58 protein-coding genes and 2 tRNA genes (2 of these 60 cut by a window edge) are annotated in these 56563 nt (G+C 53.0%); 36 read left to right on the top strand and 24 right to left on the bottom strand.

Features of this window, described 5'->3' with window-relative positions:
- Window positions 1-457, bottom strand: the 5' portion of a protein-coding gene (locus FFI90_RS04970) for an enoyl-CoA hydratase (protein ID WP_144776793.1). It extends 326 nt beyond the left edge of the window; only the first 457 of its 783 coding nucleotides appear in the window; the start codon lies at window positions 455-457; its stop codon lies beyond the left edge, outside the window.
- A gap of 174 nt (window positions 458-631) precedes the next feature.
- Between FFI90_RS04970 and FFI90_RS20060 the strand changes: the two genes are divergently transcribed.
- Window positions 632-775 carry a hypothetical protein gene (locus FFI90_RS20060; RefSeq protein WP_186317909.1) on the top strand — a complete coding sequence of 48 codons (144 nt, stop codon included), beginning with the start codon at window positions 632-634 and terminating at the stop codon, window positions 773-775.
- Between the two features lie 187 nt (window positions 776-962).
- Here FFI90_RS20060 and FFI90_RS04965 read toward each other — a convergent pair whose 3' ends face one another.
- The 5 genes from FFI90_RS04965 to FFI90_RS04945 form a co-directional block, all read right to left on the bottom strand.
- Window positions 963-1730, bottom strand: a complete 768-nt coding sequence (locus tag FFI90_RS04965) for a hypothetical protein (RefSeq protein WP_144776792.1) — start codon at window positions 1728-1730, stop codon at window positions 963-965.
- 275 nt (window positions 1731-2005) lie between these two features.
- Window positions 2006-2092, bottom strand: a tRNA-Leu gene (locus FFI90_RS04960).
- Between the two features lie 96 nt (window positions 2093-2188).
- The gene (locus FFI90_RS04955; RefSeq protein WP_144776791.1) at window positions 2189-3148 is read right to left on the bottom strand and encodes a c-type cytochrome; all 960 of its coding nucleotides are present in this window, start codon (window positions 3146-3148) and stop codon (window positions 2189-2191) included.
- A complete protein-coding gene (locus tag FFI90_RS04950; protein ID WP_222120473.1) occupies window positions 3148-3837 on the bottom strand; it encodes a c-type cytochrome in 690 nt (229 codons plus the stop codon). Before FFI90_RS04950 ends, FFI90_RS04955 begins: the two co-directional genes overlap by 1 nt.
- A 39-nt stretch (window positions 3838-3876) precedes the next feature.
- The gene (locus tag FFI90_RS04945) at window positions 3877-4500 is read right to left on the bottom strand and encodes a class I SAM-dependent methyltransferase (RefSeq protein WP_144776790.1); all 624 of its coding nucleotides are present in this window, start codon (window positions 4498-4500) and stop codon (window positions 3877-3879) included.
- A gap of 184 nt (window positions 4501-4684) precedes the next feature.
- Here FFI90_RS04945 and FFI90_RS04940 point away from each other — a divergent pair, with 184 nt between their 5' ends.
- From FFI90_RS04940 to cydC, 4 genes are read left to right on the top strand one after another with little or no spacing between them, the layout of a single operon-like run.
- On the top strand, window positions 4685-6115 hold the full coding sequence (locus FFI90_RS04940) for a cytochrome ubiquinol oxidase subunit I (protein WP_144776789.1): 1431 nt from the start codon (window positions 4685-4687) through the stop codon (window positions 6113-6115).
- A 2-nt stretch (window positions 6116-6117) separates the two neighbouring features.
- Window positions 6118-7119, top strand: coding sequence for a cytochrome d ubiquinol oxidase subunit II (gene cydB, locus FFI90_RS04935; protein ID WP_144776788.1), 1002 nt, complete (start codon window positions 6118-6120; stop codon window positions 7117-7119).
- Window positions 7120-8835: a thiol reductant ABC exporter subunit CydD gene (cydD, locus tag FFI90_RS04930; protein ID WP_144776787.1), complete on the top strand. Its 1716-nt coding sequence runs from the start codon at window positions 7120-7122 to the stop codon at window positions 8833-8835. It begins immediately after the preceding gene.
- Window positions 8828-10444 carry a thiol reductant ABC exporter subunit CydC gene (gene cydC, locus FFI90_RS04925; protein WP_144776786.1) on the top strand — a complete coding sequence of 539 codons (1617 nt, stop codon included), beginning with the start codon at window positions 8828-8830 and terminating at the stop codon, window positions 10442-10444. The genes cydD and cydC overlap by 8 nt, the downstream gene beginning before the upstream one ends.
- Window positions 10445-10454: 10 nt before the next feature.
- On the opposite strand, the gene FFI90_RS04920 is transcribed toward cydC, so the two are convergent.
- Window positions 10455-11696 (bottom strand): saccharopine dehydrogenase family protein, encoded by a 1242-nt coding sequence (locus FFI90_RS04920; protein WP_144776785.1) that lies wholly within the window; start codon window positions 11694-11696, stop codon window positions 10455-10457.
- Between the two features lie 209 nt (window positions 11697-11905).
- Here FFI90_RS04920 and FFI90_RS04915 point away from each other — a divergent pair, with 209 nt between their 5' ends.
- Window positions 11906-12247, top strand: coding sequence for a hypothetical protein (locus FFI90_RS04915; RefSeq protein WP_144776784.1), 342 nt, complete (start codon window positions 11906-11908; stop codon window positions 12245-12247).
- Between the two features lie 12 nt (window positions 12248-12259).
- On the top strand, window positions 12260-12739 hold the full coding sequence (locus FFI90_RS04910; RefSeq protein WP_144776783.1) for a hypothetical protein: 480 nt from the start codon (window positions 12260-12262) through the stop codon (window positions 12737-12739).
- 13 nt (window positions 12740-12752) lie between these two features.
- On the opposite strand, the gene FFI90_RS04905 is transcribed toward FFI90_RS04910, so the two are convergent.
- The 3 genes from FFI90_RS04905 to FFI90_RS04895 form a co-directional block, all read right to left on the bottom strand.
- Window positions 12753-13595: a putative RNA methyltransferase gene (locus FFI90_RS04905; protein ID WP_144776782.1), complete on the bottom strand. Its 843-nt coding sequence runs from the start codon at window positions 13593-13595 to the stop codon at window positions 12753-12755.
- Window positions 13596-13701: 106 nt separating this feature from the next.
- Window positions 13702-14643, bottom strand: a complete 942-nt coding sequence (locus tag FFI90_RS04900) for an electron transfer flavoprotein subunit alpha/FixB family protein (protein WP_144776781.1) — start codon at window positions 14641-14643, stop codon at window positions 13702-13704.
- Window positions 14643-15392, bottom strand: coding sequence for an electron transfer flavoprotein subunit beta/FixA family protein (locus FFI90_RS04895; protein ID WP_144776780.1), 750 nt, complete (start codon window positions 15390-15392; stop codon window positions 14643-14645). Before FFI90_RS04895 ends, FFI90_RS04900 begins: the two co-directional genes overlap by 1 nt.
- Before the next feature lie 474 nt (window positions 15393-15866).
- On the opposite strand from FFI90_RS04895, the gene FFI90_RS04890 reads away from it, so the two are divergent.
- A complete protein-coding gene (locus FFI90_RS04890) occupies window positions 15867-17519 on the top strand; it encodes an electron transfer flavoprotein-ubiquinone oxidoreductase (RefSeq protein ID WP_144776779.1) in 1653 nt (550 codons plus the stop codon).
- A gap of 117 nt (window positions 17520-17636) precedes the next feature.
- On the opposite strand, the gene FFI90_RS04885 is transcribed toward FFI90_RS04890, so the two are convergent.
- The 7 genes from FFI90_RS04885 to FFI90_RS04855 all read right to left on the bottom strand — a co-directional run bounded on the left by FFI90_RS04885 (window position 17637) and on the right by FFI90_RS04855 (window position 23160).
- Window positions 17637-18098: an FKBP-type peptidyl-prolyl cis-trans isomerase gene (locus FFI90_RS04885; RefSeq protein WP_144776778.1), complete on the bottom strand. Its 462-nt coding sequence runs from the start codon at window positions 18096-18098 to the stop codon at window positions 17637-17639.
- Window positions 18099-18298: 200 nt separating this feature from the next.
- Entirely contained in the window at window positions 18299-18865 is a 567-nt protein-coding gene (locus FFI90_RS04880; RefSeq protein ID WP_144776777.1) for a DUF1285 domain-containing protein, read from the bottom strand.
- A gap of 24 nt (window positions 18866-18889) precedes the next feature.
- Window positions 18890-19786 carry a radical SAM protein gene (locus FFI90_RS04875; RefSeq protein WP_144776776.1) on the bottom strand — a complete coding sequence of 299 codons (897 nt, stop codon included), beginning with the start codon at window positions 19784-19786 and terminating at the stop codon, window positions 18890-18892.
- Between the two features lie 39 nt (window positions 19787-19825).
- On the bottom strand, window positions 19826-20275 hold the full coding sequence (sixA, locus tag FFI90_RS04870) for a phosphohistidine phosphatase SixA (protein WP_144776775.1): 450 nt from the start codon (window positions 20273-20275) through the stop codon (window positions 19826-19828).
- Between the two features lie 24 nt (window positions 20276-20299).
- Window positions 20300-21367, bottom strand: a complete 1068-nt coding sequence (locus FFI90_RS04865; protein WP_144776774.1) for an NAD(P)H-dependent glycerol-3-phosphate dehydrogenase — start codon at window positions 21365-21367, stop codon at window positions 20300-20302.
- 64 nt (window positions 21368-21431) lie between these two features.
- A complete protein-coding gene (locus tag FFI90_RS04860) occupies window positions 21432-21923 on the bottom strand; it encodes an STAS domain-containing protein (RefSeq protein WP_144776773.1) in 492 nt (163 codons plus the stop codon).
- A 16-nt stretch (window positions 21924-21939) separates the two neighbouring features.
- Window positions 21940-23160: a PP2C family protein-serine/threonine phosphatase gene (locus tag FFI90_RS04855; protein ID WP_144776772.1), complete on the bottom strand. Its 1221-nt coding sequence runs from the start codon at window positions 23158-23160 to the stop codon at window positions 21940-21942.
- 113 nt (window positions 23161-23273) lie between these two features.
- On the opposite strand from FFI90_RS04855, the gene FFI90_RS04850 reads away from it, so the two are divergent.
- Complete coding sequence (locus FFI90_RS04850; RefSeq protein WP_144776771.1) at window positions 23274-24764, top strand: HD domain-containing protein; 1491 nt, start codon at window positions 23274-23276, stop codon at window positions 24762-24764.
- On the opposite strand, the gene FFI90_RS04845 is transcribed toward FFI90_RS04850, so the two are convergent.
- The gene (locus FFI90_RS04845) at window positions 24754-25797 is read right to left on the bottom strand and encodes an NAD(P)/FAD-dependent oxidoreductase (protein ID WP_144776770.1); all 1044 of its coding nucleotides are present in this window, start codon (window positions 25795-25797) and stop codon (window positions 24754-24756) included. The genes FFI90_RS04850 and FFI90_RS04845 overlap by 11 nt on opposite strands.
- Before the next feature lie 131 nt (window positions 25798-25928).
- Between FFI90_RS04845 and FFI90_RS04840 the strand changes: the two genes are divergently transcribed.
- From FFI90_RS04840 to FFI90_RS04795, 10 genes are all read left to right on the top strand, one after another.
- Entirely contained in the window at window positions 25929-26885 is a 957-nt protein-coding gene (locus FFI90_RS04840) for an acyl-CoA desaturase (protein WP_144776769.1), read from the top strand.
- On the top strand, window positions 26882-27349 hold the full coding sequence (locus FFI90_RS04835) for a nuclear transport factor 2 family protein (protein ID WP_144776768.1): 468 nt from the start codon (window positions 26882-26884) through the stop codon (window positions 27347-27349). The genes FFI90_RS04840 and FFI90_RS04835 overlap by 4 nt, the downstream gene beginning before the upstream one ends.
- Complete coding sequence (locus FFI90_RS04830; protein WP_144776767.1) at window positions 27346-28146, top strand: SDR family NAD(P)-dependent oxidoreductase; 801 nt, start codon at window positions 27346-27348, stop codon at window positions 28144-28146. The genes FFI90_RS04835 and FFI90_RS04830 overlap by 4 nt, the downstream gene beginning before the upstream one ends.
- Entirely contained in the window at window positions 28143-29408 is a 1266-nt protein-coding gene (locus FFI90_RS04825) for an NAD(P)/FAD-dependent oxidoreductase (protein WP_144776766.1), read from the top strand. The genes FFI90_RS04830 and FFI90_RS04825 overlap by 4 nt, the downstream gene beginning before the upstream one ends.
- A gap of 2 nt (window positions 29409-29410) precedes the next feature.
- Window positions 29411-30295 (top strand): DUF1365 domain-containing protein, encoded by an 885-nt coding sequence (locus tag FFI90_RS04820; RefSeq protein WP_144776765.1) that lies wholly within the window; start codon window positions 29411-29413, stop codon window positions 30293-30295.
- Window positions 30283-31557: an SAM-dependent methyltransferase gene (locus FFI90_RS04815; RefSeq protein ID WP_144776764.1), complete on the top strand. Its 1275-nt coding sequence runs from the start codon at window positions 30283-30285 to the stop codon at window positions 31555-31557. Before FFI90_RS04820 ends, FFI90_RS04815 begins: the two co-directional genes overlap by 13 nt.
- A complete protein-coding gene (locus tag FFI90_RS04810) occupies window positions 31554-32075 on the top strand; it encodes a DUF2878 domain-containing protein (protein ID WP_144776763.1) in 522 nt (173 codons plus the stop codon). Before FFI90_RS04815 ends, FFI90_RS04810 begins: the two co-directional genes overlap by 4 nt.
- Window positions 32072-32824 (top strand): hypothetical protein, encoded by a 753-nt coding sequence (locus tag FFI90_RS04805; protein ID WP_144776762.1) that lies wholly within the window; start codon window positions 32072-32074, stop codon window positions 32822-32824. The genes FFI90_RS04810 and FFI90_RS04805 overlap by 4 nt, the downstream gene beginning before the upstream one ends.
- Before the next feature lie 80 nt (window positions 32825-32904).
- The gene (gene xthA, locus FFI90_RS04800) at window positions 32905-33717 is read left to right on the top strand and encodes an exodeoxyribonuclease III (protein WP_144776761.1); all 813 of its coding nucleotides are present in this window, start codon (window positions 32905-32907) and stop codon (window positions 33715-33717) included.
- A gap of 18 nt (window positions 33718-33735) precedes the next feature.
- The gene (locus FFI90_RS04795; protein ID WP_144776760.1) at window positions 33736-34365 is read left to right on the top strand and encodes a TetR/AcrR family transcriptional regulator; all 630 of its coding nucleotides are present in this window, start codon (window positions 33736-33738) and stop codon (window positions 34363-34365) included.
- Window positions 34366-34368: 3 nt separating this feature from the next.
- On the opposite strand, the gene FFI90_RS04790 is transcribed toward FFI90_RS04795, so the two are convergent.
- Window positions 34369-34785: a phasin family protein gene (locus FFI90_RS04790; RefSeq protein WP_144776759.1), complete on the bottom strand. Its 417-nt coding sequence runs from the start codon at window positions 34783-34785 to the stop codon at window positions 34369-34371.
- A gap of 347 nt (window positions 34786-35132) precedes the next feature.
- Between FFI90_RS04790 and FFI90_RS04785 the strand changes: the two genes are divergently transcribed.
- The 7 genes from FFI90_RS04785 (at window position 35133) to fhuF (ending at window position 42404) form a co-directional block, all read left to right on the top strand.
- On the top strand, window positions 35133-35570 hold the full coding sequence (locus FFI90_RS04785; protein WP_144776758.1) for a YeeE/YedE family protein: 438 nt from the start codon (window positions 35133-35135) through the stop codon (window positions 35568-35570).
- 4 nt (window positions 35571-35574) lie between these two features.
- Window positions 35575-36045: a YeeE/YedE family protein gene (locus FFI90_RS04780; protein WP_144776757.1), complete on the top strand. Its 471-nt coding sequence runs from the start codon at window positions 35575-35577 to the stop codon at window positions 36043-36045.
- An 87-nt stretch (window positions 36046-36132) separates the two neighbouring features.
- Window positions 36133-36564, top strand: a complete 432-nt coding sequence (locus tag FFI90_RS04775) for a protein tyrosine phosphatase family protein (RefSeq protein ID WP_144776756.1) — start codon at window positions 36133-36135, stop codon at window positions 36562-36564.
- Window positions 36565-36599: 35 nt separating this feature from the next.
- Window positions 36600-37709 (top strand): ferrochelatase, encoded by a 1110-nt coding sequence (gene hemH / locus FFI90_RS04770; RefSeq protein ID WP_144776755.1) that lies wholly within the window; start codon window positions 36600-36602, stop codon window positions 37707-37709.
- Window positions 37710-38427: 718 nt separating this feature from the next.
- On the top strand, window positions 38428-39276 hold the full coding sequence (locus FFI90_RS04765) for an AraC family transcriptional regulator (RefSeq protein ID WP_186317908.1): 849 nt from the start codon (window positions 38428-38430) through the stop codon (window positions 39274-39276).
- A 93-nt stretch (window positions 39277-39369) separates the two neighbouring features.
- The gene (locus tag FFI90_RS04760; protein WP_144776753.1) at window positions 39370-41505 is read left to right on the top strand and encodes a TonB-dependent siderophore receptor; all 2136 of its coding nucleotides are present in this window, start codon (window positions 39370-39372) and stop codon (window positions 41503-41505) included.
- 173 nt (window positions 41506-41678) lie between these two features.
- Window positions 41679-42404 (top strand): siderophore-iron reductase FhuF, encoded by a 726-nt coding sequence (gene fhuF / locus FFI90_RS04755; protein ID WP_144776752.1) that lies wholly within the window; start codon window positions 41679-41681, stop codon window positions 42402-42404.
- 37 nt (window positions 42405-42441) lie between these two features.
- Here fhuF and fhuB read toward each other — a convergent pair whose 3' ends face one another.
- Window positions 42442-44442, bottom strand: a complete 2001-nt coding sequence (fhuB, locus tag FFI90_RS04750; protein ID WP_144776751.1) for a Fe(3+)-hydroxamate ABC transporter permease FhuB — start codon at window positions 44440-44442, stop codon at window positions 42442-42444.
- Window positions 44439-45383, bottom strand: a complete 945-nt coding sequence (locus FFI90_RS04745; RefSeq protein WP_222120472.1) for an ABC transporter substrate-binding protein — start codon at window positions 45381-45383, stop codon at window positions 44439-44441. The genes fhuB and FFI90_RS04745 overlap by 4 nt, the downstream gene beginning before the upstream one ends.
- 310 nt (window positions 45384-45693) lie before the next feature.
- On the opposite strand from FFI90_RS04745, the gene FFI90_RS04740 reads away from it, so the two are divergent.
- Window positions 45694-45876 (top strand): hypothetical protein, encoded by a 183-nt coding sequence (locus FFI90_RS04740; protein WP_186317907.1) that lies wholly within the window; start codon window positions 45694-45696, stop codon window positions 45874-45876.
- A 161-nt stretch (window positions 45877-46037) separates the two neighbouring features.
- A complete protein-coding gene (locus FFI90_RS04735; RefSeq protein WP_144776750.1) occupies window positions 46038-46397 on the top strand; it encodes a site-specific integrase in 360 nt (119 codons plus the stop codon).
- A gap of 2 nt (window positions 46398-46399) precedes the next feature.
- On the opposite strand, the gene FFI90_RS04730 is transcribed toward FFI90_RS04735, so the two are convergent.
- Window positions 46400-46490, bottom strand: a tRNA-Ser gene (locus tag FFI90_RS04730).
- Between the two features lie 257 nt (window positions 46491-46747).
- Here FFI90_RS04730 and FFI90_RS04725 point away from each other — a divergent pair.
- From FFI90_RS04725 to FFI90_RS04705, 5 genes are all read left to right on the top strand, one after another.
- On the top strand, window positions 46748-47467 hold the full coding sequence (locus FFI90_RS04725) for a Bax inhibitor-1/YccA family protein (RefSeq protein WP_144776749.1): 720 nt from the start codon (window positions 46748-46750) through the stop codon (window positions 47465-47467).
- Between the two features lie 118 nt (window positions 47468-47585).
- Window positions 47586-48002 carry a sulfurtransferase complex subunit TusD gene (gene tusD / locus FFI90_RS04720; protein WP_144776748.1) on the top strand — a complete coding sequence of 139 codons (417 nt, stop codon included), beginning with the start codon at window positions 47586-47588 and terminating at the stop codon, window positions 48000-48002.
- 2 nt (window positions 48003-48004) lie between these two features.
- The gene (locus tag FFI90_RS04715; protein ID WP_144776747.1) at window positions 48005-48355 is read left to right on the top strand and encodes a DsrE family protein; all 351 of its coding nucleotides are present in this window, start codon (window positions 48005-48007) and stop codon (window positions 48353-48355) included.
- A gap of 37 nt (window positions 48356-48392) precedes the next feature.
- Window positions 48393-48677 (top strand): sulfurtransferase complex subunit TusB, encoded by a 285-nt coding sequence (tusB, locus tag FFI90_RS04710; RefSeq protein WP_144776746.1) that lies wholly within the window; start codon window positions 48393-48395, stop codon window positions 48675-48677.
- A 3-nt stretch (window positions 48678-48680) separates the two neighbouring features.
- Window positions 48681-49007 (top strand): TusE/DsrC/DsvC family sulfur relay protein, encoded by a 327-nt coding sequence (locus FFI90_RS04705; protein WP_144776745.1) that lies wholly within the window; start codon window positions 48681-48683, stop codon window positions 49005-49007.
- Between the two features lie 12 nt (window positions 49008-49019).
- Here the strand turns inward: FFI90_RS04705 and FFI90_RS04700 are convergent, their stop codons facing one another.
- Complete coding sequence (locus tag FFI90_RS04700; RefSeq protein ID WP_222120471.1) at window positions 49020-50225, bottom strand: DUF445 domain-containing protein; 1206 nt, start codon at window positions 50223-50225, stop codon at window positions 49020-49022.
- Between the two features lie 194 nt (window positions 50226-50419).
- Window positions 50420-51007 (bottom strand): Fe-S biogenesis protein NfuA, encoded by a 588-nt coding sequence (nfuA, locus tag FFI90_RS04695; RefSeq protein WP_144776744.1) that lies wholly within the window; start codon window positions 51005-51007, stop codon window positions 50420-50422.
- A gap of 241 nt (window positions 51008-51248) precedes the next feature.
- Between nfuA and metH the strand changes: the two genes are divergently transcribed.
- The 3 genes from metH to FFI90_RS04680 all read left to right on the top strand — a co-directional run.
- Window positions 51249-54947 (top strand): methionine synthase, encoded by a 3699-nt coding sequence (gene metH / locus FFI90_RS04690; RefSeq protein ID WP_144776743.1) that lies wholly within the window; start codon window positions 51249-51251, stop codon window positions 54945-54947.
- 33 nt (window positions 54948-54980) lie between these two features.
- Window positions 54981-55220, top strand: coding sequence for a DUF2970 domain-containing protein (locus FFI90_RS04685; RefSeq protein ID WP_144776742.1), 240 nt, complete (start codon window positions 54981-54983; stop codon window positions 55218-55220).
- 411 nt (window positions 55221-55631) lie between these two features.
- Window positions 55632-56563: the 5' portion of a nitrite/sulfite reductase gene (locus tag FFI90_RS04680; RefSeq protein WP_144776741.1), read on the top strand. 721 nt of this gene lie beyond the right edge of the window; 932 of the gene's 1653 nt are visible here — the first part of the coding sequence; its start codon is at window positions 55632-55634; its stop codon lies off the right edge, out of view.

The raw sequence follows: 56563 nt of genomic DNA, 5'->3' as shown, positions 1-56563 counted from the left end.
CATTACGGGACAGCGCTACCATAGGGGTTGAGCAAAACAGCCCGATATTTACACCCGGTGTTGCGAAACGCGAAGAATCAGCAGCCACCGCAAGATCGCAGCTTGCCACCAACTGACACCCCGCCGCTGTTGCGATACCCGCCACACGAGCGATCACCGGCTTTGGCAGATTCACAATCTGCTGCATCACCTCACTGCACCGGTTAAACAGTGCCAACTGAAACTCCTGGCTATCCAACTGGCCACGGATTTCCTTGAGATCATGCCCCGCACAGAACACCTTGCCCGCTGCAGCTAAAACCACCACCCGCGTGGCATCGTCCGTTGCAAGAGCCGTCAGTGCCTCAGACAGAGCATCCAGCATGGCCATGGAAAGGCTGTTACGCCGGTCGGGCTGATTTAGTGTGAGCGTTGTAATACCACTGTCGTCGGTATTTCGCGTCAGGAGATCTGTCATAAGTGGCCACCTTGTGTCCTGGAAATTCAGAGCTGTTTAAAGCAATCAGTATCGGCCAGGAACCGGAGACTGTCGAAGCGACTTTTGTAGAACGCGGCGCAACGGGTTGTTATAACTGGTTAGTGCCCTTAGGCTCTATACCAGAACCTACGAAGTCAGAAGCAGGAGAAGCCAATGTTCAACTCCAACCTCATCAAGGCAATTGTTGCTGTCGCAATTATTGCGGGCGGCATCTACGTGATCATGATCGACGAGCCAGCAGTGCCTACCGGTGACATTAACAGCATTCAGCCACTGCCGGAGCAGGATGAGCCTTGATGGAACGAAAAGACGGGTAAGAAGTTCAAAACAATGGTTCTTCCGGGCCGGCACGGCTCAGGGAAATAGATCTGACTGAAGCGGCACCGGTACACCCCTCTCATTAGTTAAGAGGGTGGATAGTCGATAAGAAAGAAGGGGGGTGCTTGCTGCACGTTGAGCAGGTTACAGCAAGCACAGAGGACGATTATCTTGTGCCCTTGAACATCCACCCTACGGTGCCATTGCGACTGAAAAATGTGGCTTCATCGCCCGAAGGGCTAAGAAAGCCAAGGCCGAAAAAATCACCGTTTCGATCCTCAGCCAACGCATCTTCATCGGAATCTGCGGGGCAGTTTTCAGCTGTATACCTCACTTCAAAAACATTAATGGTTTTATCAGGGATGACGACTTCTCCATTGAAAGCGCAGCCAGCTTGATCCCCGCCCGTAATATCACCATTGGAGTTTATTGTTATCGAGGATATGTTATCTGGACTGGACATAGTGTATGTCCCAGACATCGCCTCAAAGGTCATTACCCCTAAGCCGTTAAAATCGGTATTTCGCAGAAGTACACTCGTCGTGGTCAAGTTCCCGCTCTGAGCGCCCAGATCCGCCTGGACTGAGGACACAACTTGTCCGGATAGAGTCCCGTTGGTTAGCTTCCATGGAGGGCTCAATATGTATTCAACGATTTCACCCGAAATCTTTCCAGAGGCAGAAAACGCTACGTTACCGAAAGTATAAGACCTGGTATCCAAATTGGCGACGAAGTTACCCGTCGGACTAATCAAACTAAGGCCTTCCTTGGCGGACCCGTCCGAAAATAGCCTGCCGATGTGGTATACACCTGACTTCAGCTCAGCGGCTGAACTGCCAGGATCATCGCTACCACTGCCGCCACACGCTCCGAGCGTGAGCGCAGAGAAGACAGTAAGAATTCCGATAGTGGCTTGCTTGATTTCCGTCAACATTCGAATACCTCTTGGTAAAAGCCCTTTTCCAGCTTAGGTCATACCGCTGTAATCGCAATGACCAAGAAATCTGATTATTAGCCAGCACCTTATGCTTTAGGCATAGGCAATTGAATCTAAATTGATTTTTATTAAAAATGGAAACCGCATAGAAACTCTACCCGAGAAACGAGAATTCAGAGCCTAGGCCAAAGCGGGGAGCAGGACATTGGTTGATGGCCTGTGTGTGGGGAAAGCAGGATCGCCCGCCTGAAGGTATAACTTACTGACATATCTGGTGCTCCGGGCCGGAATCGAACCGGCACGACCGTGAGGTCGAGAGATTTTAAGTCTCTTGTGTCTACCAATTCCACCACCGGAGCATTCGGGGAGGTTTTGAGGGCCAGAATTGTATAAGGCCTTGGGCGATAACGCAATTCAAAACGCCGTCAGCTGGCGGTGCTGATGGCGCTTTGGGTTTATTTACTGGCAACTCCAGGGTTTTCGCCGTAGTTGTCGTGATCACCCAACCGTTTGCCTTCTACTTCCTTGCCATAGAAGCCATCGTGGTTGTGAAAGGTGTTGGCGGTGCTGTCCAGTGATTCCTGATTGCGACGGCGTGGGTCCTGAGGGCGCTCATGGCTGTTGACGAAGGCGGCCAGGTCCCAGGCATCCTGATTACTCAGGGAGTCGGGCTTGCCCAAAGGCATATTGGCTTTGATAAATCCGGCAGCGGTATTTACGCGGTGCATACCTGCTCCCCAGTTGTAAGCTCCATCACCCCATAGCGGCGGGAAGACCACCTGCCCTGCCACCTCCTGGCCGCTGCCATCATCACCATGGCACACAGCACATTGCTCGGTGTAGAGCTTGGCGCCGTGCTCCCGGTCATAACCGTCTTCCGGCTTTTCAAGTTTGGTGTAACCACGGCCAGGCAGGGCCTGGTTGATGGGCGCGCCCGTTGATAGCCAGTGGAAATAGGTTTCCATCGCCACCAGGGTTTCATCACCGGCTTCTGGGGGAATGCCGTTCATGGAGTAGGTAAAGCAACCCTGGAGGCGTTCACTCAGGGTATTGACCTTGTCATTTTTACCTCGGTACGCGGGATACATGCCAAAAGCTGCCCACATGGGGGCGGAGCTGGCTATACGGCCGGCGTCCAGGTGACAGTTGACGCAGTTCTGGCCGTTAAACACGTTTTTGCCACGCAACTGCTGTGTATTAACGAACAGGTCTCGCCCCTTGCGTACCATGTCGCCGTACTGGTTGTCGGGTATATCCCGCTCTTGTGGCGGTTCAAAGGTGATCTGGCCTTCAGGTGCTGCAGGCAGCTGTTTCTGGTAGTCCACTTCAGGTTCTGCCGCGTGAACCAGTGTTGATACCACCAACACCGGCAAGGAGATCGCTGCAACCGACAGAAATGATTTGCATAGGTTCATTAGCGATTCTCCTTTTCTTCGGCCTGCCCAGCCAGTTGCTCTGGCAGAGCTGCGTAGTATTCGGTGATGGCTGAGATCTGTTGTTCGCTGAGTCGGTCGGCGATTCCCTTCATCAAATGATTAGGGTCGTTATTGCGGGTGCCGTTACGCCAGGCAAGAATCTGGCCCTTCAGATAACTGGCATGTTGCCCTGCGAGCGCCGGAAACGAATTTCCAACGCCCATACCGTTGGGGCCGTGACACTGGTTGCAAGCCGGTATGAGATTATCCCAGTCACCCCGCAAGGCCAGCCACTCGCCTTGGTTGGCCGGGTCTGGCGCTCGATAAGCAACGGCGGAAACTGGCGACTGAAGGCTCTGGTAGTAGGCTGATAACGACTGAATATCGTCCTCTGTTAACGCTGTGGCAAAAGGTTGCATAATCGGGCTTTTACGTGTGCCTTCGGCGTAATCATGAAGTTGCTTGCTGAGATAATCGGCGTTAAGGCCAGCAATGTCCGGAAAGCCAGCGGCAGCATTGCCCTTGCCATCCGGTCCATGGCAGGTAGTACAAGCCAGAGCCCCTGCGCCATTACCCTGTGTTGCAATGTTCTCACCGCGTGCTGTATCCCCGGCGGCAACTGCTACACCTGTATTCAGCGCGACGGTAACTGCAAGCAGAGATAAAGCGGCTCTCATCGTTTTGGTCATTGTTGTGCTCCTGCCTTTGGCATATTTACGCTGAAGCATTTAGCTAGGCTTCCGTGCGATCCCCTTATAAATATAGCCGGCGATTTTTGGTGTGCTGGGCATGTAAAGATTTTCCAGTTCCGTTAACTCAAACCCTGCATGTCGGATCAGATCAGCAATGTGGCGGTTCAGGTGGCAACCACCGGCGAGCTTTTTCCAACCGGGTGTAATCCGGTGTTGCCATTTGCGGGTGTTTTCATGGGGCGCTTCGCCGTGTTCCAGGAACAGGAGCTCCCCCCCGGGCTTCAGTACCCGCTTCATTTGCAGAAGCGCAGTGTTCCAGTCGGGTATGGTGCACAGAGTGAAGGTAAGCAAAATGGTATCCACGCTGTTGTCATCCAAAGGGATTTGCTCGCCCGGCAGGCTCAGCCACTCTACGCGTATTGGCGAGCGCTTCAGGCTTGGCAATGCTTTGCGCCGCATCCCCTCCGAAGGTTCCAGTCCGTAGACGATCTCAACGGTGTCCGGATTGTAGAACTCCAGATTAATACCCGAGCCCATTCCCACCTCAAGCACGCGGCCTTTTGCGAGCGGCACAAGCTGGCTGCGCAACTTCATAACCTGGCCCATTGAGCAGGCGCGATCTATGATGTGTGGCAGGATTCGTTCTTCGTAAAAGCTCATGCTGTTCACCATAATTGTTTTAAATCAATGGGTGCGACAATCTGCCCTATGGGTTTTGCTATCATATCCCGTAGCATGACTCTCATCTGTCGGTAATAACAATATAACAATTAAAGCTAGGACAGCGGCTGAGCGGGTTTGCTGGGCTCGTTTATTGTGACGTTTACATTACCGGAGTGTTCCTATGGAACTAGATCCTCTCATCCTATCGCGAATCCAGTTCGCGTTTGTCGTGTCATTTCACGCCATTTTCCCGGTGTTTACCATCGGCCTCGCTTCCTATATTGCTGTACTTGAGGGGCTTTCGTTCAAAACGAAAAACCCGGTATGGATGAAGCTTTCTTCGTTCTGGACCAAGGTGTTTGCCGTGGTCTTTGGTATGGGTGTTGTCTCCGGCATTGTGATGTCGTTCCAGTTCGGTACCAACTGGAGTAACTTTGCCCAGGCTTCGGCTAACTTTCTCGGCCCAATGCTGAGCTATGAGGTCATTACGGCCTTTTTTCTCGAAGCTGCTTTTCTCGGCGTGCTACTTTTCGGTCGGGATCGTGTTCCTGCGGGTGTTCACCTGTTTGCGGCAGTTATGGTCGCGACCGGCACTTTCATCTCTTCGTTCTGGATTCTTTCAGCAAACAGCTGGATGCACACCCCTGCCGGCACTGAACTGCGGGACGGCGTGTTCTTCGTAACCTCCTGGAGCGAGGCGATCTTTAACCCGTCCTTCAAGTACCGTTTTGCGCACATGGTTATGGCCTCTTTCCTTACTGGCGGCTTCGTCGTCGCTGGCGTCAGCGCCTGGTATTTGCTGAAGGGGCGTGAAGTAGAAGCCAATCGCAAGGCACTCTCAATGTGTCTGTGGTTACTCTTGTTTCTTGCCCCCACGCAAGCGGTCGTTGGTGATTTTCACGGGCTTAATACCCTTGAGCACCAGCCCATGAAAGTGGCCGCAATGGAGGGCAACTGGGAAACCTCACGGAATGTTCCCTTACTGTTATTTGCCATTCCTGATCAGGAAAACCAGACTAACCTTTTCGAAATCGGTATTCCGGGCGTCGCCAGTCTCATTCTGACGCATGACTGGAATGGCGAAGTGCCAGGCCTTGAGGAGGTTTCAGTAGAGGAGCAGCCGCCTGTGGCCATTGTGTTCTGGTCGTTCCGGGTTATGGTTGGTCTCGGGTTGCTGATGATCCTGTTCGCTATTGTGGGTCTGGCACTGCGGGTTGGCGATCGTTTCTGGCGAACCCGCTGGTTCCTTCAGGGGATGCGTTTTATGAGCGTTACGCCCTTCATTGCCGTGCTCGCGGGCTGGTTTGTGACCGAGATTGGTCGTGGGCCGTGGCTGGTGTACGGCATGATGACCCAGGCGGAAGCGGTAACACCTTCGCTCACCGGCGGCATGGCACTCTTCACTCTGATTGGTTATGTGGTGGTTTACTCTCTGGTGTTCTCAGCCGGCGTTTATTACTTGATGCGCGTGCTCTACGTAGGGCTTGAGGTTGATTACGACGAAGCGCCGGAACAGGCCGAGCGGCCAAAGCGCCCCCTCTCTGCCAGCCATGTGCCTTTTGAAATGCATGAAGACTCGAAATCCAATCCAGCCAGCCAGGGAGATCACTGATTATGGAACACTTTGATCTTGTTTTGATCTGGGCATTTATCATCGGTTTTGGCGTCATCATGTATGTGTTGATGGACGGCTTCGATCTGGGGGTGGGAATTCTGTTCCCCTTCGCCCCGTCGGAGCAGGATCGGGATACGATGATGAACACTGTTGCGCCTGTGTGGGACGGCAATGAAACCTGGCTGGTGCTCGGCGGGGCGGGGCTTCTGGGAGCCTTCCCGTTGGTTTACAGCATTTTGCTGCCGGCGTTGTACATCGGTGTTTTCCTGATGTTGTCTGGCCTGATTTTCCGTGGCATTGCATTCGAGTTCCGCTTCAAGGCGCGCAGCTCGCGATATCTGTGGAACTGGGCGTTCGCCGGAGGCTCCACCTTGGCCGCGTTCGCCCAAGGCGTAGTCGTCGGAACCTATATTCAGGGCTATGAAACCGCTAATGGCGTTTTCACCGGCGGCGCTTTTGACTGGCTTACGCCCTTTAGTGTGCTGACAGGCCTCGGGCTTATTGCGGGCTACGCTTTGTTGGGCTCTACCTGGCTGATTATGAAAACCGAAGGTCGCTTGCAGGATTGGGCTTACAGGGTCACCCTGCCCCTGCTCGTCGCGGTGCTTGTGGTCTTCGGTATCATCAGCGTGTGGACCCCGTTCATTGACGATATGGTGCGAGACCGCTGGTTCAGCAACCTGAGTGTAATCTGGGTGCTGCCAGTACTGACTCTGTTGTGCGCGTTCCAGATTTTCCGGGCTGTGCGTAACCGTATGGAAGGCATGCCATTTGTGGCCACCATGGGGCTGTTTATAACCACCTATCTGGGGCTTATTGTCAGCCGCTGGCCGTATCTTGTGCCGCCTGATTATACGGTGTGGGATGCGGCCTCGGCTTACAACTCGCAGATGTTCCTGCTGATAGGCCTGGTGATTGTTATTCCTTTTGTACTGGCTTACACAGCCTGGACCTACTGGGTTTTCCGGGGCAAGGTACGTGCCGGCGAGGGCTATCACTAAGTGACCGAATTGCAGGTTGAGAGCGGTGCTGTAAAGCGCTGGCTCTCGGGGCTTGCCAGCGGAAACCGGCGTTGGATTCAGGGCTCGGTTGCTGCCGGCACCTTTGCTGGTATTGCTACCATCGTTCAGATGATATTTCTGGCCCGAATTGTTCATCTTGGTGTGATCGAAAAAGCGTCATCATCAGTGCTGGCGCCGCTTTTTACCGGGCTTGTTCTGGCAATCGTATTTCGTGCGGTTGCCCAAGGCGTTCAGACCCATCTCGCCGCACGATGCAGTGAACAGGTGCGCCGCACCGCCCGTAGGCAGATTCACCAGCACTGGCGCCACCGCGGCCCCCTCCTACTTGGCCAAACGTCTGCAGGAAGCTTGGCGCGGGAGTGGATTGACCACGTTGATGCTCTGCATGGCTACTTCGCCCGCTTCCTTCCCCAGATGGCGCTGTCTCTTATCGTGCCTTTGATAATTCTGGTACTTGTGTTCTATCTCGACTGGCTCGCAGGAATTTTCCTGCTTCTTTCAGCTCCGCTTATTCCTTTGTTTATGGCGCTCGTTGGTATGGGTGCAGAGAAGCTGAACCAACAGCACTTCGAGACTATCAGCCGGCTCTCTGGCCAATTCCTGGATAAGGTTCGAGGGCTGACCACGTTACAGCTGTTCGGGCAAACTGACGGCGCTGCGGAGTTGATCCAGCAAAGGTCAGATCACTACCGCAGGATTACGCTGAAAACCCTTCGTGTTGCGTTTCTATCATCGGCGGTTCTGGAGTTTTTCGCTTCCGTTGCCATCGCCGTAATAGCCATCTACATCGGTTTTGGTCTTCTGGGGTATATCACCTATGGGCCATCCTCCGATCTCACGCTGTTTTCCGGCCTGTTGATTCTGCTGCTTGCGCCAGAGTTCTTTCAGCCGTTGCGCACGCTTTCCCAGTGCTATCATGACCGCGCTGCTGCTCTCGGCGCTGGCGCAGAGATTCTGGCAAGGCTTGGTGATGAGCCAGCACCCAATCCTTTGGCGGGCGCTACCGAAGACACAATCGACAAACGGCTTTCAGTCAGCAACCCGCTTACGCACCGAGAGTCGGTTGAACTGAATTCTGTATCGCTTGCTCTCCGCGCTGACCATCCAATACTCAGAGATGTCTCGCTGAGCATTCGCAAAGGCGAGGTTATTGCTCTCACCGGCCCCTCCGGTAGTGGCAAGTCCACCCTATTGCATCTTTTGGCGGGTTTTCTTACGCCGGATAACGGCAACATCGATCTATTTGGCAAACAGGCTGGAAGCTTCGCCTTTGGCTGGCTCGGCCAGAGTGGTTTTCTCGTTCACGGAACCTGGGCCGATAACCTTCGGCTCACCAGCCCGGATGTATCCGATGTGGCTATTGAAACCGCGCTGCGTAATGTCGGTCTTGGCCCTCTGCTGGATAGTCGTAAGGAAGGTATTTTCAGCACGGTTTCTGAGGATGGCCAGGGGCTTTCCGGAGGCCAGGCACGACGCTTGAGCCTGGCGAGAATTTTCGTGGCGGATTACGACGTGATTCTTCTAGATGAACCCACCGCCGGTCTCGACAGCGACAGTGAAATCTTTGTGCTGGAGGCGCTGCACAAGCTGGCTCTGGCGGGCAAAACGCTCATTTTCTCCACCCATCACTACGCGCTTCTGGCTTTGGCTAACCGGGTGCTTTTGGTCTCCGGCGGGGAGGTGACAGATGTCTGAACTAAAACCCTGGCTGAAGCTGATCTCTGCACGCCCTGGAAGGCTTTGTATCGGCGCCTTGTTGATGCTGGCCGCCCTGCTCTCCGGTCTTGGGCTGTTGGCGCTCTCTGGCTGGTTTATCACTGAAACAGCACTGGTTGGCCTTCTGCTTGCGGCCAGCCTGCCGGCCACCATCAACTTGTATGTACCTGGCGGCGGTATACGTTTTTTTGCAGTTTCCCGTACGGTCTCCCGTTATCTGGAGCGGTTGTATAATCACGATACAGTGTTGAGGCTTTTAACCGATATTCGTGTCGCCCTGTTTCGCGAACTGGCCTCTGTTGGCCGTGTTCGAAGGCGCGAGCTAACAGGTGCGCAGTGGCTGTCGCGCCTGACCAATGATGTTGACGCGCTGGATACCCTCTACCTGCGCCTGATTGCACCTGCCGCACTTGCTGCTTTTGTCACCTTACTTGTAATTGTTCTGCCAGCGGTGCTTTTTAATAGTGCGATCGCTAGCGGAATCGCGCTGATACTTGGAGTCGCATTTCTGTTGGCGACGCTGGCTGTTTATCTGCGTACCGCAAAGGTCACATCACGCCAGAGTGATCAGCAAGAATCGTTGCGCACTGCAGTTATTGAACATCTGGAGGGTTTTGCCGAACTGACCGCCGCCGGCCGCACCGGCAAACACGGTGCATGGCTTCTGCGTCAGGCACACCAGTCCTCATCCCAGCAGGTTAAGGCAGATTGCCGCATTGGCTGGCATCAAGCTGGTTCGAATTTGCTGATTAATCTGGCCGCAGTGTTTGCGCTTTGGAGCGGTTTTGCTTTGTTTCGCTCGGGCGAGATTTCCGGGCCGGTTCTGGTTTTAATACCTATTGCGCTGCTTGGGCTCGCTGAAGTCTACGGCATGCTGCCGGAAGCTTTTGGCAAGCTGGGTGCTACGCAAGCTTCTGCCGCACGCCTGAATCGGGATTGCAGGGAAGATGCTTTCAGTGTTGCTGCAGCGACCACTGTCCTGCCTGAAGGTGCCGCCCTTGTGGCAAATGATCTTGCGGTTAAATATCCTGAAAACGCACCGCTTTTCACGCACTTTGATCTTCAGGTAAAAACAGGCGAGCGCGTGGGTATTTTGGGACATTCCGGAAGTGGCAAATCCTCCCTGGCAGACGTTTTTTCGGGGCTTTTGATGCCTTCAAGTGGTGCCTGCGCCAATCTGCCGTGCGCCTATCTCACCCAGCAAACCGTGTTGTTCGAAGATACCTTGAGGGCCAATCTGTTACTGGCTTCACCCAGTGCCACCGATGCGGAACTTTGGCGGATTCTGGAGAGGGTTGATTTGGCTGAGCGGTTTCGTTCGGAGGGAGATCAGCTCGATACCTGGCTCGGGAGTTCGGGTAGCCGGCTGTCCGGCGGCGAGGCGCGACGTGTTGCCCTTGCCCGGGTGCTTCTGAGCCCTGCCCCTCTGTTGGTGCTGGACGAGCCGTTTACCGGGGTGGATAGGGTCACAAGAGAAAAGATTACCCTGCAAATAGATGCCTGGCTTGAAGGCAAAACAGTTATCAGCCTGGCACACGCGCCGGATGCCCTGCCGGGCACCGACCGCGTGGTTCAGCTGGGGCTTTAAACCATCACCGTTAGCGGGTTTCAACCACCTCAAACGTCAGACCTGCTTTGCTGGTCAGGCGCTCCAGTAATTTGTCGTTCAGCACTGATGCCGGTGTCCAGAAACCGCCGGCTTGATCAGCCGGGATGTCGAACGCAAGGCACATGCCGGCTTCGCCAAGCATTTTGCTGGTGGAGCCGTAGCCCGGGTCCGCATCACCGGTCACTTTCGTGATCATGGTTTTGCCATCCTGGGTGCGCCCTACAAAGCGCAAATCATAGAAGCCTGCTTTCTGGGCTTCCGGCGTGGGGCCTTCACCCGGCTGGGGTACAAACCTTTCAACCAACCAGCGCGATGGTTTGATAGCAGAGGCTGTGAAAAAGCCTGCCAGTGCGGCGGTAATGCCGTAAGCCGTCAGGCGGCCTTTGGTGCCTGTGCCCGTCATCATGGCTTCGTCGTAAGTGAATTCCTTGCCGTAGCGGGCGCTTTGCATCGCGTTAGAGCGATGTACAACGCGGGTGTTGATTGAGCTCATTACAAACGGGGCGAGCCACACGTTAAATGTTTTGTCGAATTCTGCGCCCTTCAGGCTTGGCTGGCGCACCGTTGAGCGGTGCTCCGGCGGGCAGATAGAGAACGGGTTGGCCAGTTCTTTACGCAGTTTCGGATCTGCTGCGGCTTCTTTGGCGATGTTCATCATTGAAGCAACGGTGCCGCCGGAAAGACCGCCTTTCGCAACTTTTACGCGCATGCGTACATCAAGGCAGGGCTCACCAAATGTCTTTTCAGCTTGCTGTTGCAGGAACCATACGCCCATATCCGATGGTATGGAGTCAAAACCGCAGCAATGCACAATTCTTGCACCCGATTTCTTGGCCTGATCTTCATAGCGATCCACCATACGTCGAATCCACTGCACTTCGCCGGTCAGATCGCAGTAGTCGGTGCCTGTTTCTACACAGGCTTTAACCAGAGGCTCACCATACAAAGCGTAGGGGCCAACCGTTGAGATAACCACACGGGTTTGCTCACACATTGTTTTCAGCGCATCGTCATCGGTTGCATCCGCCAGAATGATCGGCAGTTCACTCGCGTTGGCCCCCAGGCCGGATTTAAGCTCGGCGAGCTTGGATTCAGAACGCCCGGCAATGGCCCAGGTTACTTCGCCTGCAACACCGCACGAATCGAACAAATATTGCGTAAGTATCTGGCCAACGAAGCTGGTAGCGCCGAAGACAACCAGGTCGTAGGTTGTTTCTGTTGATTTAGTCATTGCCTGTCCTTTTATTTAAGGAATGTCGATTTTGGCTAAGCGCACGTTGAAGCGCGCAAAAAAGTCGCAATAGACCGATCTTAACAGCTTTGCACCCCGGTTCTACCTTCACTCTGACAACGCAGTTGACGTCGTCACGGCCAATCGCACAGCCCGGCGTATCAGGCACACTGTTAAGCATCGATTTACTGGATTCCCGGAGATATGAATTGACCACTTTCCTCCTGATACTCAGCCTGCTTCTTACAGTGTTCAGCAGCCTTCTGTGTTGGCAAGTTATCGAACAGCGTAAAACTATCACCCGGTTGATGACTCAGACGATGGACAACGATCAGCAGTTTCACCTTGAGAGAGAGCCGGACCTGATCCTTACGCTGAAAGTACTGAATCCGATTGCTGTGGCAAAGCGTGAATCCCGTTCTGCCCGCGTTCTGGCAGACAAATTCCCCGTGATGATTCGAAAAATGGTTTACCAGGGAGTCATGAAAGAGCTGGAAGAAGAGATGGTAGAGCGTGGAATTGACGTGGAAATGCACATTGAGTATCGATAGGACAACCGCACTATGACTACTCAGCTCGCCGTCTCTGTTTTCCTGCTATTGATAGCCGCCGGGGGTTTGAGCTACGCATTCCTGGAGCTTCAGCGCTCCAACACTCTGGTAAGAGCACTGAACTCACATCGCATCGCCACTAACAGCGCAATTCAGAAACGCCGTATGGATTTCTACGAAGTTCGCAACCGGGCAAAGCTACTTGAAGACACCGTGGCCGGTGGTGCCAGCGCAGTTGAAAAAATGCACAGGCTGATTTCAAATACGACGTTCAGCCTCGTGGATCATCTCTCAAAAGACGACGAATTCCGGCAGAGCGCCCGTAAGGCCCGTGAAACCCATGACCATACCAGCAAACAGGTTTACCACGCTGTGCGAACCACCAATAAAGCAATTCACATTCTGGCAGACACACTGTTTATCAGTAAGGCCGAAAAAAAGGTGATATCGAGAAACGGTAAGCATAAAAAGCCAACAGAGAGCGATCAGTAACCAAAGCCGCGTGTCAGTTCTTTTTTATGCGCCTGAGTATGACATCAACGGTAACGGTAAGTGACTCAATTTGTGCTGCACGGGCCAAGCCCTCTGCATTGGCGCGATAGAGATGCGGTGTCATAGCCAGCAGATCGGCAATGGAGTCCTTGTCGGGCAGCGTCAGAGCGTAACGAATAACGGATGTATCGAGGTTCGTGAACCCGTCAGGCATCACTTTCTGATCTGGCCTTGGTGCCCGCAGTTCCGGATAAATGATTTCCCGTAGCTCACGAAGATGGTCTACCCCGGCATCCATCTGGACGATCTCACCGCCTGATTTCAGCACTCGCGCGAACTCCGGATACACCGGGAAACCGAACAGGCACAGAATGCGATCCAGTGTTTCCGGCATTGCAGGCAGGTTGGCATTGCTCCCGACAACCCAGGCAGGGCTCTTGTCCTGTTTTGCCGCCGATAATATGGCCCACTTGGATATATCCAGCCCCACTAGGGCAAGATCTACTGTTTCCGGTGCGCTGTGAGCGAGTTGGCGCAAGTAATACCCCTCCCCGCAACCCGCATCCAGACAGTTTATGGAAGATTCACTGAACTCTTCGTGGAACACTGCGCGGTTGATAGCGTCTGCGAGCGGTTGATAAAACCCCGAACTCAAAAAGCGTTGGCGCGCTGCCACCATTTGTTTGTTGTCACCAGGATCTTTGGAGCGTTTATTTTGCACAGGCAGCAGATGAACATAACCCTGGCGGGCAATGTCGAAGCTATGGCCGTCAGCACAGCGCCAACTCCTGTCAGTGATCCGCAACGCAGAACCGTCGAGTGGGCAAGCAAGAGCTTCAAACGGGCTTATCGTCATTGCAATATATCCGGTAGAAAAAAATGCATGCGGGTTTGCTTCAACAGTTATGTATCTGCAACAAAAAAGACACCCGAAGGTGCCTTTTTCGTTGCCTGACAAAACGTTACAGGACTTTCTTCAGCTCTTCTTCAAGTTGCGGTACTGCTTCAAACAGATCCGCAACCAGGCCGTAGTCAGCAACCTGGAAGATCGGCGCTTCTTCATCCTTGTTGATCGCAACGATCACCTTGGAATCCGACATGCCGGCCAGATGCTGAATGGCGCCGGAAATACCTACCGCTACATACAGCTGAGGCGCAACAATCTTACCGGTCTGGCCTACCTGCATGTCGTTCGGCACAAAGCCTGCATCGACGGCGGCACGTGAGGCTCCCATACCGGCACCCAGCAGATCAGCAACCTGCTCCAGCATCTTGAAGTTCTCGCCGTTCTGCATGCCACGACCACCGGAGATAACAATACCGGCACTGGCCAGATCCGGACGGTCAGACTTGGCTTTTTCCTCGCCAACGAACGAAGACAGGCCGGCGTCTTTCACAACGTCTACCTGTTCAACGGAAGCAGAGCCACCTTCAGCGGCGACCGGGTCGAAACCTGTCGGGCGTACGGTGATGACCTTGATGCTGTCGCTGGCCTTGACCGTTGCGATAGCGTTACCGGCGTAAATCGGGCGAACAAAGGTGTCTTCAGACTCGACGCGGATAATGTCGGATACCTGGGCAACGTCCAGCAGCGCTGCAACACGCGGCATGAAATCCTTACCCGTGGTACCGGCAGCGGCCAGAATGTGGCTGTAGCCTTTACCCACTTCAGCAACCAGCTCACCCAGGTTCTCACCCAGAAAGTGGCCGTAAACCGCATTGTCAGCAACCAGGACCTTTGCAACACCGTCAGCCTTGGCTGCAGCTTCAGCAACGGCACCACAGTTTTCACCGGCAACCAGTACATCGATATCGCCGCCGATGGCTTTGGCAGCCGCTACAACACTCAGGGTCGCCTGCTTCAGGCTGCTGTTGTCGTGTTCAGCAATTACAAGGATGCTCATCAGATCACCTTCGCTTCATTCTTCAGTTTATCGACCAGCTCGGCAACATCAGCCACTTTAACACCTGCCTGACGGGCAGCCGGTGCTTCAACTTTCAAAGTGGTCAGGCGCGGCTTGATTTCAACACCAAGGTCAGCGGCGCTCATGACATCGAGCGGCTTTTTCTTGGCTTTCATGATGTTTGGCAAAGACGCATAGCGCGGCTCGTTCAAACGCAGGTCTGTGGTTACGACCGCAGGCAGGTTCAGGGAAACGGTCATAAGACCACCATCTACCTCGCGGGTAACATTTACTTTTTCGCCATCAACAACCACTTCTGACGCGAAAGTGCCTTGGGCCATGCCGGTCAGTGCGGCCAACATCTGGCCTGTCTGATTGTTATCAGAGTCGATGGACTGTTTGCCGAGAATGACGAGTTTTGGCTCTTCCTTCTCAACAACGGCCTTCAGCAATTTGGCCGCCTCAAGAGACTGAACTTCCTCATCAGATTCAATGTGGATGCCACGGTCGGCGCCCAGCGCCAGTGCAGTACGAATCTGCTCCTGACAGGCCTTGGGACCAATGGAAACCACGACGATTTCGCTGGCAACACCCTTTTCCTTCAGGCGAACCGCTTCTTCAACAGCGATTTCACAGAATGGGTTCATTGCCATTTTGACGTTGGCAAGATCAACACCAGTGTTATCCGGCTTGACGCGTACCTTTACGTTGTAGTCGATTACTCGTTTTACAGCGACCAGAACCTTCATAGATTCCTCGTTCTTCTACGATGGGTTAATGACTCTCAACCAAAAACACTCTAAGACAGGCCCTGTATAGGCGGGTTACAGAGCATTTTCGATTGCTTCGTCTCGGCAAGATACCGGAATTATGGGTATTCAGGCCGAACGTTACAAACAGCGGCCTCGCACTGGGGCCATCCGTCACGGCGCACTAATACTGAAGGCAAAGACCAGGTGGGTCAATAGTCCAATTAGACGCCCCACGCATGTTCCTCAGGCCAATCAGGCTTTATTACAGCACCGAACCACAATGCCAAAGCTACGGTCAGATTTCAAACAAACGTTTGTTTGATTCTATTAATACGCTATCCTTTAATTGTATAAAATCGGAGTATTCGGCTATGGGTAGTCGTCTGAGTTTGCTTTTAACGGTATGATGATGCACCAGAATTCAAGCCTGCGGGCACATAATATCCATTAAAGATGTTTGAGGAGACCAACGTGGAACGCGAATCGATGGAATTTGATGTTCTTATCGTCGGCGGCGGCCCTGCTGGCTTGTCGGCAGCGTGCCGAGTTATGCAGTTGGCACAAGAAGCCGGCGAAGAGCTGACCGTATGTGTAGTGGAGAAAGGTTCTGAGATCGGTGCGCATATCCTGGCCGGTACTGTATTTGAGCCTACCGCCCTTAACGAGCTTTTTCCGGACTGGAAAGAGAAAGGCGCACCGCTGAATACGCCAGTTACCCGAGACGATATTTTCCTGCTGAAAAATCAGGAAAAAGCTACGAAGATTCCGAACGCCTTTGTGCCCAAGAACATGCACAACCACGGCAATTATATTATCAGCCTTGGTAACCTTTGCCGCTGGCTTGCCGAGCAGGCTGAAGCGCTAGGCGTTGAAGTTTATCCGGGCTTTGCTGCAGCCGAGACCATCATCGAAGACGGTCAGGTGAAAGGCATTCTGACCGGAGATATGGGTGTCGCTCGCGACGGCTCCGAAAAAGAAGGCTATATGCCAGGCATGGAGCTGCGCGCAAAGTACACGCTGTTCTCGGAAGGCTGTCGTGGGCACCTGGGTAAGCGCCTGATCAGTGAATTCAAACTGGATGAAGGCAAAGACCCCCAGCACTACGGCATTGGTATTAAAGAACTGTGGGACATCGACCCGGCCAAGCATGAGCCTGGACTGGTTGTTCACACCACCGGTTGGCCTCTGAATGAAAGCGGCTCCACTGGCGGATCGTTCCTTTATCACCTTGAGAACGGCCAGGTTTATGTGGGTCTGATTTCAGATCTTTCCTACAGCAATCCACACTTGAGCCCGTTCGAAGAATTCCAGCGCCTGAAATTGCATCCGGAAGTCCGTCAGTATCTGGAAGGCGGCAAACGTGTGTCCTACGGCGCTCGTGCACTGACCAAGGGTGGCTACAATGCTCTGCCGAAAATGAGCTTCCCGGGTGGTTTACTGCTGGGTTGTGACGCCGGCACCTTGAACAGCTCCAAGATCAAAGGCTCACATACTGCGATGAAATCCGGTCTGCTAGGCGCAGAAGCCGTGTTTGAAGCTCTGAAAAGTGGCCAGTCTGGCGAGGAAATTACCAGCTTTGGTGATCGCTTCAAGGAAAGTTGGCTCTACAAAGAGCTGTACGATGAGCGCAACTTTGGCCCAGGAATGCACAAGTTCGGCAACATCATCGGTGGTGCGATCGCGTACTTTGAGCAGAACATTCTGCACAGAAGCCTGCCGTTTACTCTCCGTGATCTGACGCCAGACTACGCGACGATGAAGCCGGCATCTGAGTGCAAAAAGATTAATTATCCGAAGCCGGATAACAAGCTGACCTTCGATCGCCTGACGTCGGTGTTTGTTTCCAACACCAACCACGCGGAAAATCAGCCGATTCATCTAAAGCTGACGGATCCCGATATTCCCATCGACGTAAACCTGCCGAAATACGATGAGCCTGCTCAGCGTTATTGCCCTGCCGGGGTTTATGAGGTGGTTGAGAAGGATGACGGAAGCGGTAAGCAATTCCAGATCAACGCGCAGAACTGTGTTCACTGCAAGACGTGTGACATCAAGGATCCTTCCCAGAATATTACCTGGGTAACGCCGGAAGGTGGCGGTGGACCGAACTACCCCAACATGTAGTTTCGGAATCAGGATCAAAAACGGCCCCGTGTGGGCCGTTTTTTTATGTCATTTATTCTATCAGTCATAAAAAAACGACTCCCGTGGGAGCCGTTTTCGATGACGCGTTAAAGCAACTTAGTGAGCGTGGCCGTGCTCTTGCTCTTCATCGGTCGCGTCACGAGCTTCGATAACCTCTACATCAAAGTGCAGAGTTTCGCCCGCCAATGGGTGGTTCGCGTCGATGGTAACGGTTTCTTCGTTCACTTCAACAACACGAACAACCTGAGGGCCGCCCGGAGTTTGTGCCTGGAACTGCATACCCGGCTCAATGGTTTCTACACCTTCGAAGGCAGTACGCGGAACGGGCTGAACCAGTTCTTCGTTGACTTCACCGTAGCCTTCAGCCGGCTCTACAGAAACCTTAACCTGGTCGCCTGCGCTCTTTTCATTCAGTGCACTTTCCAGTCCACCGATGATGTTCTGTGAACCTTCCAGATAAGACAACGGCTCACGACCTTCTCCGCGAGAGGAGTCCAGCTCTTCTCCCTGGTTGTTGGTGAGCGTGTAATGGATGGTAACAACGCGAGGTTGGGCCATGTGATCTCCTTGAGTGTCGCAATGACTGTTTGATTGATTAAGGGTAATCGAAAGTAATCATGAACAGCCAGACTGAACAGAGGGACTAACGACCACCGGGCCTCGTTTGAGAGCCAGGCTCGTAACAAGTATGAAAACACAGTTTAACAAGTGACATAATGTGTTTTCTACCGTCATTTCTGGGGGCACCCAAAAGCTTTTCAACCGCCCTGCCCGATTTTGTAGAAATTTCCGTGGCTGTATACGCCCAGTACTGGCTCTCCGCCGATGGTTTGCTCCACAACATGCTCCGCCAGGTCGTAATACGCGGCGGTCACCAGCCGGGCAACAACACCGTGGCGCACGCGAACTATGGGCCGGGGCTGCCCCGAGCCCTCATAGATATCGACTTCCAGAGGGTGCTCATTGCCAACTTCCAGGGTTTCTCCCACGTTGGTGATCAGCTTTATGACCTGCTGCTCGCCGCTCCCTTCAACTGTAAGGGAGTGGGCCAGCAAAGGCGTGTCCTCGACCTGAATTCGCCATTTCTCTACCGGTGTTACCAGGTAATATTGCTTGTCGTCCTCACGGCGAAGAATGGTTGAGAACAGCTTTATGATAGCTTCGCGGCCCAGTGGTTTACCCTTGTGAATCCACTGCCCATCACGACTTATGCGCAGATCCATGTCTCCGGATAGTTCCGGATGCCACTTATCAAGCGGTGGCTGATCGAGGTTCTTTGCGGTTTTATTAACTTGCTCGACTAGATTTTCCGGGCTCTGGCTCATATCTATGCTCCGCAAACCGGTTATTTACAACCCACGTTGCCATTCAGGCCGCAGTGGCACTGCGCCCGGGCTTGTGATGGCAAGATTAACCTGATCCAACAGCTTCTGTTTGTCGCGCCCCAGGTTTCCTTTCAGAACAAGGTAATTCGAGGCGTGGTCACTCCTGAACACCGTTCGCTCCAGATTCAGGTGTTCCAGAAACGTTCGAATCTCCTCAAACAAACCTTGCCGGGAAAGAGGCATGAAGTCCTCACCGAAACCTTCGCGAAAACGCTCTTCGCCCTGCGGAAAGCTTACCACCAGTGTAGACAGGTAGTCAGGCTGGGTTTCGTTGCACAAGGTTGCGGTGTTGATGGCATGCTGACGAGAGAGTGTTTCACCGCCCAGGCCATTGAGCACCATAACGGAACTGGTCAGGCCGGCTTCCCGGATTTTCAGCAGTGCTGACCGGGTTGATTCCCAGGTTTCCCCTTTGTTGATGCGCCGCAACACCTCGTCGTCCCCGGATTCCATGCCCACGTAAAGAATCTTCAGCCCGGCTTCGCGCAGCTGCGAGAGTTCTTCTACGGTTTTTTTGGCAAGGTTTCTGGGGAGGCAGTAACTGGACACTCGCTGCAGGTCCGGGAAGGCAGCGTTCAGCTCTGTAAGAACCTCCAGTAAACGCCGGGTTGGCAGGACCATGGCATCACCATCGGCCAGGAAAACCCGCTTTACACCGCCCAGGCTTTTTGCAGCATTCTCAATATCCTGGCGAACATCTTCCGGTTTACGGGCCCGGAATTTTTTCTGGGGCTGCGTGTACATTTCGCAGAAGGTGCATTTATTCCAGGAACAGCCATTTGTAACGGGCAGAATCAGTGATTTCGCCTCACTGGGAGGCCGAAAAACCGGTTCAACGTAATCAATAGGAAAGCTGTACATAATCTGTACTCAATCAATAGAAGTGACCCTGATCATCAATCAGGGTAAAAACTGGGTTTTCAAGTCTGCGCAGCCAGGGCCGACCACGGGCATATCAAGCACAACGGCTTGTGCCGTCATAAAAGGAATGCCGCGACGATGCCCGTCAACCAGCAGCGTTGCGAGGCTACCGACCAAGGGCATATGGGAGACAAGCATGAGCGGCGAATGCTGATTTTCCAGGAGGGCGTCCAGGCACAACCCGGGATCGTCTTCCGGCGTAATGAATGGTTTCTCTTCTACGGGGCAATTCAGGATCTCGGAAACAATCGCTGCCGTTTGTCTTGCACGAATATAAGGGCTGCTCCAGATTCGTACCGGACGCCAGGGTGAGGCGGCAATTTGAGCCGCACACTCCGCAACCTGGTGCCGGCCGGTTTCGGTGAGCGTGCGTTCCTGATCCAGCGAGTGCCAACCCGCTTCTCCGTGGCGCATAATGAGCAATTGCACAGCTAACCTCCGGTGGTGATTCCGTTACTCGGCGATTGTCCGTGGCAGAATGAACTCTACATCAGAGTTCTGCACAGACATCATAAGGCTATTGATGACTGCGGTGATGGAAGCACCTCCGTAGAGGATTTCATAAAGGCCGCGCACCAGAGGCATATATATGCCGATAGACTCTGCTTTCTCTTTAACCAGCTCAAGAGTATAGATCCCCTCTGCCACCTGGCCCAGTTCAGCGACCGCGTCATCCAGCTTCTGGCCTTGGCCAACGGCATAGCCAATCCTGAAGTTACGACTTTTTGACGAGGTGCAGGTGACGATAAGATCCCCTACGCCCGCCAGCCCCATAAAGGTCATAGGGTTAGCACCGAGACTTACAGCGAACCGACTCATTTCTGCCAGCCCTCGGGTAATCAACATTGCCTTGGCGTTTTCACCCATATTCAGAGCTGAGGCAAGACCAGCCACAATGGCATAAATGTTCTTGAGAGCTCCGGCGAGTTCCACTCCGTAAATGTCTACGTTGGCATAGACACGAAAATATTGGCAGCTAACCAGATCCTGAACGGTTCGGCGAACGTCCGGATCTTTTGCCGCAATAACGGTTGCGGTCAGGTCACGGCTCACAATCTCACTCGCCAGGTTTGGACCGCTCAATACGCCAATACGACAGCGGGGGATCTCTTCCTGAAGGATTTCGCTCATAAGCTTGAAACCATGAGCCTCAATGCCCTTGGTCAGGCTGACAACGATCTGCCCGTCCCGGAATTTACTGCTGTTTTCACGGATAACGGCGCGAAAGGCCTTGCTTGGAATAGCGACAAATACGAGCTCGGCTTTACCTACGGCGCTTGCAAAATCGGTGGTTGGCTGGATGTCGCCTTTAATCTCAACGCCAGGCATATAGCGGCTGTTTATGCCGGTTGTGCGGATTTCTTCAACCTGCGCCTCATCACGCATCCAGAAATGGACCCGGTGGCCGTTCTCCCCGAGTACTTTTGCCATGGCAGAACCAAAGCTACCTCCGCCGAGAACCGCTACATCGTGTACCGGCTCTTCGGCCCCGCTCGCGAGGGGATCATTTTTTTCAGGCATAGTTATTCCGTCTTTTTTTGAATCAGGTCTGTACCAGCGGGCCAGGGATTGTAAGCGCGGCGTCTCAGCCGGGCTCTTCACACTCCAGAGCGCGCACCAGATTCTTGAACTCTTCCCGGTTTTGCTTGTTCAGCCCCATAAGCACTTTATGGGCGGCCAGAACTCTGTCGCGAACGTCTTGCTCGCTTGCACGCAGCACGGGTATTTCTTCGAGTTCTTCAATACGGGAGGCTGGCTCGCGGACAATAATGAAGATTTTGTCGAAGCCCATGGAGGTGACAATACGGGTAATGTCCGGGTTGGTCGTAATCAGCGTAGGCAAAAAGTTGCTTTGCTTCTGGGCCGCCATCGCAATTTTAGCGATGAGTCCAAGAGTCGTGCTATCGATGATTTCGGTTTCAGTGAGATCAATCACCACGGTCTTGAACAGGGGGTCCAAGGTGATGGAATCAACCAGGTTATCCAGCGTACAGCAAAGGTTAAGCCGGATTTCTCCAATGAACTTCAGGACATAGATGCCCTGTTTTTCAGCCTGCAGAATTTTATAACCAGCCATGTCTCTCACACTGCCACTATTTCATCGACGTGTTGTCTGACACTAAAACCGTATCAGTAACCGTCACAATACCGATGTCGTCCGGTAACTCTGTGATCTCGTCGAGGTTCAGAGCCTCGCTAAGAGATGCGACAGTGTGACGACCTCCAGATACGAGTTCAAGTAGTCTCTGTTCCTTTTCATCAAGACTCTTCTGCCGGATGACTTCAAGAATTCCATCTGAAAACAGAATCAGGTGAAAAGGTTTATCCAGTGGGACTTCGTATACTTCCCACTTCGGTGATTCAAACAAGCCGACAGGAAGGCCGCTGCCTTCCAGAAAAGCCGTCTCCCCTCCTTCAAAGGAGAGCACTGGCATCGGGAAATGAGCCCCCACCGAATAGGTTAATTTACGCTCATTAAGGGAAATGATACCAACAAATATTGTAACGTGTTTGCCAAGACCGGTATCGAGCAGCTCCGAGTTAATTCGCTCAAGGAACCGGTCGGGGTAGAGAATATCGTCAGTGGAGCCACGGCGAAGGTTGCGCTGCAACCGATTGCTGAGGTTTTTCAGGAGCACGGTCACAAACGCAGAACTGGCTCCGTGGCCGGATACGTCGGCAATGTAAACCAGGGTTTTGTCTTCCGTAAGTGGAAAATAATCGAGAAAGTCGCCACTCAGGTATAACGACGGTTTAATCAGGTGGTCCACGTAAAGGCCGCCGGTAAGCTGCTCCTTTTCAGGTAGCATCCGCAGCTGTACTTTACGTCCTGCCCTCTGGTCGGCACGCAACTCGGCGATTCCATCTCTAAGGTCACGATTGGCATCTTCCAGTTCCTGACGGTACAGCTGATTCAAGCGCCCCAGCCGAACCCGGTCAAGGAGCTTGCGTATGACATCGCCAATGGCTTTTTTGTCTTTACCGCAGGGCTTGAGCACAAAGTCAGAAGCCCCCGCACGAAGCGCATCAACAACGTCTTTACTGGATTGGGTGGCTGAACAGGCAACAATTGGAGTGAGTGACTCTGATTCTTCCAGGCGGTCAGCAAGACCCTCGATTTCGGAGGGTGGGAGATCTGCAAAGATAACGTCGGGCATGTTATCGTTGATCATATCGCTGGCTGACGCGAGATCGCGATAACCAGAAACGTAAAATCCTCTCGTTTCCAGGTAGCGCGCAAGGTCAGCGCGAGCCTTCTCGTCTGAGTCAATGATCAATATACGAATCAATAGGCGCCCGTTGCGCGAGGTCATGGCTGTTGCCCTAAACTACCAGCGATAAACGAAAAATGGGGTTTCAGAGCCTATTCTGGCACGCCCCTGTGATATAACAAGGCCAGTTTGGCGAAATCCGGAGATTCCTGCGAATGAGACGAGCGGTAAACGACCTTTTAGGTGCTTATGACAAGCTGATCATGGATCCGGTTCACGGGGCCATTCCGCTTTATCGTCATGAAGTTCAGGTTATTGACCACCCTCTGTTCCAACGCCTGCGCAACATCTGCCAGAACGACATCCTTAGCCTTGTCTTTCCGGGCGCGACGCATTCCCGATTCCTGCACAGCATTGGTGTTATGCATGTGGGCACGCGCATGTTCCGCTCAATGATTGACGCCTACCTCAGGGAGCGTCAGCTCAGCGACCAGACGGACCTGAGCCTCAGCCAGCTCGATGCCATCGATTATCTGGCAAAGACCATTCGTCTTGGTTGCCTGCTTCACGACAGCGGGCATTCCAGCTTTTCACACCAGTTTACCCAGGCTCAACGCATTCGCGATCTTATGTCCCGCTCTGGCCGGTTTGCCGACCTTTGGGAAGGCGTTGACTATTCCGCTTATCACAGCGCGGAACCCGAAGAGCTGGAGCATGAACACTATTCAGTTCGGGTTGCCCACGACGTGCTATCGGCGGTCGACCTGGAAAGCGCTGGACTCTATGCCCAAGACATTATCGGCATTATGGAAACAACGGAGGTTACGCCGAGCGAAACCTTCTGCCGCCATGCCCGCACGTTCTGGGGGTTTATTGCGGGTAAAGATGCCGAGGCAGAGTCACTGATCAGTGAGAATATTCCGCAGCTGGTGCTGGGCCTTCTGTCCTCAATCGTTTCCGGAGAGATTGATGCCGACCGTGCCGATTACATGCTCAGAGACGGTTTTCACTCTTCTGTCACCATTGGCGGCTTCAACCTTGACCACCTTCTAAGCAACTTGCGCATCGGCTGGGATGAATCAGAGCCCTGGTTGGGGCTGGCAATCACGCAGAAAGGTCTGGGGGCGCTGGAGGATTTTGTTTACAGCCGCTATCAGATGTATCGCAAGGTTTATGCTCACAAAACGGCTCTGGGGTTCGACTGGTTATTGCGAGAAGCCATCAACGAAGTTCTGGAAGACCCGGAGAGCTTTGAATGGATCGACACCTGCCTGAGCAACATGCGCTATTTTGCGGAACTCACCGACAATTTCTTTTGGGAAGCTTTCCGGAAAGTTGCGCGCCGACGCCCGGAAAGCTTTTCTTTCTGCATTGTTAACCGGGTAAAACTGAATCACCTCGATACCCGAGAAGATCTTTCCGCTAGCGGCATTACCAGCCACTGTGTCTGGTTGGCTGAGGCCATGAATCTCAGCCCAACCCACGTTGTAACCTGTTCCATGCGGGCTCGCTTTTCGAATATTCAGGACAACTTCAACGGTATCAAGGTACTGGTCCGCGATCCGGTCAACCGCTCACGTTCACTGAAAAAGATCACCGATGTCAGCGCCTTCTTCAGCAAGTTCAGCGATGGCACGATTACGCATTTCTATACCCGCCCGGATATCACCAATCATCCCCGGCCGGGCATTAGCATTACCGATTGAGCGAGCTTGCGGAAAGCGCAGCCACCAAACTGCAAGCGCTATCAAAGGCTCCTTCAACCCGGCCACCGCTGAGCCAGTCTCCGGCAACACCAATACCCTGCCCCGCGAACCACAGGTGACCGGGGTTGGCACCGCCTTCAGAACGCGCATACAGCCAGCGGTGCGATATTGCTTCCGTAACCTTAACTTCTGTACCGGTCAGTTCCCTGAACGCAGCAATCAGCTCTGATTTCACCTGGTCTGGCGACGCGTCCACGTTGCGCTCAGTCCATTCGGGATTCGCGTGAAGAACCCACCATGTGCCTTTCTCAGCCTGACCCGAGCTCGTGCGGCCCGGTTTACTGGAGTTGTTTGCGACCCAGAAAAGTGCAGGATCATTACAGCGCATTCCCTCATGGCGGGGCCATGGGTTTTCTGCGAAATGCGCCGCCACAGCCCAACATGGCAGCACCCGGCTTACCGCATCATCAAGCTGTGCGGCCAGTTCTGGCAGATGACTATGGGTGAGTAGGTCCCGGGCCTGGGCAGGAGGAGTGGTAATAATAACCTGGTCAAACACACCCACTTCTTCCTCTTTACTGTCAGTCAGAACCCAACCTTTGCCAGTTCGGATCATGCTTTCAATGCGAGTTTCGGCGACCACGTTGGCATGGGTAGACAGCGCTCGGGAAATGGCGGTCATTCTGGGCGTGCCCACATAGCGGGGCTCATCCGGAAACGCCTGCCACTGGCTATCCTTGCCTTGAAACCCGAACTGGCCATTCCAGTTGGAAAAGCTGCCCTCTCCCGCAAACTCACTGAGGAACGGCAGGAAGTCCGGATTACGTGAGGTAAAGTACTGTGCACCTATGTCCACGGACCCACCGGTGATGCGTTTTGCCGCCAATCTGCCGCCCGGGCCGCGGCTTTTTTCAAACACCGTGACGTCGTGGCCCTCGTGCTTCAGCTTGATTGCGCCAGTCAGGCCCGCCAAGCCTGAACCAACGATTGCGATGCGGCGTATATCAGTAGTATGAAATGTCTCATTAAACATGGTTTATCGTGCATCCAAGTACTGTGGTATGAGCGTACAAACTGTTAAGCAACAAAGCCCGGTTACCTTTAAAACCTAGTCGAAGACCGCGCTGTTCAGGTTCAATTCAGAGAAAAAAGGGCAATGAGGGTATGACCCGAGTGCAAAACGTGTTCATTAATATCTTGAGGTGGTTCGATTCGGATGCCGGTTCGGATCACATTGACGCAACCTCCCGTTCATTCAATTTCGTGCGCGTCATTCCGTTTCTGGCGCTCCACTTAACCTGCCTGCTGGCATTTTACACCGGCGTAAGCGCGTTTGCGGCTGGTTTCGCACTGGTTTTTTTCGTGGTTCGGATGTTTGCGATTACCGGGTTCTACCACCGATATTTTGCACACAAGACTTTTAAAACGAGTCGTCCTGCCCAGTTTGTGTTCGCCCTGGTCGGCGCCAGCGCTGCTCAGCGTGGCCCGCTTTGGTGGGCAGCGCATCATAGGCATCATCATCAGCATTCTGATCGGGAGCAGGACCTGCACTCGCCTCATCAAGGCGGCTTCTGGTGGTCACACATGGGATGGTTCACCTGCGATGCCGGTTTCGTGACCGACGAGCGCCGCATTCGGGACTGGCTCAAGTTCCCCGAACTCAAGCTCATCAACCGTTTTGATGCACTGGTGCCGGCCGCAGCAGCCATCCTGATTTACGGCCTGGGTGAAGCGCTCGCTGCCTGGGCGCCAGGGCTTGGCACCAACGGTTTACAAATGCTGATCTGGGGCTTTTTCGTATCCACTGTGGTGTTGTTTCATGCCACGGTCTCCATTAATTCCTTATCCCACGTTTGGGGCAAGCGTCGGTTCGAAACCTCAGACGACAGCCGAAACAACTTTTGGCTTGCCCTCCTGACACTTGGTGAAGGGTGGCATAACAACCATCATCGCTGGCCTCAGTCTGTACGACAGGGTTTTCGCTGGTATGAAATAGATGTGACCTGGTACGGACTCTGGGTGCTGTCGAAACTGGGCATCATCTGGGACTTAAACCCGATACCCAAGCATATTCAGGAAGAAACCCGCCAACTTGACCAAATGAGGAGGGCGCAGAAATGAAACCTGCCCCGACTATCGAAGTAGGACACCCGAATTCGGCCGTGCCAACAACACTGGAGCAATTCAGGATTCTGTTTAACCAGCTTGATAAAGGCAATCTGAACAAGCTTCCGACTGTTTACAGTGAGGATATCCGTTTTCAGGACCCGCTTGGTTCTGTTGAAGGTCTTGATGCCCTGACACGCTATTTCGCTGGCGCGTACGAAAACGTCATTTCCTGTCACTTCGTATTTGAGGACTCTGTGGTTCAGGACCGTTATGCAGCCATTCCCTGGGTAATGCATTTGCGCCACAAGCGCATTCGCGGGGGCTGTGAAATACAGGTAGCCGGCATTAGCCACCTGAAAGTGCAGGACGGCAAAGTCTGTTATCACCGCGATTATTTCGATGCCGGCGAACTGCTGTATGAAAACATGCCGGTTCTCGGTGGTGTTATTCGCTGGATTAAGGGTTACGCAGGATGAATGATCGCCTCGATACCGTATCCAATATCTGGATTACCGGTGCCAGTTCAGGCATTGGTAAATCTGTCACCCAGACCCTGATTCGCGGTGGCCACCGACTGATTGTTACCGGGCGCCGGCCCGAGCCGCTGGAACAAATTGAAGCTCTTGCACCTGAACGCATCACATCCGCGGTGGCGGACACAACCAGCAAGGACGAGCTTCGATCCATTTCGGCAACGCTGGAATTCCATGGCGACCTGAATATGGCCATCCTCAACGCCGGCACCTGCGAATACCTCGATATTGCTGATTACAGCAGCGATGTGATCGAAAAGAACATACAAACCAACGTAATCGGTACAGCACGTTGTATTGAAATCGCCTTGCCTGCGTTGCGCCGTTCTCGCGCCAAAGGGTTACCTGCAACGCTGGTGATTGTGGGTTCGTCTGCCTGGTGGTTTCCGTTTGCCCGGGCCGAAGGCTACGGTGCGTCGAAAGCCGCGCTGGCCTACTTCGCGCAAAGCCTGCGGGCGGATCTGGCTGTTGAAGGCATTGATGTGGTTCTGGTTTCTCCGGGCTTTGTGAAAACACCCTTGACCGACCGCAACGATTTTTCGATGCCATTTCTGGTGACTGCTGAAGATGCCGCCGAGCGAATCGTCAGCGGTCTTGCCAAAGGCCATAACGAAATAGCCTTTCCAAAGCGCTTCACCTGGATTCTGAAATGTCTGGGCGCCCTGCCCCAACCCCTGATTGATCGAATGGCCGCCTCCATGGCGCGCAAAAGCTCCAGCGAACAGGAACCAATGGAATGACCAACGAACGTCAGCGTATTGCTGTTATCGGCGCGGGAGTCTCAGGCCTCACGGCAGCGTGGCTTCTCGCTGAAAAGCACGATGTACAACTGTTTGAAGCCGGCGATTATGCCGGTGGCCATACCAACACCGAGTACGTGGAATCCGGCGGGCGTACCTGGCCGGTAAACACCGGCTTTATTGTATTCAATGACTGGACATACCCGAATTTCATGCGCCTTATGGACCGCTTGGGTGTGCCATCAGAAGTCAGTGATATGAGTTTCAGCGTGGATAGCAGCACCACAGGCCTCCAGTACAACGGAACCAGCCTGAATTCCCTGTTCGCCCAACGTAAAAACCTGCTTAACCTGACTTTTCTCAATATGGTTCGCGAGATTTTGAGGTTCAATAAAAAAACCCGAGCGGACTTGGCAGCCGGCACTATCCGCAGCACGGAAACCCTTGGCGAATATCTGAACCGCAACAGGTATTCCCGGTATTTCCGAAACAACTACATTGTCCCCATGGGCGCAGCTATATGGTCGGCGCCGGAAATTGTACTTGAACAGTTTCCGATACGTTTTTTCCTCCAGTTCTTCAATAACCACGGCATGCTGTCGGTAGACGACCGCCCGACCTGGCGCGTTATTACCGATGGCTCTGCGCAATACGTCAAGGCCATGATGGAACGGCTTGGGGATCGTATCCATTTGAACTCGCCAGTGCAGGCCGTCAGCCGGAATGAAAGCGGCGTTACAGTAACGGCTGAAGGCCAGTCACACGAATTCGATCAGGTTATATTCGGCTGCCACAGTGACCAGGCATTGGCGATGCTCACTGATCCCAGCGATCAGGAACGCGACATTCTGGGAGCCATCCCCTATCAGCAAAACGATGTGGTACTGCACACAGACAGCAGCGTGCTGCCAGACAACCGCAGAGCCTGGGCCGCTTGGAACTACTTTATTCCAAAACACAGCACCGAGCCGGTGTCTGTAACCTACAACATGAACATACTGCAGAATTTTCGCAATGCGCCGGAAACCTTCTGCGTTACCCTGAACCGGAGTCATGACATTGCTCCGGACAAGGTCATAAAGCGTTTCAAATACTCGCACCCGGTGTTTACTTTGGATGCGGTCCAAGCTCAGGAACGTTACAAGGAAATTGGAAACAAAAACCGTACCCACTATTGCGGAGCATACTGGTTCAACGGTTTCCATGAAGATGGCGTGCGCAGTGCACTGCGTCTCACCCACGATTTTGGTCTGGAGCTCTGATAATGAGCAGCCAATGGTTACAAGGCTCAATCCGGCACCGGCGCCTGTATCCCGTTCGGCATGAGTTTGAATACCATACGGGTATGTTGGCGCTGGATACCGACGAGTGGAACAACGTAACCAGTGTGAGCCCTTTTTTTTCGCTGGAACGCTTCAACTGGTTATCCCTGAAACGAAAAGATTATTTTCGGCCCGAGGCAGGTGAGCTTTCAGAAGCGGTGCGGGCGCAGGTTGAAACTGCAACCGGCTGGCGCCCCGACGGCCCGGTTGAACTGATCACACACCCTCGTTACGCCGGATATGTGTTCAATCCAGTGAGCTTTTATTTCTGCTACCACATGGGTGAGAGTGGCGCTGATGGTGATGTTCCTGCCGTGATTGTGGCGCAAATCACCAACACACCCTGGAATGAGCGCCACATCTACTGCCTGGAAACCACAGGCAGTGAGCCCAGTTCTGCAGGTTGGCGCACCGAGCAGTTCGGATTCACCAAGCGCTTTCATGTGTCTCCTTTCAATGCCATGGCGCAACACTACGAATGGACGTTCAGCTTTCGCGGGCCAGAGCTGAGAATTCATATGAACGTGCTGGAAGAAGGAAAAAAGCACTTTGATGCCACGCTGGTAGTCCAGAGAGCACCACTGACACGTAAAACTCTCCATAGAAGTCTGCGCCAATTCCCTTTGGAAGCGCTCAAGGTTGCCGCCGGTATTTACTGGCACGCCCTGAAACTGAAATTCAAGGGTGCGCCGTTTTATACCCATCCGGACAAGCTTGGCGAAGGCGACCCTGCCCACCGGCTGGGAAGCAGCGACCGGGGCGTGGACGTAACCAGCGCAGACGACCCAAGCAAGATTCGAGGAAAGGTAAGCTCATGGAGAACATGAACACATCGGCCAATCGTATTTCCGAAACGCAAGAAAGCGCTTCCCTCAGCAGTCGGGTTGCCCGAAGCGTGGTGGTTCAACAGCTTCGGCAGCTGCGGGAAGGCGTTCTGACCATCCGTCAAAACGGCTTGGACGATTTGGTGTTTGGCGATGGTAATACAGAACATCATCCCGCCGAGCTGGTTGTTCATGATCAGAGTACATGGCGAGACTTGCTGACTGGAGGGAGTGTAGGTGCTGCTGAAGCCTATGTGGCCGGTGACTGGTCCTCACCCGACCTCACTGCGCTGCTGCGATTCTTCTCACGCAATATCGACCGTATGAACGATTTTGAAGATAAGTTCAGCTGGCTTACCAAGCCAGCGCTTAAAGGGCTGCATTGGCTGAACCGCAACACCAAAGACGGTTCACGAAAGAACATCAGCGCCCATTACGATCTCGGCAACGATCTGTTTGAATCGTTTCTCGATCCAACCATGATGTATTCCTCCGCGATTTATCCCGGCGAGGAATCGACACTTGAAGAAGCCGCCGTTCATAAGCTGGATACTATTTGCCAGAAACTGGACTTGCAGCCAAACGATCGGGTGATCGAGATAGGAACCGGCTGGGGCGGTTTTGCCATACACGCGGCAAAACACTTCGGCTGCCACGTAACCACGACGACCATTTCAAAAGAACAGCTGGAACTTGCTCAGGAAAGGGTGCGCAGTGAGGGTCTGGAACACCGGATCACTCTGCTGTTTGATGACTACCGGGATCTTGCAGGCCAATTCGACAAGCTGGTTTCCATCGAAATGATCGAAGCGGTGGGTCCGCAGTTTCTGGACAGCTACTTCAGCCAGATTAATTCGCTTCTGAAGCCAGACGGCCTGGCCCTTGTTCAGGCCATTACCATGCCGGAGCAACGCTACCTTCGAGCCCTTAAAAATGTGGACTTTATCCAGCGCTTTATCTTCCCCGGGAGTTTTATTCCATCGTTTGGTGCCATTCTGGAATCAGTACGTAACGAGTCAAACCTGATTATGACCCACTCCGAAGACACAGGCTTTCATTACGCACGCACACTCCGCGACTGGTGTGAGCGTTTTAGGGCCAATCGCGACCAGCTCGAGTCCATGGGGTATGACCAGGCGTTCCGCAGGCTCTGGAACTTCTACTTTGCCTATTGCGAGGCGGGGTTCAGCGAACGTGCCATCGGCGTATCACAGCTTGTTTTCGCCAAGCCCGGTAACAAGCGACAGAACATTTTTAGTGTATGATTACTTCAAAAAATACTCGTAATATATTGAATTTCCTGCTTTTCCAGATTGGCTGGTTTGCCTGTGTTACTTATCCCGACCTGATTGGCCCAGCCCTTGTTCTGGTTTTCCTACTCCTGCACTTTGTTTTGGTAAGCCAGAACAGGTTTACAGAGCTGCAGTTTATCGGACTGGGGACGGTTACCGGCGCTGTACTAGACGGACTCTGGTTCCGGCTTGGCATACTGGATTACGGCAGCGGAGCGGTACTGGTTACGCCGCTCTGGCTCGTTGCTATCTGGGCTATTTTTATGACCACCCTGAGCCACTCGCTTAACTGGATCAGCCGTAAGGTCTGGCTGGCATTTCTGTTCGCTCCTGTCGCAGGACCTTTCGCCTATTGGTCAGCAAGTGAAATCGGGATAGTTGAGTTGCCAGAACTGGTTCCTTCCCTCCTCGCACTGGCTGTGGGCTGGATGGTGGTATTCCCATTATTGTTGTTTGCCCGAAAATCACTTTATCCGGAGCTGGCGTCATGAACCTTAGCTCAGGCTGCTTTTCTGCTGCAGTTATTCTGGTTGCTCTTTCCGGCGCCGTGTCTGCCAATGGCTTTGAATTCACTGGGTCCGCCGAGAACAGAGAGGGGGAACCGCTGTATGTGGAACGGCACCAAGTCGAGGGCGCGTGCGAAAACGGAGTGTTCAGGCCACTAGAGCACCGGGTTACCTATACCCGACAGACCGAAGGCAATGGAGAACCTTTCGCGGAAAAATCTCTCGTTTACCGCCCGTCTGCTATTCGCCCAACAGTCGATTTCCGGCAACCCGATTTTGGAGAGTCTCTGAAGATCACCTACCCGGCTTCAGATTCTGTTTCGGTTGAGTGGCAGCAACCCGAGGGCAATACCAAGCGTTTCAGCACAGAGGTTTCCGCCAACCTGGTGGTCGATGCAGGCTTTGACAATCTGGTACGCCGACACTGGAACAAAGTAATCAGTGGGGAGTCAGTGAAGTTCCGTTTCCTCGCCCCAACCCGGGGCACAGATTACGCCTTTATTCTGGAGCCTGCGCAAAACACGGATGTGAAGGCTGATCATGTGGTGCAAATTCGCCCGGACAGCCTTGTGCTCAACTTCCTGGTGGACCCCATCGTTCTTGGTTACGATGATAGAGGTGCACTCACCGCCTATTCCGGCCTGACCAATGTACGCGAGAATACTGACCAGAACTACACCGCAGCTATCCTCTATGCCATTAACACCTACCCGGAATGCCAACTGACACCCTGATGCCACCTCATCGGTAAGACTATACACCGGTTTCAATGTGTTAAACTTCTGCGGCAACCAACGCCGGAGAGTTTTTAGCCATGATGTTTGTGTCTTTTAACGTCAACAGTATCCGTACCCGCCTGCATCAGCTTGAAGCCCTGATTCAAAGCCACAATCCCGATTTCATAGGCCTGCAGGAAACCAAGGTAAGGGACGAAGAGTTTCCTGTCGAAGCCATTCGCGAACTTGGTTATCACGTACACTTCCACGGCCAGAAAACGCACTACGGTGTTGCGCTGCTTTCCCGTGCAGAGCCCGAGCACGTCGTTAAAGGCTATCCGGGCGATGCTGAAGATGCCCAGCGACGTTTGATTACAGGACAGTTCACCGTTAACGGCCAAAAGCTCACGGTAATCAATGGCTACTTTCCCCAGGGCGAGAGCCGCAGTCACCCGATCAAGTTTCCTGCCAAAGAGAAGTTCTACGCCGACCTGATGGCTTACCTGGACGAGCTCAATGAACAGGATGGCCATGTGGTTATCATGGGCGATATGAATATCTCACCAACGGACAAAGACATAGGTATAGGCCCGGACAACGCCAAGCGCTGGCTGCGTACCGGGAAATGTTCGTTCCTCCCGGAAGAGCGGGAATGGTTGAGCCAGGTTGAAAGCCGGGGCTACACCGATGTATTCCGCCACCTTCACCCGGAAGAATCACAAACATTCAGCTGGTTTGATTATCGCAGCAAAGGCTTTGAGCGTGAGCCCAAGCGTGGCCTGCGTATTGACCTGATCATGGCGAGCGACGGCCTGTTGCCCAAAGCCCGCGAAGCCGGTGTTTCTTACGATTTCCGTGGGATGGAGCGGCCATCTGACCACTGCCCGGTGTGGGCAACCTTTGAACTCTGAGAGTCGGCCGGGCGCACTATGACAAAAGTAAAAACCCGCGACCGCATCCTCAACACCAGCCTGTCACTCTTCAACAGTCTGGGCGAACCGAACGTGACTACCTTGCTCATTTCAGATGAACTGGATATCAGCCCGGGCAACCTGTATTACCATTTCAGAAGTAAAGGCGACATTGTCGAGGAGCTGTTTTTAGCCTTCGAGGCGGAAATGCTGGACTTGCTCGCGGTTCCTGAGGACGTTGATATCAGCCTGGATCAACAGAGCTTTTTTCTGCATTTGTTGTTTGAAGCCGTCGCCCGTTACCGATTTCTGTATCAGGATCTCGTGAACGTTTTATCACGCTACGAGAATTTGCAGGTTCGTTTCAAGCGGGTTCTGAAAAAGAAAACGGGGGCTTTCAGAAATATCTGCGAAAGTCTGCGACGCCAGAACATGATGCAGATAGGGCAGGAGGAGCTGGATTCACTGTGTGAACAGCTAACCCTCACCGCATGCTACTGGAGCGCGTTTGATACGCTGTCGCACCTCGACAATCGGGAATCCGTGGACCCCGGCCGAGGGGTCTATCAGATGATGCACCTCATGGTGCCCTATTTCGCACCAGATGTGCAGGAACACGCGAAACTGATCAGCCGGGACTATTCGTAGAGGCTACTCTTCTTCATCACTGCTTTTACTGTCTCGGAGTGCGGACAACTCGGCTTCCAGAGCTTCTATTCTGTGCTCAAGTGCCTCGATATCCTCCCGCCGGTGAATACCCAGGCGACGCAAAGCTCCGGACACTCGCTCGTCAAAGAGGTGCTCAAGCCTGTCCCAGGTCCCGGTGGCCCGCTCACGAACCCCCTCAACGCGATCTTCTACAGAACGAATCTGTTTTTCCACCACGCCGCGGGTCTTGTTTTCCAGTTGTTCACCTTCCTGAACCAGACGCTCGAAAAAGCGACCGGTATCTTCTTCTGCCTTGGTGTAGGCCCCCAAGCCTGCAAGCCATATCTGACGTGCTGAGCCTTTTATTTTGGCAGCCAGCTGCGGATCGTTTTCGGGCTTCTTGTCGTTCTCATCAGACATTTAACAACCTCTGGGGTGGGATGATGCATATAAAGCGCTATTGTATTACAGCTCGCAGTCGATTTCAGTCGGCCTGGAAGCCGCATTATCAAAGGCGGCGGTATAAAGGCGGGCTCCATATGAAAAAATGTTTTCAAACGGAGTGGCCCGATCCTTGAAGTGTTCAAATTATAGTCAATACTTCTCTATACCGGAGTCTCTGCTGACACCGGTTTGTCTGGAAGTCTTTCATGGATACTACTCGCACGCCTCTGCCCGGCATTTCTGCCGGGCTTTTTTTTGCTATTATCGCCCTTACTTATAAGCATATTCCAAAACCAGATCTGAGGTTAGACAGGGGTTTCTGAATGATTGATATTGCGTGGAGTAGTTTTACTCCCTGGACCGCCCTTACCGGCGGTGCACTGGTGGGTCTCGCTGCTGCGAGCTTTCTCCTGCTAAACGGAAGAATTGCAGGGATCAGCGGCATTCTTGGCGGATTACTGACGGCATCCGCCGGTAACATTGGCTGGCGAGCAGCTTTTCTGGCCGGCCTTATCGGGGCGCCAGGTCTTTGGATGCTGGTCGCACAGTTGCCGCCCATTGAAATAGAGGCGGGATATCCTGCGCTGGTTATTGCGGGTCTGTTAGTTGGCATTGGCACTCGCTACGGATCGGGCTGCACCAGTGGCCATGGTGTTTGTGGCCTGTCCCGTTTATCACCCAGATCACTGGCAGCAACCCTGAGCTTCATGTTCGCGGGTTTTGTTACAGTTTTCATTATCCGCCACGTGCTGGGAGTGTAATAGAATGAAATCAGCTGTTGCAGCGTTGTTTGCGGGCTTACTGTTTGGCTTTGGCCTTATTGTTTCCGGTATGGCAAACCCGGAGAAAGTTCTCGGCTTTCTCGACATTGCCGGTCTCTGGGACCCCTCACTTGCCTTCGTAATGGGAGGTGCTGTTATCGTGGGCCTTCTGGCATTTGCTATTGCACGTAAACGAACCTTGTCGTTTCTCGGTTTCGACATGAAGGTTCCGGGGCATTCCCATATCAACAAGCGCCTGATTGTCGGTGGCCTGTTGTTCGGTATTGGCTGGGGTATCGCCGGTATTTGTCCCGGCCCCGGTCTTGTTGCTTTGGGCGCGGGTGAAGTCAAAGCTACTGTATTTGTTGCATCCATGGTGGCCGGTATGGGTATATTCGAACTCGTTGAACACAAAAGAGCAGCTTTTCGCTCCGATGATTCAGGCGAACGGTGGCATTACAAAGCCCCGGAGTGACCTGTTTTACATGGCATAATTCTGACATGCGCCATTACCTATGCGATGATGGCGTAGCATTTTTACCGACTCCGGAGAGGAAACCCCATGGATATCCGAAAGATCGATGACACAATTTCCGTAGCTCCCCAGATTACCTACGGAGATGTGGCAGAGGCAGCCAGACTTGGTTTCAGAACACTGGTGGCCAATCGTCCGGATAAGGAAGAACCTGGTCAGCCCGCAATGGCTGATATCGAAGCCGCCGCCCGGGAAAACGGTATGTCGTGGATATACATGCCCGTGGCATCTGGAAATGTGACCGACTCAGACGTAGATCAATTTTCAGAAATGATCCAGGCTTCCGAAAAGCCCGTACTGGCTTTCTGTCGAACTGGCACTCGTTGCACGGTTCTTTGGGCCCTGAGTGCTGCACGCACCACGCCTGCTCAGGACATATTCAGTAAAGCCAGAAACGCCGGCTACGACATAAGTGGTCTTGCCCCGCGCATGGCGCAACAGTCCGACAACCAGAAATAACCGCTTCGCTCCAAACGCTCAGGATTCACCCTCCCATGCAATACAAAGGTTCAGAGAACTTCCGGCACAACCAACCGGAAAGGATTGGTGTGCTGGTTACCAATCTTGGTACGCCAGATGCCCCAACCCCTTCAGCTTTACGACGTTATCTGTCGGAATTCCTTTCCGACCCCAGAGTTGTTGAGTTACCCCGCCCTCTGTGGTGGCTGATATTGCATGGCATTATCCTGCGCATCCGCCCCAAGCGCAGCGCAGCAGCTTACGCAAGCGTGTGGCAGCCTGAGGGTTCGCCACTTTTGATCCACACTGCAAAACAGGCTGAGGGCATCCGGGAAGCTCTGAAAAAGAAGTACGGCCCGGACGTGGTTGTAGGTTTTGCTATGCGTTATGGCAACCCTTCCGTTCCCAAGGTGCTTGACGAAATGCAAGAACAGGGCGTCAGAAAATTGGTGGTGCTCCCGCTTTATCCGCAGTATTCAGCCTCCACATCGGCATCGACCTTTGATGCGATAGCCAAAGATTTTTCAGCGCGCCGTTGGTTACCAGACCTGCGCTTTATTTCTCACTATCCGGATTATTCGCCCTACATTGAGGCGATGGCGCGCCACATAGAGACCCATTGGTCAAACCACGGCCGGAATCAGAAGCTGCTGCTGTCCTACCACGGCGTACCTCTCAAATACCTGACCAAGGGCGACCCGTACCATTGCGAATGTCATAAAACCTCAAGGCTGCTTGCAGAACGACTGGGGCTTGCAAAAGAGGACTATATGACCACGTTCCAGTCCCGCTTCGGCAAAGAAGAATGGCTGAAACCTTACACCGACGAGACACTTAAATCGTTTCCCGGGCATGGCGTGAAATCCGTTGATGTGTTTTGCCCGGGTTTTTCGTCTGATTGCCTGGAAACAATCGAAGAGATTGATGAAGAAAATCGAGGGTATTTCATGGAATCCGGCGGTGTGAAATTTAGCTATATCACTGCTTTGAATTCCACGCCCGGGCACATTGACGCACTGGTTCAGTTGATAGAAGAGAACCTGCAGGGCTGGAAATCCCCGGATAATCTGCCCGAAACGCTGGCCACTCGACAGAAGCTTGCGGACGAACAAAAAGGCTCGATCTACCCCGGTCGTGATGTTTGAGGGGGTATTCAGAGAGGGTAACAGCATGATTCTATGAAAAAATGGCGGTGAGCCACAGGGATTCGAACTCCGGGTATGCGTATCAAAGATGCCGAGCGGGAGTTGATTACGGTCGTCATTAGTCGTGTCTGAAACGGGGATCGGTGCCCGGGTTTCAGGCAGCCCCATGCGATTTAATCTCCCTCGTCCTCATCCGGCTAAGTCACTCGACAACCACCTGGCGTGAATTATCAAGTATTAGCACCCGGCTCAGCGGCAGTCCCCATACGCCACTCACTTTCCTGGTTTTTTCGGGTATTGTCTTTCTCAGCGGATTTTCGAAGTGTCTGCCAAGCAGAGAATATGCTTTTTGACGAGCCCGCCAACTGAACCACGGATCCACTCATAATCTTCTCCCCCGAATCAAGAACGTGTTCAGAGCAGAATTTAGCACTACAAATTATTATTGCAAATGATTATCATTAAATATTACGAGTTTTAACCTAACTTGACAGTCAAAATACGAAGAAGGTTGCTTCAGTGCATTGTCGACAGGCTAACCGAGGTATTGCCTTGCTCCCTTGGTTGAACCTCTGCCAATGATGATAGGAGGATCACTGAACCAAGAGCCTTCGGTTTCTGGATGGTTTCGAACAGCCATAAACGAGGTTAAATGGAGAGCAGTCGTCGGTTACAGTTACATAGAATTCAACAGGTGCTAGACCACGTTCATCATAACTTGGATAAGCCATTAGCGGTGGCTGCACTGGCTAAACGCTGCGGCCTGTCGCGCTGGCAGTTCAACCGTATCCTTGCCCATCAAACCGGCCTTTCACTAGGGCGCTACGTGCGGGAAATGCGCTTGAGCCAGGCAGCTGAGATGCTGCTTTTTACCAAACAACGCATGATCGATATTGCTTTGGCCTGCGGTTTCAGCTGTGACATCAGTTTCAGCCGTAGCTTCAAACAACACTTTGGTTGCGCGCCGGTAAAATACCGCCAGCGTGGCCTGCCATGTCTTCTGAAAACCCCGATGTCTTGTCACCCGGACCTGCTGCCCCCAGAGTCATTGCGTTCGCGAGTGCCGGGGATCCGGCTGGATTTCCAGCCAACGTTCACTGTGGCTGGTGTTGCCGGCCAAGTGAACGGCCTGTTTTCGGCCTGCCCTGATTTTAATGACAAGCTCCCGCGCCTGTGGCGGGATTTCAGTAGCATCAACAGCGCAGACGCTGACCACCCCAGAATTGGTGTGTTAGACCTTGCCGGAGGGTCCAACGCATCTTTCACCTACCTTGCTGGAACAGAAGTTCAAGAACCACCAGCGACAGATACGCTAAGTAGCATCACAGTGCCAGGCCGAAACTACGTTGTGATCGCGTTTCATGGCCCACTGGTTTCCCTGCCAGATGTTCTCAAATGGTTTTTCCAGGCCTGGCTACCCAACTCCGGCTGCGAAGCACTCCACGCCTACGATCTGGAAATTTACCCACCCGGATTGACCCCTTCTGCACCACAGGTGTCTATGGAATATTGGATACCGGTCAAGCTTTGCCGGCCAATGATTTCGTGGAATGCACCAAACTGTTAAGTATCGCCCCGACAACCAAATATAATGATAATGATTCGCATTATAAATGTAACAGACTATCTTGTCTGTCTCTGAACTCTACGGGGCTTTACCATGAAAGGATCTTTTCTCAAACCCTCGATACTGGCTATAGCGGTGGGCGCAGGTAGTAGCCAAATCGCTCTTGCGAACGAGGTAATGGAGCTGGACGAGCTGGCAGTTTACGGTGACACCTACCGCAGCACAGCGACCAAAACATCACTGCAGCCGGAAGACACGCCCCAGAGCATATCGGTACTGGACCAGCAGGCTCTGCAAATGCGCGATGCAGATTCAGTCGCGGCGGCGCTTCGATACTCCCCTGGCGTCAACACAGAGTTGCGCGGAGGAGCCGTGGGTCGTCTGGATCTGTTCAGCATTCGTGGTTTTATCAACTACCAAAACTACTACGATGGCATGCAACTGCTATACAACGACTGGAACCTTCAGCCACAAATAGACTTGTTAGCGGTTGAACAGGTCGAAGTATTTCGTGGCCCTACGTCAACTCTGTACGGCTCCATGCCACCGGGAGGCATGGTCAACCTGATCAGTAAAAAACCAACCGCTGGCTCTTCCAATAAGATTGAGTTGGCTACCGGCTCGCGCAACTTGAATGAAGCCTCTGTTGAAAGTAGCGGCCAATTAGGAAATCCGGAACTGTCCTACAGCCTGGTTGGGCTGGCTCGCACCCGAGATGGCCAGGCAGAAACCGCGGAAGAAGAACGTTACATGGTTGCGCCCTCCCTGGACTGGCAGATCAGCGATGACACCCTGGTGAATTTTAATCTGTACTACCAGAAAGATCCGGAGATGGGCATTTACACATCCTTGCCGGCCTCCGGTCTTTTTCTGTCGAACCCAAATGGCGAGCTGGATACCGATGCGTTTTCTGGCGACTCCAACTGGAACCAGTTTGAAAAAGAGGTTCTTCTGGCAGGCTATAAAATCAACCACAACATCAATAACAACTGGAATTTTCTGCAGAACTTTCGCTACACCGATGCAGAAGCATTTCAAACCAATACCTATGGCACTGGCTTGGCCGCTGACGGACGAACCCTGTCGCGAGAAGCCTATCTGACCGATGAAGCGACCACCGGGTTTACGATCGACAACCAGGTTTCCGGGCGCTTTCAAACCGGCGCAGCCGAGCACAACTTACTGGTGGGTTTTGATTATCTGAGCCTGAAATCAGACGTCATCTATGAGGATACGGCGGGTGGAAGCGGCGCGCCCTCCATTGACCTCTTCAATCCAAATCATCAGCAAATTTCACGCTCGACGATCGACATCACAGACACGCCGTATTCATCTGATTTCAACATTGAGAAAAAGCAGCTGGGTGTTTATCTGCAAGATCAGGTCAGAATTGACCGGTTTGTGATGATTGGCGGTGTACGCTGGGACGATTTCACAGGCACGGAAAACGGAACACAGTACGGCACTGCTGTAGACGCAAAGCTCGACCAGGATAATGTTTCAGCGCGTGCCGGAATCATGTACCAGGCCGCAAACGGCCTCTCGCCTTACCTTAACTACGCACAAAGCTTCGAACCACAAACCGGGAGGGATCGAAATGGTAATGAATTTGATGCCTCCATCGGAGATCAGTGGGAATTGGGCGTTAAGTATCAGTCACCGGACCAACGCACCACCGCCAACCTCGCGTTTTACCAGATTACCAAAGAGAACGTACCAACCCGTGACCCAGCGGGCGGCCCGTATGACAAGATCCAGGCGGGTGCCGTACGCTCGCAGGGCGTAGAGTTGGAAGCTCTGGCTCAGCCTCTGGACAACCTGCTGCTAACCCTGAGCTACACGTTCCAGGACGTAGAAATAACAAAAGATAATTCTGGACTGAAAGGTAAAACTCCGGTGTGGGTTCCGGAACATTTGCTGTCGGGCTGGGCCGACTACAGCTTTGACCAGGGAGTTTTAGGCGGTCTGGTTGCCGGTATCGGTGCGCGCTATATCGGCGAAGCCGAATACGACGCGACCACCAACTCTGGCAAGGTTCCCGACGTTACTCTTCTGGACATCGCCCTTCGCTATGACTTGGGCCAACTGGTGCACACGTTGAACGGCACGGAGATCGGAGTGTCCCTGAACAACCTGACCAACGAACGCTATTACAGCTGCTTCGACAGTGCTAATTGCTGGTTTGGTGAGGAGAGAACGTTGGAGGCATCAGTCTCTTATACTTTCTAGTACCCGCTCCACTCATCCCAAATATCCGCTGGGCAAGAACCCACTTGCCCATCCCTCCTGAGACCAGAATAACCGTGAGCTTTTTGATCTTGTCAGTTAGGCTGCTTAGCGATGCATACAAATGACATAGATTATCACTAAAGTTAGGATTCAGAATTTGTTACCGGAGCCCTATGAACACAATGCTGGAAAGTCTCTATCTTGGCCCTCTGGACGGTTTCTCGCCCCCCGGCGTGGGCGAACCGCCCGATCAGAGCTCTATGCTGCGAGCCGCAGACCTGCTTGACACCCAGCGACTGGACACACAACTAAAACGTTTTTCAACCCAATATCGTCAGACTGACCGACGTGCTGTCGCTTCTCTTTGGTCAAAATGGCATTTCAGCGCACTGATCTCCACAACGCTGGCATCCAACTTGTTACTTGACCAGGATCTGCCAATCGGGCTGGACGAAGTCAGCATTGAAGTTGGTTCTGAAGGACAAACCCGCCGGCTGTGGATCACCGATACTGGCCGGCCACTGGCCACTCAAAACGCCCTCACCCGCTTCACCAAACTGATCGATAGCCATCTTGTTCCACTGATTACGGCGTTAACTGACTATTCGGGAGCGTCCCCAAAAGTCTTCTGGAGCAACGCCGGCAACGTTTTTGAATACTTTACTGAAGCGTTGAAAACTCACCCTCTGGCTAATTCCGGTTCGGTTGAGCCCGCAAGTGAGCTGCTTGCCAGCCGCTATCTTCTGAATGGTCGTCGCAACCCTCTTTTCCAGCCGGTAAACTATCTGATCGCTGCAACCGGAGAAGGCCTCGACCGCCGCCGCCGTCTTTGTTGTATTCGCTATCTTATTCCAGAGCTGGATTACTGCAGCAATTGCCCGCTGATTCGTAAACCCTGATATCCAAAAGTCGAATTATGAAGATGCTGCACCAGCATCAGTATCGTCTTAGCCCCCACATGAAATAGGCTCCCCCCAGAAGGGCGGCTACTAGGCCGGCTGGAATTTCCTGAGGGAACAGCACCTGACGCCCCAACCAGTCTGCGCTTATCATCAATAAAGCACCGACGATCGCAGAACCTACAAGATGAGGTAACGCCTTGGAGAAGCCCAGCATCCTGGCAACATGGGGCGCCAGCAAACCGGCAAAACTCAAGGGCCCGACAATCAACGTAGCGAAGGCGGTCAGTATGGCCACCAGCGCCAGAAGTATAAGCCGAACCCTATCCACACTCAGCCCCAAACCCAGCGCAACATTACGACCGAGGGGCAACAAATCTAGCCAACGAGTGACCAGGGGGATTAGCGCCACCATCATGACAGCGAAAATCAGCGCGCTCAGACCTGTTGAAGAATCAACGTAATAGGTTGAGCCTGACATCCATGCAATCACTTGTTGGATACGAGGGTCACCGTTGGCAAGAAAAATACTTCTTAATGGCTCGAATAAAGCCGCTATGGCGATTCCGGTAAGGAGCAAACGCTCAGACTGAAATCCAGTGCGTCGATTCAACAAAATCAAAACGGCAAGCGTTATGACGGCACTCGTTGCGCCAGCCAAGATAAGCAGCGGCGCGGTGACGTTGGCGGAAGAGTAGATCGTTAGAATCAATCCAATGGCAGTGCCAGAGCTGATCCCTAGTACCTCTGGACTGGCCATCGGGTTGCCCGTCATTCGTTGAATGGTCGCACCCGCTAAAGCCAGCAGAACGCCGGCCCCCGCTGCTGCCAGAACCCGCGGAATTCGCCAAGTAACAATGGACTCCCATTGACCGGTGCCATTGAATACCCAACCTCCGATGGATTGAGTCACGAACAAAGCCAAAATTGATGCAGTTGTCAGTAAAACCAGAAGCCAAAGAAACATTCGAGAGGTAGGCTTACGGGCTGTCTGTAAAGTCGTTTTAGATGTGCTTGGCGCAGTGCTTTTGAGGGATAATCGCGGAATAAGCCAGAGTAATAGCGGTGCTCCCAATAGCCCGGTCATGGCACCGGTTGGAACCATTGAAGGCAACTGCGCAGAATACTGTAATAAAAAAAGATCGGTTGTTAGCAGTAGCAACCCTCCGAACACAGGTGCCCAAAGCAGCCGCTGGGCCAGAGTGCGCGCGCCCATCAGTTTGACGATCACCGGCGCAGCCAACCCCACAAAGCCTACGATACCAACCAGGCTAACCGCAGATGCGGTAATAAATACAGACAGGCCCAAGACCATTAATCGAAGCTTACGCACGGATATGCCCAGGCTACTGGCACTGGATTCATCCAATTCCAACAACCCTAGGGGCCGCGCCATTAATCCGGCTAAGATTGCCACTACAACCAGGCGGGGCAACAAATGCAGGGTGTCGCTCCAGCTATTTTGAGCAAGAGAGCCAGCGGCCCAGATCATCAGGCCGCGAAATTCTTCCTGGTGAAAAAGAATCAATACCGTGCTCAGCGCACCGATATAAAGATTAACGACTAAGCCGGCCAACACTACAGCAACGGGCGCCAACCGACGATGCCAGGATAGGGAAAACACAATCAGTAATGAGATTACTCCCCCTGCCAGTGCCACCCATTCACTGCCGAAGGCTAAGAGACGGGGCGCAAAAAGCGTGGCCAACAAAAGGCCAAGTTGCGCCCCACTGGCAACACCCAAAGTGGTTGGCGAGGCGATAGGATTACGCAAAACCTGCTGCATTAGTACGCCAGCCAAGCCAAGCGCTGCACCCACCAATAGGGCGATGGTCATCCGAGGCAGCACGCTGAATTGAAACACGGCTGTCGACATCGCTTTAGCTTCGGGCCCGGAAAGCCCGACAGAAAAATCGAAAGCGCCCTGGCTCACGTCTGGCAATGTCTGTTTCAACAAATTGAACGTGATAACAACGCAGATGATAACCAGTGGCAAACAGATATACGCGGGTGAGGCCCGCCGATGTAATGAGATCATAAGTTCTTCAAGCCGAGCTCAGTGGCGTGCTGATCAGTCAGTGCCTGATACAACTCGTCAGCAAAGCGAACTGCGGAAGGTAGTGCACCAAAACTCCACACAGCGGGTAACGATAGAACCCGATCATGACGAACGGCCGGCAACGCTTGCCAGAGCCTGTTATTGTCAAAAACCCCCTCTGCACTCATGGGAACCGGATCAACAATAACCAGGTAGCCCTCAGTAATCAGTTCTTCTATACCGACCGTGGTATAGCCCCACATATTCGTTTCGCCTTTCCAGGCGTTTTGCAACCCGAGTCGATTGATCACCATGTCGTATAAGCTGCCTTTGCCATAAGCACGCACATGACGATCGTCGATAAACTGAACGACCAAAAGCGGAGGGGTATCCGTGGCAATTTTTTCTTTCATCTGGTCAATTTGCCTGCGGTGGTGCTCTATAACGGCCTCAGCTTCTGCCGAGTGGTTGGTCAGCTCGCCAACCCGTCTTGTCGTCTCTACAAGGTTTTGCCAAAAATCGTTCTCTGGATTGTATGTGGTCAATGTTTGAACCGATGCTATCTGTGAAAGAGTGGGCTCTATTGCACCGTACAAAGGGGATGTCAGGACAAGATCAAGATTTAATGAAGCAGCCAACTCTCGATTGGGCTGAGCACGCAGGCCTATATCCACAACCTGTTCAGGAAGTGACGGCTCCACGACCCAGGCCTGGTAGTCCCTAATTTGAGCCGCCGCAACCGGCACTATCCCTAAAGACATAAGGGTCTCGACCAGCGTCCAATCAATGGCCGCCACTCGCGGGGTTTCATTCTGGGAATGTGAAGGGATGGATACCGACGCGTCGACATTCAGAGACACAAACGTCAGAAAGAAAAATGGCAGTAGCAGAAAACCCCGAACACGGGCCTGCGGATGACCAAAATAACGGACGGATAGCAACAAATTATCCAAAAAAACTAACATGGCTGAGAAATTGGACCCATGGCACTTCGCCGTACACACCTTTAATGCCATGTACCCGAAAAGCCGGTTTGCGTGCGAAGTATTTTTAAGAGACCATAAACGCAACTGATTATTATTATACATTGCACTGGTCATTCCAGCCACTATCCTGGAGCCCCGATGGAGCTACTCGCCATCGTTTTCCGCCAGTACCGCCTTCCCATCGTTATCATTATACTTCTGAGTCTAATCAGCGCAGGTGTTGCCAACCTTTTTCGGACTGGTTTTGCTCTTGCTGGTGGTTACCTTGGCAGCTCAACTTTCACTCACGGTGCTGGGGCATCACTTCGTTTATGATTTACGCGGCCGGCTGATCAAGCAGATCCTGGGTACCGATATCGAAACGCTTGAGCGCATCGGCAGTGCGGGTTTGTTGGCAAATGTCTCGATTGACATCCGAAACGGAAGTTGTTCTCGAGTATATGCCTGAAACGCCCCCCCCCCCCCGATAAAGACCGGTGGTACTGTAATGGTTCAATAGTTCAAAACACCCTCGAATCTACGGAACTACGCTCAAGGAAGGAAGACGTGGATCACTCTGGGCGCTGAAAAAAAAGAGACGCTAAAAAGTATGCAGAGCTGGTTGGCAATATGCTGGCCATGCTGCGGAATGCCTTGCGGGATGGCGGCATACGCTTTAAAAGCAGCAAAACCGGGCGCAAGGGTTTTATACCTTGGACACCAGAGCTAGAAATGGGCGTAACTGCACTGAAGGCTTGCAATCAAAAACAAGCATTAACGAGTGACAGCCGGTTAGCGAGCCGTTCAAACGATGACAAGCGCACAACGAGGGATATTCTCAGAAAAAGAAAACCGTGCCTATTTCGGCATGGAATCGAAAACATACGGAAGGATTATATGAAGCTGTATAATATAAGGAGTGCACATGAACTTTACGGACATGTTCTCATGTTTGGAGAAACTCTCCCAACCGCCTATGTTCAAGAGTAAAATGGCGGTGGGCCAGGGATTCGAACCCCGGGTACGCTACTAACGTACGGCGGTTTTCAAGACCGCTGCATTAAGCCACTCTGCCAGCCCACCGTTTTTCCATTACTGTCGAACGACAGCGGTGTGCATCATACCGGAATTGCCTGTGCTGTCAACGCCCTGTGCAAAACTGGCGGCAGATTCCGACATTAACTGCTTTTAATGGAATCCGGAGGGCATTTTCGTGTCGTAAATGATTGAAAGTTCAGAATTCGACATTACTATGGAGTGTAATTCCAGGTGATTGGCGTTCATCAGGCTCCGTGCCTGACGCCAGCAACCCAACAAGCTGGATTAAACCGGAGATCAGAATGCAAAACAGACAGTACAATGTTCAGCAGAATCGCAAAGGCATGATTGCCCGCGGATCCGCTACCGCACCAATCAGTGCTTCAGCGACCAAGGTTCTGCGAAACACTTACACGCTGCTTGCAATGACACTGATATTCAGTGCTGTCATGGCGGGCGTTTCAATGTCCATTGGCCTGAGCCAAGGCGCAAGCCTTGTGAGCAGTCTGGGCGCACTTGCTCTGATTTGGCTGGTGCTACCACGCACTGCCAATAGCTCTGCCGGTATTGCTGTTGTGTTCGCCTTTACCGGCCTGCTTGGCCTTTCACTTGGCCCGATTCTGACGTATTACCTGCAGTTCTCCAATGGCGGGCAAATCATCATGCAGGCCCTGGGTGGAACTGGCCTGGTGTTTTTCGCCCTGTCAGGCTACGTGCTGACCACGAAAAAAGACTTCAGCTTCATGCGTGGCATGCTGGTTGCCGGCCTGGTTGTTGTACTGGTTGCAGCTCTGGGCTCCATCGTTGCGGGTATGTTTGGCGTTGAGATCACAGCAATCAGCCTGGCTATCAGCGCTGCGATTGTGTTCCTGATGTCGGGTTTCATCCTGTATGACACCAGCCGCATTGTGAACGGTGGCGAGACCAACTACATCATGGCTACCACTGGCCTGTACCTGAACATCTACAACCTGTTCGTGAGCTTGCTGCACCTCATCGGTGCCTTCTCCGGCAACGATTAATATCCGGCGCCCTTTGCGCCGATAAGTTTGCGGAAACCCCGGCCTTTGCCGGGGTTTTTGCTATTGGTACACTGGGCTAATCTAAGGCTGAAACTGCACTCAGGCAAGAACTGAAACCATGGCCGCTATCCAACTTCAAAACTACACGCTGGTTATTACCGGAGCACCCTACTCTTCCCAGGCTCCGCAAACAGCCTTGTCGTTTGCCCGGTCGGCGATCGCAGCAGGCCATACGCTGGATAGGGTATTTCTCTATGGCGACGGGGTTCATCTTGCCTCAGCGTTCTCTGCGCCACCTTCAGATGAAACCAGTTGGCCTGCCGAGTGGGCGATATTTCTGAAGGATAACGACATTCCGGGCGTAGCCTGTGTCGCGTCCGCCTTAAGGCGCGGGCTCGTAAACGAGTCTGAGCAAAAACGCTATGAACTACCCGCCAGCAATCTTCTCGAACCTTTCGTGATAGCCGGGCTTGGTGAGTGGGTTGAAGGCACTATGGCATCTTCGCGCGTTATCTATTTCCATGCAGGAGGTTGAGCGTGAGCACGTTGATTGTGATTGACCAGCCTCCTTACGGAACCTGGGCGGGCCGCGAAGCCCTTGATATGGCATTTTCCCTCGCCGCGTTTGACCAGCCTGTAGCGCTGCTGTTTACGGGGGCGGGGGTTAACTGGTTGCGCAAGCTCCAGGAAACAAGCGAAGTGGAACAGAAGTCCGTAGAAAAAAACCTCTCGGCGGCACCCATTTTTGGCGTTGAAGCAATGTATGCAGACGCTGCCGCCTGTGTTCGCTATAGGCTTACGCTGGAAGATATGGTGGCTGGTGTAGTAATGTCTGAAAGCAGCTCCGATTTACTTAATCAGTACAAACATACCGCCTTTGCCGGCTGATTCCCAAGGACGCTCTAACAAAGAGTCGGAACCTGTTATGACCCCCATTCATACGCTCCACATTCTGAACAAGGCACCCGAACATCCGCGTTCGGTAGCGTGTATGGGTGCGCTGATGCCCGGCGACGCATTGCTTCTCACTGAGAACGCTGTATTGGCCCTTGCCGCACAATGCAGCACTTTGGCGGGCATTCGCGTGTATGCTCTGGCACCGGATGTAGCTGCTCGCGGGCTCGGCCAATGCACCGGCGAGGCTGCCCTGGTGGACTATCCCGCTATGGTTGATCTGACAGCCCAGGCTCAAAACGTAATCAGCTGGTGAACCATGACAGACTGCGTAATACCCGCCCGAAACAATGAAGGTTTTCTCGAGAACGCAAGCGACTGGACGCCTGAAGCCGCGACTGCGATTGCTGCAGCAGACGACATAAAACTCAATGAAAAACATTGGGAAATCATCAAGTTCCTGCGCTTATTTTACAAAGAACATGATATGCCTCCACCCTCGAACCGACTGTTCGTCAAATCGGTGAAAGAGGCCTTGGGTGAAGAAAGGGGCAACAGTATTTATCTCATGCAATTGTTCCCGGGCACTCCCGCAAAAACCGCATGCCGTATTGCTGGTCTACCGCGGCCGACAAACTGCCTTTAGCGATTTCCGGCCCTATGCCCACCATGCAGAATATGCCAGAACTATCAATTGAAAGGCGCCTGCAAGCGCACCAAACACTCCGCCAATAAACATCAATTGAACTTCTTCCTCGCGAAACGCCGGGCGGAGTATGTCCTGGAATTCTGCGGGCCGTAGCGCCTTCATTTGCCCCGCCAATACACTCGCGACAACGGGCGCACGCTCTTTATTGAAACCGGGGTTACTGAACACATCGTGGGTCGCGAGCAATGCCTGCTGGTTCATGGCTTTTTTCAACTCTGTATAACCGCTCATGCCAACGGTGACCTGAGCACCGAGCTTCATCAGCAGTGAGTTATCGAGTAAAGGCCGCAGGTGCTTTTGCATGATGGCGCGAGTGCGGTCGCCCTGATTACCGTTGATCATGGCGTCAGCCACCTTCTCCACGGTTATCAGTTCTTCGGCAACCAGCTTTGCCCAGATGTCGCTGATCTCAGGCTGACGACGTAAAAATAAGCCCTGGATTTTCCAAAACAGAAACCTGCGAGGCGCCAACGGCGCAAACAGCAAAGTAATGGCGAGCCAGTTTGTGATAAAACCGATCAGGAACCCACCAATCGGTAATAACCAGGGTTCCGGATAGATTGACCATACAGCCGCAAGAAAGCAGCCCAAGATTCCGCCAATAATGGCCCCACGATTGATAACCGATCGGAGCTCAACCGAGCCGGCCTGCTGAAATATGCGATTCATCAGATCGGGGTGCTGCTGCAGCTCGCGGCTCAGCAATGCTTTGAGGTCGACCAACTCATCCAGGTCGTCGCCGAAATCCTCAACGAGGTTTTCAATCCGGGCAGGCAGCTGCTCACGTGCCCATTGATAAATCCGCCGGCGCAAAAACAGGGGCAAATTGTCCCAAAGCACCGGCTGGGTTTCGTACATCATTTCATCAATGTACTCATCCAGCCTTGGCGTTACCTGAGAGACCACCTGCTCAATAATATGTTGAGGTTCAAGCTTCTGATAAACGGCGTTCAGATCACCAAATTGCCGCAGCGTTCGGTCGATGCAGATATGCGCCATTTTCTCCGCCTTGCGCGGAATAACGCCCTGCCATCCAAGGACACCAACACCGATAAACCGTATCGGGTAAAAAGACATTTTTATAGCAAGCCAATTGGTAAACCAGCCCACCAAGGCGGCCATAACAGGCACGGATAAAAGTGCAGCGTCGAGCAAGGGGATCCCCGGTTGTGCATGTGCAGACCTTGAGCCTGCATATTATGTCATTTTTGATCGGGCGGGATATCTATCGCCCTTGGTCCAGGGGGTAGATTATGCGAAAGCTCGGCCAGTGGAACATTGGCCGAGCAGCCATCGCGAGAGGAAAAGTGCGGCTGCGCGCACCTGGCAAACTACTTTAAAGGTGCCCGTTACTGGTAATAGGCGTTCTCGGTTTGCGTGTGATCCGTTACATCGCGAACAGCCGTGATTTCGGGGACACGCTCTTTGAGGGTAGATTCAACTCCCTGTTTCAGTGTAAGACTGACCGCTGAGCAGCCTTGGCAACCGCCACCAAACCTCAGAACGGCGACAGATCCGTCAACGATTTCAACCAAGGATACATCACCGCCATGGGCTGCAAGGTTCGGATTGATCTCCGAAGCCAGAACATAATTCACCCTGTCGGGCAAAGGCGCGTTCTCATCAACGCTTGGAACTTTGGCATTCGGAGCCTTGATTGTGAGCTGCCCACCCATCTGATCCTTTGAGTAGTCTACAAAGGCTTCCTCAAGGAATGGCACAGAGTTGTGATCCAGGTACAAGGTGAACTTTTCGAGGTCTACCTGCTCATCCGTAGGTACGATCTCGTTAGGCGGGCAATAAGCCAGGCAGGTTTCAGCGTTTCTGGTGCCTGGCTGCGTTACGAAAATACGTACGCCCATGCCTTCAACATCCTGCTTTTCAATAAGTTGTGCAAGATAGTCCCGTGCGGGATCTGTCACAGTAACCAAAGCCATGTTTTCAACCCGTTGGTAAGTTTAACTTCATTTTAAGGGAGTTCGCGGCAACATGAAAGACCAAGTAATTTAGTGGGTCTTTATCAGGGTAATCACTTTCACGTACTATAGCCTCCGCACGCCACGCTTGACGTAAGTAAAGAACAACGCGCGCGGAGCTACGACTGGCTCCGGCATTTTGCTATCATTCCGCGCCATAAAACCAAACACGCCGTTAATAACGACTTCCGGAATATTGACTATGACCGATCGCAACACTCGCATCGAACAACTTCACAAAGTCCTGCAAGAACGCATTGTGATTCTCGACGGCGGCATGGGAACCATGATCCAGAACCAGAAACTGGATGAGCAAGCGTTCCGCGGCGATCGGTTTGCCGATTACGATCGGGAAGTTCAGGGCAACAATGACCTGCTGAACCTTACCCAACCTGCCCTGCTTCGAAACATCCATGCAGAGTATCTGGACGCCGGTGCAGATATCATTGAGACCAACACGTTTAATTCAACCCGAGTGTCTCAGGCGGATTATGGCCTTGAAGCCATCGCTAAAGAGCTGAATGTGGCTGCCGCGCAGCTGGCACGCCAGGTTGCGGATGAGTTTACCGCAAAAAACCCGGACAAACCCCGGTTTGTAGCTGGCGCTGTGGGGCCTACGTCCCGCACGGCCTCACTGTCTCCGGACGTAAACAACCCGGGGTTTCGGAACGTCGATTTCCAGACTCTGGTCGATAACTACTATGAATCAGTTGAGGGCCTGGTCGAGGGCGGTTGCGACATCATCCTCATCGAAACCATATTCGATACGCTGAACGCAAAAGCGGCCATTTACGCGACTCAACAGTATTTTGAAGACAGCGGCATCGAGCTGCCAATCATGATTTCCGGCACCATCACCGACGCCTCTGGCCGCACCCTGTCCGGGCAAACTACCGAAGCCTTCTGGAACTCAATCGCGCATTCCCGGCCTATCTCTGTCGGGTTGAACTGCGCGTTGGGTGCCGACGCACTGCGCCCATACGTTGAAGAATTGTCCGGCAAAGCCGACACCTACGTTAGCGCGCACCCCAACGCGGGTCTTCCGAACGAATTGGGAGAATATGATCAAACGCCCGAGGAAATGGCCGACATCATTGAAGGCTTCGCCCGCGACGGTTTCCTTAACATCATTGGCGGCTGCTGTGGTTCGCGCCCTGAGCACATTGAGGCGGTAGCCAAGGCGGTTTCCAAGTATCCACCGCGGAAGGTACCGACGCGCCCGAAAGCGTTGCGACTGTCCGGCCTTGAACCCTTCACTGCGGACGAAAACAGCCTGTTTATAAATGTGGGTGAGCGCACCAACGTAACCGGCTCCAAGCGCTTTTTGCGCCTCATCAAAGAGGAGCAGTACGAAGAAGCCCTGAGCGTGGCGCGGGATCAGGTTGAAAACGGCGCTCAGGTCATCGACATCAACATGGACGAGGGCATGCTGGACTCCAAGGAGGTGATGGTCACCTTCCTTAACCTGGTTGGTTCAGAGCCCGATATCTCCCGCGTCCCGATCATGATTGATTCCTCCAAGTGGGAAGTCATCGAGGCCGGTCTGCGCTGTATTCAGGGCAAGGCGGTGGTGAACTCCATTAGCCTGAAAGAAGGCGAAGAAGAGTTCGTCAAACGGGCCCGTGACTGCATGCGTTATGGCGCTGCTGTTGTTGTTATGGCCTTTGATGAGCAAGGACAGGCGGATACCTATGAGCGCAAGACTGAAATCTGCAAGCGATCATACGATGTTCTGACCGGCATCGGCTTCAATCCCGGCGACATTATTTTTGACCCCAACGTTTTCGCCATCGCCACAGGTATCGAAGAGCACAACAACTACGCCGTCGACTTCATCAATGCCTCACGCTGGATTCGGAAGAACCTGCCCCATGCGTCTATCTCCGGCGGCGTGAGCAACGTGTCCTTCTCCTTCCGTGGCAACGATGTGGTGCGTGAAGCCATCCATTCCGTGTTTCTCTACCACGCCATCAAGGCTGGCATGAACATGGGTATTGTAAACCCGGGCCAACTGGTGATTTACGATGAGATCGACCCCGAACTGAAGGAGCTGGTTGAGGACGTAGTACTCAACCGCCGGGATGATTCCACAGATCGCCTGCTGGAAATCGCCGAGCGCTATAAAGGCAAGGGCGGAAAGACCCAGGAAGAGGATCTGGCGTGGCGCGAATGGCCAGTAACCAAGCGACTGGAACACTCTCTGGTAAAGGGCATTACCAACTTTATTATCGAAGATACTGAAGAGTGCCGCCAACAGGCCGAGCGCCCGATTCATGTCATTGAAGGTCCGCTGATGGACGGCATGAACGTGGTCGGCGACCTGTTCAGTGAAGGCAAGATGTTTCTGCCCCAGGTCGTTAAAAGCGCCCGCGTAATGAAACAGGCCGTAGCCCATCTCATTCCCTTTATCGAAGCGGAAAAATCTGAGGACCAGCAAGCCAAAGGTAAAATCCTGATGGCGACGGTAAAGGGCGATGTGCACGACATTGGCAAGAACATCGTGGGTGTGGTGTTGCAGTGTAACAACTATGAGGTCATCGATCTGGGCGTGATGGTGCCCTGCGACAAGATTCTGGCAGCAGCGAAAGAACACAACGTGGATATTATCGGCCTGAGCGGTCTTATCACGCCATCTCTGGACGAAATGGTACATGTCGCCCGGGAGATGCAGCGTCTGGACTTTCACCTGCCCCTGATGATTGGCGGCGCTACCACCTCGAAGGCCCACACGGCGGTTAAAATTGAGCCTCACTACAAAAACGACATTGCTCTTTATGTATCGGACGCATCCCGATGCGTTAACGTTGCATCGCAACTGCTGAGCAAAACAGCCAAACCTGCGCTCGTGGACGCTGCGCGTAAAGAATACGATGAAGTACGGGAGCGTCGGAAACAGCGCGGTGACCGAACCAAGCTTGTCAGCCTTAAACAGGCACGAGCAAGAGCCCCTGAGGTCAGCTTTGAAAATTACGTGCCACCCAAGCCGGCCTTCACCGGCACTCGGGTATTTAAAGAATATGATCTTAATGAACTGGTGCCCTACATAGACTGGACACCGTTCTTCATCTCTTGGGATATCGCCGGAAAATACCCGCAGGTATTTGATGACCCCAAACGCGGTGAAGCGGCCCGAAACCTGTTTGATGACGCGCAGATCATCCTTCGTAAAATGGTTGACGAAAAGCGCGTAAGTGCCTCAGGCATAATCGGTTTCTGGCCAGCGCATCGCCGCGGCGATGACATTGTAGTGTACACCGACGATACCCGCAGCGAAGAGCTGACCACCCTGCACCACTTACGTCAGCAGGATGAAAAAGCGCCGGGTAAATCAATGATGGCGCTGTCTGATTTTGTGGCCGAAGAAGGCACTGAGTATTGCGACTATGTTGGTGGATTTGCGGTTACCACCGGTATTGGTGCGGAAGAAATGTCCCTTGAATATAAAAACGCCAACGATGATTACAACGCGATCATGGTGAAAGCCTTGGCGGATCGTCTGGCCGAAGCTTTTGCTGAGCGCATGCATGAGCGTGTTCGCACGGAATTCTGGAGCTACGATGCCGATGAACAACTTGCGAGCGAAGACCTGATCAAGGAACGTTATCGCGGTATCCGCCCGGCTCCCGGCTACCCGGCGTGCCCGGACCACACCGAGAAAGCAACACTGTTCCAACTGTTGGACGCGACCGCAAAAACCGGCATTGAATTGACTGAGCACTTTGCCATGTTCCCGACGGCGGCAGTTTCAGGCTGGTACTTTTCGCATCCGGATTCAAAGTTCTTTGCAGTAGGTAAAATTGGCGTAGATCAGGTTGAAGACTATGCTGAGCGCAAAGGTCTCTCCAAAGCGGAAGCGGAACGGTGGCTGGCACCCAGCCTCGCATATGATCCGGCGGAGTAATGACCAGTCTTACACTCGGACAGGATGGGTTATATGGCAAATTCGCCTGATACAGAAAAAAAGGCTAAAAACAAAAAATCCCAAGGCCCCGGCGTTTTGAAGGTAATGCAGAGCGTTGCTGCGGGCGCTTTGGGAGTTCAATCCAACAAGCGCCACGAAGAGGATTTCGGGAGCCACAGCCCGTTGCCCTACATTATTGGAGGCCTGTTGTTCACTGCGCTCTTTATCGGCACGCTCGTTCTGGTTGTAAATATTGTGTTGTCCGGGCAGTAACCACTACTGCCCGGAAACCCAAACCACAGCGAATACGACTACAAGTGTCACCAGCAGCACTGCCGCTACCGCATCGACCTGACTGTCTGATCGCATCAGCTTCTTCATTACTTGCTCCTTGTTCAGAGGCCCGAACTACCGGTGCCTGCTATTTGAATTTGAATGAAACCCGGAATTGGTGTTTTCTCCCTCCTCATTAAAGCATCAAATTGATATTCGTCCAGCCCCTTATGCATCGCCTTATCGCTTCAATCGATAAACATATCTTGAAATAATCGTTTCTAGAATAAGTAGCCGCTGTTATCCTGCGTTTCAGATATAAGGCCCCGATTTTCGGGCGCACCTCTTGTTCCTGAACCGGAATCTTACAGGTGCATGCTGTTACGACGATATTACCCAGGACTTTCCTTTATGTACGTATACGATGAGCACGATCGGCAAATGATGGCCGAGCGGGTTGCACAATTCCGGGACCAGACCACGCGGGCACTGGCGGGAGAGCTGGCAGAGGACGAGTTTCTCCCTTTGCGTCTTCAGAATGGTCTTTACATTCAGAGACTTGCACCCATGCTGCGCATCTGTGTGCCCTATGGCATGCTGCGTTCTGTTCAATTGCGCCGCTTGGCCCGGATTACCCGGGATTACGACAAAGGCTACGCTCACTTCACAACGCGCCAGAACGTACAGCTCAACTGGCCAGACCTGGAAGACGTTCCCGACATTCTGGCGGAACTGGCTGAAGTTGAAATGCACGCCAACCAGACCAGCGGAAACTGCATCAGAAACACGACAACAGACCAGTTTGCGGCTGTTCAATCGGACGAATTGGTGGATCCACGGCCCTACTGTGAAATCATTCGGCAGTGGTCGACCTTTCATCCGGAATTCGCGTTTCTGCCCAGGAAGTTCAAAGTTGCCGTAAATGCCTCTGAGCAAACTGACAGAGCCGCCATCCGGGTGCACGATATAGGGCTCCAAATTGTTCGTAATGAAGCTGGCGAGCTTGGATTCCGGGTGCACGTCGGTGGCGGTCTTGGCCGCACCCCAATGGTGGCCCCTGTTATTCGTGAATTCCTGCCGGAACTCGACCTTCTTACCTATCTTGAAGCTGTTCTCAGGGTCTACAACCGATATGGTCGCCGCGATAACAAGTTCAAGGCCCGCATCAAGATTCTGGTTAAAGCTTTGACGCCGGAAGGTTTTGCGGAGAAAGTCGAAACCGAATGGGCTCACATCAAGGATTCACCGACCAGGCTGACGCCTGAGGCCATTGAACGCATTCAGGGCTACTTCACCGAGCCTGATTATGCGGCGCTGGATAATGCAACCGACCTGCTTGCACA

The organism is Marinobacter maritimus (assembly GCF_007671675.1).
Classification (GTDB): Bacteria; Pseudomonadota; Gammaproteobacteria; order Pseudomonadales; family Oleiphilaceae; genus Marinobacter; species Marinobacter maritimus.
The sequence above is the reverse complement of the archived record's forward strand: the minus strand, read 5'-3'. Positions and strand labels throughout refer to the sequence as shown.

Coding starts and splice junctions, on each gene's coding strand:
- FFI90_RS20060 (WP_186317909.1), top strand. CDS start 632: ATGTTCAACTCCAACCTCATCAAGGCAATTGTTGCTGTCGCAATTATT.
- FFI90_RS04965 (WP_144776792.1), bottom strand. CDS start 1,730: ATGTTGACGGAAATCAAGCAAGCCACTATCGGAATTCTTACTGTCTTC.
- FFI90_RS04955 (WP_144776791.1), bottom strand. CDS start 3,148: ATGAACCTATGCAAATCATTTCTGTCGGTTGCAGCGATCTCCTTGCCG.
- FFI90_RS04950 (WP_222120473.1), bottom strand. CDS start 3,837: ATGACCAAAACGATGAGAGCCGCTTTATCTCTGCTTGCAGTTACCGTC.
- FFI90_RS04945 (WP_144776790.1), bottom strand. CDS start 4,500: ATGAGCTTTTACGAAGAACGAATCCTGCCACACATCATAGATCGCGCC.
- FFI90_RS04940 (WP_144776789.1), top strand. CDS start 4,685: ATGGAACTAGATCCTCTCATCCTATCGCGAATCCAGTTCGCGTTTGTC.
- cydB (WP_144776788.1), top strand. CDS start 6,118: ATGGAACACTTTGATCTTGTTTTGATCTGGGCATTTATCATCGGTTTT.
- cydC (WP_144776786.1), top strand. CDS start 8,828: ATGTCTGAACTAAAACCCTGGCTGAAGCTGATCTCTGCACGCCCTGGA.
- FFI90_RS04920 (WP_144776785.1), bottom strand. CDS start 11,696: ATGACTAAATCAACAGAAACAACCTACGACCTGGTTGTCTTCGGCGCT.
- FFI90_RS04910 (WP_144776783.1), top strand. CDS start 12,260: ATGACTACTCAGCTCGCCGTCTCTGTTTTCCTGCTATTGATAGCCGCC.
- FFI90_RS04905 (WP_144776782.1), bottom strand. CDS start 13,595: ATGACGATAAGCCCGTTTGAAGCTCTTGCTTGCCCACTCGACGGTTCT.
- FFI90_RS04900 (WP_144776781.1), bottom strand. CDS start 14,643: ATGAGCATCCTTGTAATTGCTGAACACGACAACAGCAGCCTGAAGCAG.
- FFI90_RS04895 (WP_144776780.1), bottom strand. CDS start 15,392: ATGAAGGTTCTGGTCGCTGTAAAACGAGTAATCGACTACAACGTAAAG.
- FFI90_RS04885 (WP_144776778.1), bottom strand. CDS start 18,098: ATGGCCCAACCTCGCGTTGTTACCATCCATTACACGCTCACCAACAAC.
- FFI90_RS04880 (WP_144776777.1), bottom strand. CDS start 18,865: ATGAGCCAGAGCCCGGAAAATCTAGTCGAGCAAGTTAATAAAACCGCA.
- FFI90_RS04875 (WP_144776776.1), bottom strand. CDS start 19,786: ATGTACAGCTTTCCTATTGATTACGTTGAACCGGTTTTTCGGCCTCCC.
- FFI90_RS04865 (WP_144776774.1), bottom strand. CDS start 21,367: ATGCCTGAAAAAAATGATCCCCTCGCGAGCGGGGCCGAAGAGCCGGTA.
- FFI90_RS04860 (WP_144776773.1), bottom strand. CDS start 21,923: ATGGCTGGTTATAAAATTCTGCAGGCTGAAAAACAGGGCATCTATGTC.
- FFI90_RS04855 (WP_144776772.1), bottom strand. CDS start 23,160: ATGACCTCGCGCAACGGGCGCCTATTGATTCGTATATTGATCATTGAC.
- FFI90_RS04850 (WP_144776771.1), top strand. CDS start 23,274: ATGAGACGAGCGGTAAACGACCTTTTAGGTGCTTATGACAAGCTGATC.
- FFI90_RS04845 (WP_144776770.1), bottom strand. CDS start 25,797: ATGTTTAATGAGACATTTCATACTACTGATATACGCCGCATCGCAATC.
- FFI90_RS04840 (WP_144776769.1), top strand. CDS start 25,929: ATGACCCGAGTGCAAAACGTGTTCATTAATATCTTGAGGTGGTTCGAT.
- FFI90_RS04835 (WP_144776768.1), top strand. CDS start 26,882: ATGAAACCTGCCCCGACTATCGAAGTAGGACACCCGAATTCGGCCGTG.
- FFI90_RS04830 (WP_144776767.1), top strand. CDS start 27,346: ATGAATGATCGCCTCGATACCGTATCCAATATCTGGATTACCGGTGCC.
- FFI90_RS04825 (WP_144776766.1), top strand. CDS start 28,143: ATGACCAACGAACGTCAGCGTATTGCTGTTATCGGCGCGGGAGTCTCA.
- FFI90_RS04820 (WP_144776765.1), top strand. CDS start 29,411: ATGAGCAGCCAATGGTTACAAGGCTCAATCCGGCACCGGCGCCTGTAT.
- FFI90_RS04815 (WP_144776764.1), top strand. CDS start 30,283: ATGGAGAACATGAACACATCGGCCAATCGTATTTCCGAAACGCAAGAA.
- FFI90_RS04810 (WP_144776763.1), top strand. CDS start 31,554: ATGATTACTTCAAAAAATACTCGTAATATATTGAATTTCCTGCTTTTC.
- FFI90_RS04805 (WP_144776762.1), top strand. CDS start 32,072: ATGAACCTTAGCTCAGGCTGCTTTTCTGCTGCAGTTATTCTGGTTGCT.
- xthA (WP_144776761.1), top strand. CDS start 32,905: ATGATGTTTGTGTCTTTTAACGTCAACAGTATCCGTACCCGCCTGCAT.
- FFI90_RS04795 (WP_144776760.1), top strand. CDS start 33,736: ATGACAAAAGTAAAAACCCGCGACCGCATCCTCAACACCAGCCTGTCA.
- FFI90_RS04790 (WP_144776759.1), bottom strand. CDS start 34,785: ATGTCTGATGAGAACGACAAGAAGCCCGAAAACGATCCGCAGCTGGCT.
- FFI90_RS04785 (WP_144776758.1), top strand. CDS start 35,133: ATGATTGATATTGCGTGGAGTAGTTTTACTCCCTGGACCGCCCTTACC.
- FFI90_RS04780 (WP_144776757.1), top strand. CDS start 35,575: ATGAAATCAGCTGTTGCAGCGTTGTTTGCGGGCTTACTGTTTGGCTTT.
- FFI90_RS04775 (WP_144776756.1), top strand. CDS start 36,133: ATGGATATCCGAAAGATCGATGACACAATTTCCGTAGCTCCCCAGATT.
- hemH (WP_144776755.1), top strand. CDS start 36,600: ATGCAATACAAAGGTTCAGAGAACTTCCGGCACAACCAACCGGAAAGG.
- FFI90_RS04760 (WP_144776753.1), top strand. CDS start 39,370: ATGAAAGGATCTTTTCTCAAACCCTCGATACTGGCTATAGCGGTGGGC.
- fhuF (WP_144776752.1), top strand. CDS start 41,679: ATGAACACAATGCTGGAAAGTCTCTATCTTGGCCCTCTGGACGGTTTC.
- fhuB (WP_144776751.1), bottom strand. CDS start 44,442: ATGATCTCATTACATCGGCGGGCCTCACCCGCGTATATCTGTTTGCCA.
- FFI90_RS04735 (WP_144776750.1), top strand. CDS start 46,038: ATGCTGGCCATGCTGCGGAATGCCTTGCGGGATGGCGGCATACGCTTT.
- FFI90_RS04725 (WP_144776749.1), top strand. CDS start 46,748: ATGCAAAACAGACAGTACAATGTTCAGCAGAATCGCAAAGGCATGATT.
- tusD (WP_144776748.1), top strand. CDS start 47,586: ATGGCCGCTATCCAACTTCAAAACTACACGCTGGTTATTACCGGAGCA.
- tusB (WP_144776746.1), top strand. CDS start 48,393: ATGACCCCCATTCATACGCTCCACATTCTGAACAAGGCACCCGAACAT.
- FFI90_RS04705 (WP_144776745.1), top strand. CDS start 48,681: ATGACAGACTGCGTAATACCCGCCCGAAACAATGAAGGTTTTCTCGAG.
- nfuA (WP_144776744.1), bottom strand. CDS start 51,007: ATGGCTTTGGTTACTGTGACAGATCCCGCACGGGACTATCTTGCACAA.
- metH (WP_144776743.1), top strand. CDS start 51,249: ATGACCGATCGCAACACTCGCATCGAACAACTTCACAAAGTCCTGCAA.
- FFI90_RS04685 (WP_144776742.1), top strand. CDS start 54,981: ATGGCAAATTCGCCTGATACAGAAAAAAAGGCTAAAAACAAAAAATCC.